We start from the raw sequence: 57671 nt of genomic DNA, 5'->3' as shown, positions 1-57671 counted from the left end.
TTATACCAGAAGGGCGAGTTCATTGACCGTACAAATGATGCACAGTTGCTAAAAGGCTATAAGCCAATCATGATATGGCCATATAAAGGGCAAGTTGGAAACCTCATCCTTGGCAAAGATGAATATGCGATTGATGCAGTATTTCTATTCTCCAGCCTGACCGATTTGGATCTTGCGAACTACTGATGTTAACGTTGTTGGGAAAATAACCAGGGTAGCAGTTCAGGTTCTGCAAAGGCAGAGTCCCAGCTATTGTGGTTGTCATTCGGATATAACGTGATCTTAGGTTGTACCCTCAATACCCTTAGCTGGTCGGCGATCTCTGTCGACAGGCCAACGGGTACTACATCATCTTTCTCTCCATGAAAGATCCATAAAGGGGTCTTTTTATATTTCCTCACATTGGCCACGTTGTCTCCGCCACATATGGCAAAGGCAGCAGCAAACATTTTGCGCTTGCGGCGCAGCAGTTCGTAAGTTCCCATACCGCCCATGGAAAGGCCGCCAATGTATACTTTGCTTTTGTCTACGTATGGTTTATCCCTAAGGTTTTCCAGCATCCCCAGCAGGGCATGCATAGACTTGGTTGGTTTTCCTCCTGTAGCGAAGTTAAATACCCTTTTGCCGGAAGTGCCAGACTCAAACTTTACATTGGCCCAGAAGCTGTCGCTACTGCATTGAGGGAATACTACAATTGCGGGAAACTGCTTGCGGAACTTGTCTTTCAGGAATAGCTTGCCGCCATGCGTCAGCTGCTTCTCATTGTCGTTCCCTCTTTCACCTGAACCATGCAGGAACACAATCATGGGGTATGATTTTAAGGGGTCGAAATTCTCAGGAAACAGGATTCTGTAGTAGATGCTGTCCTTTCCTTTGATATAACTGCCTTTGTCATACTTTTTTAAGTCCTGCGCTTTGGCAACAGCAAAGCACAGAACCAATGCAATAGTGGCGGATAATTTAGCTTGGTTCATTTTACTAAAATAGTAAATTCTATCTGTATAATTTACCGTGCCAATGAAAATCCTGCTTCCTTGGTATCCCTTGAATTCCCACCGATAAAAACTTTAAATTCTCCGGGTTCGGCCAGGTATTTCAGCGTTGCATTGTAGAATTTCAAGTCTTCTTCAGTGATTTTGAAGGTGACAATTTTGCTTTCACCGGGATTGAGGCTGATCTTTTGAAAGCCTTTTAGCTCTTTAAGCGGGCGGGTGATACTGCCAACAAGGTCTTGAGTGTACAACTGTACGACTTCTTTGCCTTCACGCATTCCGGTGTTTTTAACAGTTACGCTCGCTGTAATTGATTCGCCAGCTTTAAAACTGCTTTTGCTGAGCTTAATGTCGCTGTATTCAAAAGTGGTATAGCTCAGTCCGTATCCAAAGGGATAAAGCGGTTCGTTTGTTACATCCAGATAATTGGACCGGAATTTAGAAAACCATTTGCCTTCCGGTAGCGGGCGGCCTGTATTTTTATGACTGTAGTACAAAGGGATCTGCCCTACATTTTGCGGGAAAGTAGCGGTCAGTTTACCTGAGGGATTTACATCCCCAAACAGGACGTCGGTTATTGCTTTAGCAGCTTCTGTTCCGCCAAACCATACATTCAGAATAGCGGGTACATTTTCCTGTTCCCAGGTTAAGGTGAGCGGACGTCCTGTAAACAGCACCAATACCACAGGTTTACCTGTTTTAAGTAATTCTTTAAGCAACCGTTTTTGTGTGTCAGGAATATTCAGATCTGTGCGGCTGGAGGCCTCGCCAGTCATTTCAGAAGCTTCGCCCAGTGCGGCTACGATGACATCAGCTTTTTTAGCCAGGTCTATAGCTTCCTTAATGATTTCGGCTTCCGGCCTGTTGTCCCTTGGGATGTCACGACCAAACATGGTCGCCCTGGTCTGGTATTCCGCATCGGCAAGCAGGTTCGCGCCCAGGCTATGCAGTATTTTTACATCTGAGCCCAGTGTGGCTTTCATGCCGTCAAGCAGTGATGCCGTATTTGCCAGGTCGCTGTTTACACTCCAGGTGCCTGGCATATTCGCTCCTGTATTTGCCAAAGGGCCTATGAGGGCTACGCTTCCACTTTTTTTAAGCGGCAGTGTCTGATTCTCATTTTTAAGCAGTACAAAAGACTGGGTAGCGGCCTCACGTGCGAATTGCAGGTGACTTGGTTTGAGGATCTCTGTTTTAGCACGCTCTTCATCGCAGTAGCGAAAAGGATCTTCAAATAAGCCCAGTTTATATTTAGCTTCCAACACCAGACGGCATGCCTGATCTATCTGAGCTTGTTTTACCTTACCTTCCTGCAAAGATTTTTTTAGCGTGGTGAGGAATCCTTCACCTACCATGTCCATTTCCACACCAGCATTTAGAGATAAAGCAGATACTGTCTGCAAATCACCTAAGCCGTGGTCTATCAGTTCATTTACTGCTGTGTAATCGGTCACGACAAATCCTTTGAATCCCCATTGCTTGCGCAATACATCGGTCATCAGCCATTTGTTGGCCGTAGCGGGTACACCATTGATGTCGTTAAAAGAAGTCATTACACTTCCGGCGCCAGCATCTATCGCGGCCTTGTACGGAGGCAGGTATTCATTGTACATGCGGTGCAGGCTCATGTCGGTCGTATTGTAATCTCTTCCGGCTTCTGCTGCTCCATACAGCGCAAAATGTTTTACGCAGGCCATCATGGTATTGTATTTACTCAGGTCATCACCCTGGTACCCTTTTACCATTGCTTTGGCTATCTGCGATCCGAGGTAGGTATCTTCACCCGATCCTTCAGAGATTCTTCCCCAGCGGGGATCCCTTGAAATATCGACCATAGGGGAGAAGGTCCAGTTTAGCCCGTCGGCCGTAGCCTCTACAGCCGCTATCCTTGCTGTTTTTTCTATCAGCGACAAATCCCAGGTACTTGACAGTGCGAGGGGAATGGGGAAGGTGGTCTTATATCCATGGATTACATCCTGCCCAAAGATGATCGGTATTTTCAGCCTGCTTTGATTGACTGCTATCTCCTGGGCCTTGCGGATCTTTTGGGGTGTGGTAAAGCTAAACATACCGCCCACCTGGCCTTTTTTAATCTTGCTTTCTACATCATTGCTCACCACAGATCCAGTAGTGGCCTCACCACCTGTGAGCAGGTTTAACTGCCCTATTTTTTCATCTACCGTCATTCTCAGCATGAGCTTTGTAATAAAAGCATTCATTTTTTGATCGGCAGCAGACACTGCCTTTTTTTGCTGGCCGAACAAAGCGCCGGTACTAAATATCAAAGTCAGGAAAAATAGGTGGGTCAGTTTCATATTATGAGTTTATTTCTTTTTTAAATGGGGGGTGATTTCTTTGATCCAGATGTCGTAGCCCGCTTGCTTCATGTGTAGCATGTCGTTCAGAAACAGCTCTGGTCGCGGTGCGCCGTTGCTGTCCAGCATTTTAGCATTCACGTCGATAAAGCCAGCTCTTTTCTGCTTTTCGGTGTATGCTTTGATCATGCCGTTTGCCTTTACTACCTCCGGCGAAAACTTCGCACGGGAAGGGCTTTGTTTCATGGATACATAGGTGATTTCTGTTTTTGGCAGTCCTTTTCTGATGTGGTTAAAGAATGTAGTAAAGCGGCTGAAGGTTTCTTCTGCAGTTGCACCACTGGCAATGTCGTTTTCTCCGCTATAGATCACCACTTGTCTCGGTTTGTAGTGGAGTACGATGTCGTTCACATATTCGTTTGCATCTTTCAAAGTAGAACCGCCAAAGCCGCGGTTGATTGCCTGGTAATCTTTGTATACTGTTTCGAGGTCTTTCCACATGGTGAAAGAGGAACTGCCAACGAATACAATCCCTTTTTGAGGGGGCATGGAAATGCTGTCCTGACGTTTGAATTTTTGGATATCGTTCCAGAAAGGTTTGTTCTGTGCTAAGGCAGTGGTAGACAGACCCACTAGTAATACAAAAAGTAGACGGAAATAGAAGTAATGTTTCATAATGTGTTTTTCTAATTTGCTTTAACAACCTCTGTTTTCAGAGCGACACCGCTCTCATTGATTGCTTCGATGCTAAAATAGTAACTTTTATCTTTGTCCATCCCTTTGTACCAATATTCGTTCGTTCCGTACACCATAATGCAGTTGTACAGCTTGTCTGGCTCTGTGCCTATGTAGATATTATAAGCATAAGCATCATCCACAGGAGCCCACTTCAACCAAGCACTTCGCTTATCTTTTTCAGTTCTCAGCACCACAAAATCTTTGACGCTTTTTGGAGCCGACAGGTTACCATTGCCGAAAACCCTTATACCGCTAATGGCAAATTTCCCAGTAGGCATATGTATATTTTCCAGTTTGATGTATCTGGCGCTTACTGGTTGCTCCAGTTCAATATAATCGTGTGGTACGTCTGTTTTGTTGGTGCTTTTATCTGTTAATATTTTCCATTTCACACCGTCAGTTGAATACCAAAGTTTGTATTGATGATAAATATCCTGACGTTTGCCAAGAAACTCAGCATCCTGATCAGCATAATTTATTTGTACAGCATTTATTGTTGATATGGTGCCTAAGTCTGTTTGAATCCATTCACCTTTATTTCCGCTTTTGGCACTCCAATATGTTTTAATGCTTTCATCAACTGCGTTATTGGCATAGAATGATCCAAGAGTGGATGAAACAGTGACAGGTTTATTATAGTTTAATAGCATCCATCCGGTAAACCCACTTTTTAAATGATCCTTCTCTCCGGTAGGTAAGTATTGTGGGTAATCGCCAAAGGCAGCATCCATATACATCACGTCATCTTTGTCAAAGCCAGTTGGCCAGATACCCAAGCGACGTTCAAAGTTGTTTTTCACGGAGATCGCTATGGTAGAAACATGCCAGTAGTTGTTCCATTTGTCCTGATAGGTAGCACCATGACCTGCACCACGGGCAAAACCACCGGGCTTCCAGGAGAAAGGTAACGATTGATGTTCAAATGGCCCTAATGGCGTTGGACCAACTGCCACACCATCTGCATAGCCGCTAAATTCTGTACCTGGCGCGCCGTATTGGAGGTAGTATTTGCTGTTATGCTTCGTCACCCATGCTCCCTCCATAAAAGGATCTAAAAAGGTGTTGTCCAGATGTTCTCCAAATCGTTGCCATCCGTATCGTTCTGGATTTAGCAGCAATAGTTCCTTGCGGGTGCCAATCGGGTTAAATGTCTTTCTGTTAAGTTCGATGCCATACAATGGATAGCTGTTGCTGCTACCATTGTACATATATAACTTGCCGTCTTCGTCAACAAAATGTGCGGGGTCCCATCCGCCAATTTCAAACTCATGAACAACTTCTTTCCATTCATTTTTTTTAGGATCTGTACTCATCCAGATTGGGAAATTCTTCGCATAAGTAGAACCAAATACAAGCATGGTATCACCCTGTATCCAAACTGAGGGGGCGCAAAGGTCATCATACACCTTATGTTCGGGTCTTAAGAAGTTTTTAGAAACGAATTTCCAGTTATACATATCACTGCTCCACCAATAACCCCATTGGTTAGTAGAAAATAAGTAGTAGTCACCTTTGTAAGTTACAATAACCGGATCTGCTGTAGCCCGATGTTTTCCTTGTTCAGAGAAATTAGGGATAGGGGTATAGCCATAATCTAAGTTAATAGGATTACAATAAGTCAACTGTTTTTTTTGAGCAAACGCCCCGATACTTAGAAAAAGTACCAGGAACATTGTTATGTGTTTTACCCGCTTCATTATTTACAAATTAGGGCTTGTGAATCCCAGGGTTTTGAGGCCGCGTTTTACATCCGGGCTGCTCATAAATAATTTCCATAGTAAGCCACTGCGGTGGTTCTCTATCATCACAATGATCGGCCCCTGATCTATAGCCAGATTGGATTTCGCATACCAGTCTTTTTCTTCACTAAAGGCATCAATAAAGCCATATTCACCCCAAAGTTTGTCGCCTTTTTCATAATAAAAATGCTTTAATGCTTCCATTGAATGTTCTGGTGTATATGGGAAAGCTGATAACGCTGCGGTTGGTGATATTACGCCCAGGTCTTCTGTTGGAGAGTGAGCAGCATATCCAATCCAGCTGTCGCTGGCAGTTAAGCCCCAGCTGTTAGCACCGTAACCTTTAAATTTTTTAGGATTTTCAATGCAGTAGGCCCTGTTGATAAGCGTATGGTTTTTGTTTTGTTCCCAGTAATCTGTTTTATTGTCTTTTAAACCCCGGGGGTCCAGGCCAAGGAATGAATAATGCGAAAAGAAAAGCGGGCCTCCATAGTCAAAACCCAGGGGTAAGGTAATGTCATTAAATTTACGCCCATTAAAATAGGTGTTGTTATTGGCGTATCCATCATCATACACGCGTTTGTTGATTGGGAATTTTGGAGATGAGGCCGCCAGCACATAGGTGATCATACATTCGTTCCATCCCTTTATCTGATGGTTCATACTCCAGCCATTGTTCGGGCTCCAATGCCAATAAAGTACATTTTGGTTTTGAGTGAACCAACTCCATTCTATACCCTCCCACAACCATAATATTTTATTTCTAATATCGTTTTCGATAGGATTATCTGCTGTGTAATATTGACGGGCAGTCAATAAACCCTGAAATAACAAGGAAGTTTCTACGATGTCTGCCCCATCGTCCTTTTGGCTGAAACGGATCACTTTTCCTGTTTCGCCATTAAGCCAGTGTGGGAAAGCACCATGAAACATATCGGCCTTCCACAAAAAGTCGACTATTTTTTTCGTGCGATCTGCAGCCTGTTCACGTGTAATGAACTTGCGCTCGGCTGCTACAATCATCGCCATAACACCGAAACCTGTGCCTCCTGTAGTGACCACCTCTTCTCCATAATCAAAAGAACGGTTACTGCGTTCTCGCGCCATGCCGCTAACTGGGTGCCCAAAGTCCCAAAAGTATCTGAAAGTTTGCTTTTGCACCAAGTCCAATAGTTGGTCATCCGTAAGGCCCTTTTTAATGCCTAGTTCAGGTTTGATCTGATCTTTGCCTTTTTTGTTTTGCTGAGCCGAAGTCTCAAAAGTGGAAGACACTATGCAAAAAGGGAGAAGAATGGCAATTAGGTGCGTAGTTTTCATAATAAAAAGATTCATCTGGATACTATAAGGCTTTTTTGTCAAATATTAAGTCAGAGATGTGGACTGCTAAATCCAAGTTTCTTCATTCCTGTTTTCACTTCGGGGCAACTCATAAATAAGTTCCATAGAAGTTGGCTTCTGTAATTTTCTATCATTACTATTATTGGGCCCTGATCTATTGCTAAAGTAGAGTCGGCAAACCATTGATGTTGCAGAGAAAAGGCATCCACAAAACCATATTCCTTGAAAAGCTTATCACCTAATTTATAATAAAAAAACTTAAGTGCCTTCATGGATTCTTCTGGGGTATACGGGAAAGATGAAAGAGCTGCGGTTGGGGAAATTACACTATTATCATTGGCGGGCTCATGTGCTAAATACCCGTTGATGTCGTCACTTGCAGTCAGGCCCCAACAGTTTTCGCCATACCCGTAGTAGTTTTTGGGGTTAGCTTTTGCATAGTTATATTGGATTAAAGCATGCGCTTTATTCTGTGTCTCATAATTGGCATAGTTGTCAGTGAGTCCAATAGGATTAATGCCAAGAAAAGAGTAATGAGAGAAAAACAGGGGACCGCCACTTGCTGGTCCGAGTGGAAGTTGTACGCCATAATAAGTATTTCCGTTTTTCATCGCACCATTGTTCGCCCAACCATTATCATACACTGTTTTAGAGATGGTATGTGTGGTTGAAGAAGCGGCTAAAACATAGGTAATCAATGCTTCATTCCATCCGCGTATCGGCATGTTCATGTCCCAATTGTAATTAGGGCTCCAATGCCAATACAAGGTATTGCTGTTATCCTTTCTATACCAATCCCATTCTACTGCTATGTACAGCGCATTTATGTCTGATCTTAAAGTAGACTCAACTTCATTTTCCTCACTAAAATATTGGCGAGCAGTAAGTAAACCTTGCATAAGGAGTGAGGTCTCTACCAAATCCCCGCCATTGTCTTTTTGGCTAAATGGGATAACTTTTCCTGTGTTTCCATCTATCCAATGCGGAAATGCTCCATGAAACCTATCTGCTGTCTTTAGAAAACTAATAATTTTCTGAATTCTGGAAAGCCCTTCCGCTTTTGTTATAAATCCCCGATCTATTCCGGTAATAATTGCCATTATTCCAAATCCGGAACCTCCGGAGGTGACGGTGTTGCCCGACGTGTTCCTTTCTCTTGCCATTCCGCTTGCAGGATGTCCAAAATCCCAAAAGTATTTAAACGTTTGTCTTTGAACTTTTGTTAGTAATTCCTGATCTGAAATTATAGGAAACTTATCGGAAGGGTCAATAGCAGTAACAAGGTTTATGGTAATGGGGCTTAGTAATTTACTTCCATCGGTTGATTTTAAACTGGTTTGTGCATCCAGAAAATACATGGTAATTGGCTGCAAGGCAGATATAGGAGAAAGGATTATTGTTTTGTCATTGTTCTCATATGTGATATCCAGTGCAACGGTAACGTTTCCCTTATTTTTCATTACAATACCTGCGGCAACTGTATTTTTATCAATTGCGGCAGAGAATGAAAGTTTTATGATAGGCTTTTGGTTTACAGAGTAGTAGCTAAAACCGCTAAACACATCATTTACTTTTAGTTCATTAAAAGTAAATGACCCTGCTGGCGGACCAACTGGAGGATCAATCGAACCAGGCTGATTAATTTTTTTACATGAGGATCCAATCAGTATCAAGAGTAATAAAGAAAAGTAGTATCTAACGACCATAACCAGAATGACAATATGAAAAGATGTTTGCCGGTACCTTACCGGCAAACATTAGGGTTCAGGATTAAAGAGATATTTATCTTCCCTTAGTCTCCAACTTATAAATAGCTCCTACTTCTTTAGCAGAAAGTGCTTTATTGTAGATACGTAACTCGTCAAGTATACCGGTGTAAGGCAACATCCAGCCATCCGCTGTGCCCCATGGCGCTCCTAATTGCTGTTGAAACGCCCCGATTACAAATTTTGAAGCATCAGGGAGTGTTAAGTCACCTAATGGGTTACTCCCATTTTTTCTGTCAGTTATACCAGCAGGAAGTGTTAAAGCAGATCCATTTACGTACATGGCAAATTTTGATGTTCCTGCATTGTATGAAAACGCAAGGTGTGCCCACTTTCCATATATACCAGTCACTCTAAGGTCACCGGTTAATTCAGCCCATTGTCCGCCATAGCCAATTTTAATCAGCATTTTGTCTTCAGTGGTATTGTTGCCCTCTATCATGACAAACATATTGCCCCAGAAATCACTGGTCCTTGGCAGCATAAATACAGCTTGTGCACCCCCATCATGTTTATCCGTTTTTATCCAAAGAGTGGTGGTAAAGCTTTTCAGATCTTTTAAGTTGTTACCTGGGGTTGTTTCATAAGCCACAAATCCTGTCGAACTGCCTTTGTAGGCCTGACCTTTAATTCCAACAGCAAATGAGGTATTGGTTGCGGTTCCTTCGGCTCCGCTTTTTTCTTCTTTGACATTGTTTTCAAAACCCCAGTGGGCCACCAGGCTTTCAGGTGCTACTTCGTTAGAAAACACATAACCATCTATCGCTGGTTGCTGAGGGGCATAGTCATTTGCTTCCTCCTGGCACGATGACATCGCAATAGTCAGCGCCAATCCTGTCAGCATTATTTTTATATTATTTTTAAATACTTTCATGATGTTTTGGTTTAATTGTATCCAGGATTTTGTGTTAACACACCTACACTCAGGTCAATTTCATCAGAAGGTACTGGCATCAGTTCACTTCTGTTTGCTTTAAACCCTTTCGGTCCAAATACCTCTACGCCACGACCCTGACGAATCACGTCAAAGAAACGGTCATACTCCATGGCGAGCTCAACCCTTCGCTCATGCCAGATGGCAAGTCGGAGGGCAGTTTTGTCAGTAGTAGTCACTGCAGGTAAAATGGTAGAGCTTCCTTGTCTCGCACGTTTCCTCACCTGCTCCAAAGAGGCCAGTGCCAGAGGGGTGTTCCCCAGTTCATTTGCAGCTTCTGCATTCATTAGCAATACATCAGCATAGCGCAAAACCCTGATATTCTGATCAGCTCCCTCATTAAACCCAGATTGCCAGTAGCTCGATGGCACATATGCTTTCTGGTTATACATTCTTGGATTACCAACTATGTCAGGAACCACATCTCCCTGAGGAGTAGTTTCTCCGGCAAAAAGGATGGTAGCGTCTCTTCTCGGATCTCCGGGTTCAAAGGCAGCGGCCAACACCTGCGTAGGTGTATTAAAGCCCCAGCCACCCCATGAAACTCCCTTTACTCCCTGAATTTGAGCGTACTGGCTAGTTGTTGCGCCAGTGATAGAAGGTATTTTCTGACTTTGAATTTCAAATACCGACTCAGAACTGTTTTCGTTAGGCACTCTGAATAAGGCTTCATAATTTGGCAATAGGGAATAACCCATTGTCATAAGTTCATTGGTCAATGACAAAACAAGGTCCCATTTCTTCTGATACAATGCTGCTTTAGCATGGATCCCTTTGGCTGCGCCTTTGGTAGCACGGCCTATATCAGTCGGACCATAAGTTTGCGGCAATACAGCAGCAGCTTCTTCGAGGTCTTTCTCAATAGCTGCCCAAATCTGTGTGGCGGGTGCGCGCGGAAGATTGTACTCGCTAGCGTCTTTAGGGACAGTTAGCCTCAAAGGGACATCACCGAATGCTCTTACTAAACGAAAATAGGAGTAGGCCCTAACGAACTTTGCTTCAGCTAAATATCTGTTTTTTAGCGTTGCGTCCATATTGATGTTGGGAATATTGTCCAACACCTGATTGGCCAGGTTAATGTTCTGGTATTGACCTTTCCAAAGATCTTTAACCTGTCCTTCTGTAGAAGAAAGCGAGAAATCGTCAAATGCATTAAAAAATGTTGCATCACCTGCTGTACTACCTTTTTCAGCTTCATCAGAACCAAGACTCTCGACTCCCATGGGAGCAAATGCAGTGTTCTCCCATGTCCGCAGATTTGCATACATAGAATTTACACCCTTCGTTGCATCTTCGGGAGATACCCAGAATTGTGTGGCTTCCTGCTGACCTTGAGGAGGTACATCTAAAAAGCTCTTCTTACAACCTTGAGTAGTTACCAATGCTGCGATTAGTAATACACCAAGAGGTTTGTATATGTTGATTTTATTGATAGATATCATCGTTATAATTATTAAAATGAAACATTCAAACCAATTCTATAAGTCGCCGAAAGTGGATAAATGCCATTGTCGATTCCAGATTCAATAGGACTGGTATTGGTAATCTCTGGGGTAAACCCTTTGTATTTGAAAAAATTAAAGGCATTTTGCGCATCAGCAAAAACTCTAAGTCGCTGCGCTCCCCATTTGGTAAGCAATGCATTGTTTAGGGTATATCCTAATTGAATATTTCTGATTCGCAAATAGCTTCCATCTTCCACATACCATGAATTTGGCTTGTAGTTGTCACCACCCCCAATGTTCGCCGACGGGTAAGAATCAGAAGTGCCAGCACCATGCCATCTGTTGTCATAGAAGTCCTTACTGAAGTTTTCAGAACCAAATCTCAAGCCTTTATTGGCATTATAAACCTGTACACCAGCAACTCCCTGAACATCTACAGCCAAATCAAAATTCTTATAACTAAAGCCAGTATTTAGGCCAAAAGTATATTTAGGATTCGGATTACCTAGTACCACCCTGTCTTTAGCGTCAATCGCTCCATCGTTGTTGGTGTCAACATACCTGAAATCTCCAGGCTTTGCTGCCTTCTGCAACGACGCTGCTATTTCCTCAGGCGTCTGGAATATACCAGCAACCTGAAGCCCGAAGAACTGCCCGATAGGCTGTCCAACAATTGTACGTGTACTCAACTGACCACCTGTCGAGGATGCTCCTCCTGAGTAAATAGGGTTACCTCCAGTTACAGTCTCAGTCACCTTATTGTTGTTCAAACTAAAATTTCCACTGATGTTATAACCAAAGCCGCTTTCGCTTTTATCTCCGTATCCAACAGAAACTTCAATGCCTCTGTTGCGGTAAGTAGCCTGGTTCCCGATGATAACAGCGTCATCAAGACCGATCGATGTCAGCACCGGAATCCTGAAAATTCCTTGTTCTGTCCTTTTCTCGTAAACGTCCAGCTCAAAATTCAGTTTATTGTCCAAAGCTGTACCTTCAAGTCCTATGTCCGTTCCAACACCTCGTTCCCAATAGGTCAATGGGGGAACGATAGACGTGATATTCGCTCCTGGTTGAGGCTGTCCGCCAATAATAGCAGTGAACTTGGGTCCCTGATTGATAAGCAGCGTAGATAGGTTGGCAGGAACACCCGCATTACCTACTTTACCCCAACTTGCTTTCAACTTTAAAGAGTTCAGCGTAGTCTGATCTTTCATGAATCCTTCTTCGCTAATCACCCAACCTGCTCCAATTGCAGGAAAGTAACCCCAGCGTTGATCACCAGAGAATTTTGATGATCCATCCGCACGGATAGAAGCATTAAGCAGGTACTTACCTTTAAAAGCATAGTTTACCCTACTGAAATAGGAAGTGTAGGTAGCTAAAGCTCCTTTATCAGTTATCGTCCTTGGATTATCTTCATCAATAGGACCTAATGACAAGTATAAATCTCCGTCAGTATTGTACGGAACATTTCTAGCGCTGGCAGTAAGTTCATAGAACTTTTGACGCTGTGCAGTCTGTCCGGCTAATAGTGTTAGTTTATGATCGCCAAACAACTTGTCAAAGGTTAGGGTATTCTCCAATATCCAGTTTCTTGTATCACCTTTGGTGATATTCAACTGGCTGATGTCATTTCTTTGTGCGACAGTTGCGATGTATACCTGATTGTAACCTAGTACTTCTGCCTGACCGAACTCTCCACCGAAACTTGTCTTAAAGGTCAACTCAGGTAATATTTTTGCCTCTGCAAATACGTTCCCGGTTACCCTATAGTTTTTAGAGTTTTGTTTGAAGAAGTCAAGCTGTGCTCTTGGATTATTTGTTGCATTTCCAATAGGAAAATCGTTTGGATCACCATACGTTCCATCCTGGTAAAATTGCGGTACTACTGGAGCCGCGGTGAATGCTTTATAAATGATACCGCCAGGCATATCAGCTGTGCCGTTTTGCTGGACGGCTGCGTTATAACCTAATTTCAGGAAATTTGTTGCCTGATAGCTTCCGTTAAATCTGGCTGAAATTCTTTCGAAGTCATTCCGTTTTACAATTCCTTCTTGCTTAAGGTAGCCTAGTGAGAAGTTATACGTCGCTTTTTCAGTCGCACCTCCAACAGTAACATTGTGGGCTGTTTGCAGGGCATCTCTGAATATTACATTGAACCAGTTTGTTCCTTCTCCAAACATGGAAGGATCTGGAAACTGCGTTGCACCCGCCTGCTCATTCACCAAGGTTGCATACTCGCTTGCGTTAGCCATCTCTACCTGGTTAGTGACATTCTGATAACCTACATAACCATCATAGTTGATGCTGATATTGCCTTTTCCTGTTTTTGTAGTAATGAGTACTACCCCATTCGCTGCTCTCACCCCATAGATGGACTGACTTGAGGCATCTTTCAGGATCGACATATTCTCAATGTCATTTGGATTTAGAAAACTGATGTCGTCATACCAAACACCGTCAACTACATAAAGCGGGTTCACACTTCCGTATACCGATCCTACACCCCTTATTCTAATGGTGGGGGAGGAGCCTGGAGATCCGGAATTGGTGATCTGTACACCAGCAACCTTTCCTTGTAAGGCGCTGAGGGCATTTGTTGAAGCCTGTTTAGAAATCTCTTCGCCCTTCACGGTTGCAACCGATCCAGTTACGTCAATTTTTCTTTGGGTTCCATAACCAACCACCACGACTGCTTCCAGATCCTGAGCGGATTCCGCCAGTTCGATGCTGATAGTTGTTTGATTGTTTACCAATACTTCCTGGGTGGTATACCCAATGTAGGTGAAAATCAGTGTTGCGTTTGCCGGGGCACTCAATGCGAATTTACCCGATGCATCTGTTGTCGTTCCTGTCTGGGTTCCCTTTACCTGAACACCTACACCTGGTAGCGGAGTCTTGTCGCCTCCATCGGTAACTGTACCAGATACCGTGATGTTCTGTGCCAATGCGGCGTTCATACAAAGGAAACATAGAAAAGTTAAAACAGATAATTTTGTAAAGAATCTTTTCATGCTGTTTAAGTTATTTTAGTTGTATAAATCTCCGTGTGTATTCTTGCTATTACAAATAAACTGCCTCTACATTAATACATCATAGCCGAAACTTACACTATCTCACACACCCTGAATATGCCCTTTATTTCTATAAATAGCTGATAGAGATGCATTCGGGGATATAAATACCCCTACACCAGCGCATAAAAAAAAGAATGGATTTTGATCTTGAAAAAAAGGATTATGAGAGGTATTGATGTAGTGTTATAGCTCCATTAGGAACTCTACAAGGTTCTTATCATGGGGTACATCGAGCTTTTTTCTCAATCTGTAACGTCTGATCTCGACACCTCTCAAAGAAATATTCAGTAAAGATGCCATTTCTTTACTACTCATATTCATATGAAGATAGGCGCATAACTTGAGGTCGTTGGGCACAAGATCAGGGTGATTGGCTTTAAGTTTTTTGAAGAAGCTTTCATGAGCTTCATTGAAGCTGCTCTCAAATAAGTTCCAATCACGTTCGTCATTCATCCCCTCATCTATCACCTTTTGTATTTTCCTCAACTGATCTTCGCCCAATAGCTTACCGTTGGAATCTTTGAGTTTCAGCATCTCCTGACTAAGCTTCTGAAGTAATTCATTTTTGTAGACAAGGCTCATCGCAGAATTTGCCAGTTCTCTGTTTTTCCCAGCCAGTTCCGCTTGCAAACGTTCAGTTTGCAATTTCACAATTTGCTTTTCTGTGGCCTCAGCTTCTTTCTTTATAAACTCTTCTTTCTCGTCCTGCATACGACTGGTGATGGCTTGCTTGTCCTTTCGCAGTTTCCGCTCGTAGAGTAGTTTTCCCGTTATTAATAAGATTGCAGCAAGAATAATGTAAAGTAATATGGCCCATGCAGAGGCATAGAAAGGCGGTAGTACCCTAAAGCTGAATTCAGTTTCCTTGCCTACCGCTTCTTCATTGATCTTCGCCCGTACTTTAAATACATAGTTTCCCTGACTCAAATTGGTAAAGTCCTTCTGTGATGCGGGGCTCCAGTCTGACCATTGCTTGGAATATCCCTCCAGAAAATACTGAAACTGTATTTTTGTCTGTCTGTACCAGGGCAGCGTATAAGAGATACGGATGTTATTGCGGGCGTAAGGGATTTCAATTTTAGAACCGCTATTGCCAATCTCACTAATCAGTCTGTAAGTATCAGTTACGTCTTCTATCTGGCGGATCAATACTGATGGAAGTTTTAGCGAGTGTTTATCTGGTGCATTTGTTGCATCGTAGATGACGAATCCATCATCTACACTGACCAAGTAAATATCTTTGCTAATACGGCTGATATTTTCATAGTACTGTACCATTCGTCCATCCAGGACGCTGAAGCGATTTGAGTCTATTGAAATCTTACCTGCATCTCCTAGGGTCACCAAACCCATTTTACCATTATTTATAAACCAATATTTCCTTGGCCCTGCTGGAATGATTTTATTGGAAGTCGCGAAGCCTGCCAACGCTGCGTTTAGCGTAGTGTACGGAGTGAATCGGTCGCTGATGTCATCATATAGCATGAATCCTTTTGCGGTTGAGAAAATAAGCCTGTTCTCTACAGTGGATATGTTAATGTTGTAGTCGCTCGGCAGCCCATTCTTTTCAGTATAATTCTTGACTGAAGTCACTTTCTTCAAGTCTTCACTTAGTGAGAGTTTATACAGCCCTTTGTATGCATGACTTACCCAGATGTCCCCCTTTACATCCTGCTCGACGTATCTCGAGGGTTCTCCAAATCCCGAAATCCTATGCAGAAACCTCCAGGCGCCTGCAGCATCTTTCTTAAAAACCACTAGCCCTGTGTAGCTTCCCTGAATAAGATACTCAGGTTTTGAATGGAGTTTTTTTGTAGTCCAGGCTCCCTGTATTGCAGAAATAGGAATCAACCTATTGCCTTCTATGCTGAAAGTTCCTTCGTTATGTCCGCAAATAAGTTGTCCATCTATTTCCGAAAGCTCCCAGACCTGTCCCTGCGAGTTGGGGATGAGCTTGAAGTCGAAAGAGCTGCTGTTGCCAGGTGTCCATGCGCTATAAAACAAGCCCTGATTAGTGCCCAGGTAAATATTTCCCTGGTATATGAGGCTTGAGTATACGGTGCCAAACTGGCCAGTCTTGTCGAAATAGAAATACAATGGTGCATTAAGCTCTATCCTGTCAATTCCGTTATCAAGTCCGATCCATAAATTCTGCGCATCATCTGCATACATACTCAAAACAGTATTGTTTTGCAACCCGCTTGATTTATTTATTCGCTGTATAATAGCACCATTTTCGTCTATGATGATGAGGCCATTTAGTATAGTACCATAGGCATAGTACTTATCCAAAATGCGTACACCGTTGTTGAGCTGATAAGTAGACAAAAAGTTATTGGCTGCCGTACTGAAGGGCGTGTAGTTTTCTCCATTGTATACATATAACCCATTTTTGCTGGTTCCGATAAGCAAGCTCCCATTCTTATATGGCAACACTGATAAGATGCCGGAAGGTTGTACTGTTCCGGTATTTTTCAACGGGACTAATTTTCCTGATACCAATTCAAAGAGTCCCTTTCCAAGGACTTCAATATAGAACCGCTTACCAATCTGGTGCATAAACAAGTAGGCTGATGGGCCGGTTACTACCCTGATTTTATTATTCTCATGAATATAGATGCTGGAGAAGGACTGGAAAATCACCTTTCCGCCATCCACGTAAATTTTCCAGATCTCGTCTTTGGGGATATATTTTTTAGGAACAAGTATGGTTAATGAGGTATATGTCAGGCGCCGGTTTTTGTATGCCCAATAGCCAAACTCGCCAAAACCACCAGTGTAGATTCTTCCTTGATCATCTGCCGCTACGGCACGTACAATCTGCTTGTTAGGCATTTGGTACTGCTCCCAGTATTTACCATCGTAGGTGAGCAGGCCCTGCGCATTTCCGAAATACATCACCGCATCTTTGCCTTTCGCTACCGACCAGTTCTGGTTTCCCGCCATGTATACCGACTTAGCATAATTCTGCACGTAAGGTACACCGATGCTCTTAATTTCCTGAGCCTTGCAAAGCTGCACCCAAAAGGTGACAATGATAAAAAGGCTGAGTATTTTCAACGGTTTCAAGATCATGCGGCTTTATTGCTTCTTGGTGAACCCCAAAAGTACGAAAGAAAATCTATGTAATTTCAAGATAGAAGTTATGTAATTTCAAAATAAATCTTATGTAATTTCAAAATAAAATCTATGTAATTTCAAAATAGATTATATTTGTAGCATGAAAGAGTACATAAAAAGGCATATTGCTAATGAAATTTCTGAGCAAAGAGATAAGTTTCCGATACTAGCCTTGACCGGGCCAAGACAGTCTGGAAAGACAACATTGCTGAAACAATTGTTCAGTGATTATACCTACATATCACTAGAAGACCCGGATTTACGGAGCTTTGCTACTGAAGACCCTCTTGGTTTTCTTAACACTTATAATGATAAAATCATATTTGACGAAGTGCAACGGGTTCCGGCATTATTCTCCTATCTGCAACGCATTGTAGATGAAAGTGGAAGAATGGGACAATTTATATTATCAGGATCTCAAAATTTCCATCTGATAAATAGCATTACTCAAACGCTGGCAGGAAGGGTAGCGTTGTTTAAACTTTTACCCTTCGATTTCTCCGAGCTAAGGGATGCTCAGTTGATTAGTGGTACTTATCAGGAAATGGCCGTTAAAGGTTTCTATCCGCCAATCTATAGCCGTAACATCGACCCAACGATCTTCTATGCAAATTATTTGGAGACCTATATCCAGAAAGATGTTACGGAATTACTTAATATCCGCGATTTAAGCTTATTTAAAACTTTTGTAGGTTTATGTGCAGCCCGGGCTGGTCAGTTACTTAATGTAAATTCTTTAGCAAACGAGTGCGATATTTCCCAGCCAACAGCCAAAGCATGGTTGTCAATTTTGGAAAGCAGCTACATTATCTTCTTATTACAACCGCAACATCAAAACTTCAATAAACGTTTGGTAAAGAGTCCTAAGCTTTATTTCTATGATACCGGGCTGCTTAATTATCTATTGCAGATTAAAGACGCTGATAGTTTGAACCAAAATAGACTCAAAGGTAATATTTTTGAGAATATGATCATTTCCGAATTTGAAAAGCAAAATCATCATTTATACCTGCATAATGACTACAGTTTTTGGCAGGATAGTAATGGTAGGGAGGTTGATCTGCTCATTAAAATACATAACGGTTTTGATATTTATGAGGTCAAGTCAACCCAGACTATATCTTCTGCACTATTTAAAGAGCTTGATTATTTTGACTCCCTAAAACCCGAAATGCATGTAAATAAATATCTGATATACGGGGGCTCAGAAAATCAGCAGCGGACAAAATATACCATCCAGAGCTGGGACAATGCTACCGCTGGTCTTTCTTAAGCTTTTACAGGTTTGTTGACCGGCTGCGGTACTTTTACATAATAGCCTGTGCCGTCATATTTACGGTTTCTTGGATTGGTAGTACAGGCCACAGAACAGCATCCCTGCAATGCTTCGCCACATTCGTCACACTGTGTGAAATGCTCATTGCATTCAGGATTGGCACAATTGATCATCTTTGGCGTAGTTTTTCCGCAGTTGCGGCAGGTAGAAACTATTTTAGGGTTTACCGTGTTTACATCTACCGCAATCCTGTTGTCAAATACATAGCATTTCCCTTCAAAATCTTCACCATTGGCTTCCTTGCCGTATTTAATGATCCCGCCGTGCAGCTGGTATACATCATTAAAGCCGTGATGCAACAGTAGGGCCGAAGCTTTTTCGCATTTGATGCCGCCTGTACAGTAGGTGAGTACTTTTTTGTCTTTATACTTAGCCAGTTCATTGATTTTTTCGGGGAAATCCCTGAAGTTTTCAATGTCTAATGTTACCGCGTTTTTAAACTTGCCCAGGTTGTGCTCATAGTTTGAGCGTACATCAAGGATGATTACATCTTCCTGATCGATCATCTGCTGAAATTCTTTAGGCTCCAAGTGTTTACCTGTTTGCCTGTTGGGGTCAATGATTTTGGGATCTCTCAGACCTGAATGCACAATCTCCGATTTGTAACGGCAGTGCATTTTAATAAAAGAAGGTTCGGCTACTTCGTCGATCTTGAATTCTGTTTTGCTAAAGCGCTCATCTGCATGGATGGCCTCTATATAGGTTTTGCAGGATTCTTTAGCTCCTGAAACAGTTCCGTTTAAGCCTTCGTCGGCTACAATGATGCGGCCTACAAGGTTAAGCGATTTACAAAATGCCAGGTGGTCTGCAGCAAATTGTTCTGCGTTGGCTATGGGACTATAGCAATAGTAAAGTAATGTCTGATATGTTGTCATAATTCATTGATACCGATGCAAACGGCGTTTAATGCTTCTGCAAAGATATAAAAAATTAGTGATCTCTTCGAAGACTGCATGATTCGCTGAAGAGCGAAGAACGCTATGTCTTCTCTGAGACACTAATTTTTTTGTGGCAGGTGTATATAGCGAGATGTATAGTTATAGCGCTTAAACGTCTTGCATTCCGTATTGCTTTAACACATCGGCGGGTACGCCATCCCATACATTAGGGACATTCCCTACAAAACCAAGGTCTTTGATGCCGATTTCAGTAGTATAGAAGCCTGAGGCGGTAAGGTCGCGCAGCAGACTAAAGAATGCTACGCCCTGCTGCATGCCCGGTTTTACCTTTTTGGGGTAAGCGATGTCATCTACCATTTCTATTTGCTGAGCCGGTGAGGTGTCTTTAAAGGCTTTGTCATAACGGCCCAGGCATTGGAGGTCGAGCCATTTCAGTCCGCCGCGCATGGGTGTCTGATTGGACGGCATGTCCTTTACGATGAACTCAATAAAGTCAGGTACTTTGGCTTCTGAGGCACTACCTGATTTATCATCTTTAGGAATGATAATGTCGACAAGGACTGTTATGGTAGCCATTTCATGGTCATTAAAGAATTTTGCAGCATTGAGGTCCTTATCCCTGGCTACTTCAAATTCCTGCCTGCCGGGAGGAAGCTCACCGTCTGCAGTGATGGCAGCGGCTTTTTCTTCACCCGGTTTACAGGCTTGTATCAATACTCCTGTGCTCAATGCGGTAAGGCCTAGGGCCTTCAGCGAATCACGTCTGTTCATATCGTTTGATTTAGGATCAGCTAATATTTAATTTATCTTTTTGCTGCAAGATGTATTCAGCGGTACGCATGGAAAGCGCCAGAATGGTCCATGTTGCATTTTTATCTCCCTGCTGTACAAAAGGTGCGGCATCTACCACAAACAGGTTGTTGCAGTCGTGTGCCTGGCACCACTTATTGAGCGCAGATTTCTTAGGGTCAGCGCCCATCCTTACGGTACCTACTTCATGGATGATCTTGCCCGGTGCCTCTAATCCGTAACTTGATTCTGGACCGGGAATGCCACTGGTAATTACCGCACCCATGGAATGCATGATCTCCTGAAACGTATCCTGCATGTGTTTGGCCTGCTTCACCTCTTCAGGTGCCCATTTGTAGTGAAACCTTAATACTGGAATACCAAATTTATCAACCACGGTAGGATCTATTTCGCAGTAATTTGTTTCCCTTGCAATTGCTGTTCCCCTACCGGCCATACCAATAGCCGTTCCGTAGAAACGTCTGTAATCATCCTTCAGCGTAGCACCATAACCTCCGGCTTCTTTAGGTTTGCCGTCACGGCCAGGTACCGTGCCGTTCAAATTGTCTATGCCCCAGCCAAAACCGTAGCCCGGCATATGCATGCCGCCGCCGTATTCTATATGGTATCCGCGTGGGAAATCTAATTTGCTGTTGTCAAGCCACCAGGGCGAATAGATGTGCACACTTCCTGCGCCATCTTCATTGTATCTTTTTCTGTCCATGAGCTGTGGCAGGTAACCGCCCAGACTGGCACCGGTAGAATCATGCAGGTATTTACCCACCACACCGCTGTTGTTGGCCAGGCCATTGGGATGTGCAGGGGATTTGGAATTGAGTAGTAACCGTGCCGATTCGCAGGCGCTGGCACCAAGAATTACCGTCTTGCCTAGTACCTGGTATTCCTGCATGTCTTTGGTATTTACATACGACACACCAGTGGCTTTTCCGCTTTTATCGGTCAGCACCTCGCGTACCATTGCGTTGGTAATTACAGTAAGGTTTCCCGTCTTGACGGCCGGGATCACCAGGCATGACGACGACGAGAAGTCGGCGTATACCTTACACGAACGGCCACATTGTCCGCAATAGAAGCATTGTCCGCGGTCTTTGTTGTCTTTTAGTTCTTCTGTCAGCACCGATCCGCGCCCGGCAATAACCGGGACACCCACCGATTTTGCCCCCTTTTTAATGAACAGTTCATTCAGTCGTGGTTTTGGCGGCTTCATAAAGATTCCGTCAGGTTCGCTCTCTATACCTTCCACGCTACCATAAATCCCTATCATGCGGTCTATCTTATCATAAAAAGGTTTTAGCTCCTGATAGGTTAAAGGCCAGTCATCGGTAAGGCCATCTTTAGGCTTGAAGTCGTCCGGTCCCATTCTCAGGGAAATACGGCCCCAGTGATTGGTGCGCCCGCCCAGCATCCTGGAGCGGAACCATGCAAATTCGGAGTTGTCTTTTTGGGTATAAGGCTCGCCGTCCAGTTGCCATCCCCCGTAGGAGGCATCAAAGTCGCCAAATGGCCGTGTAGTGCGGGCGCCTCTTCTGGGAGATTCCCAGGGCCATTTTAACTGCGCTGAATCTATGCGGGGGTCAAAGTAGGCCCCTGCCTCCAGCATCAACACTTTTAGTCCGGCATTGGCCAATACATATCCTGCCATACCGCCTCCGGCACCTGATCCCACTATTACGGCATCATACTGGGTGCCTGATTTTTTAATTTCAAATCCACTCATTAATATCTGGTTAGGTTATATCTGTGTAATATTTAGTAAGGTACAGAATTTTATATGGTTTTAAAACCCATAGTATGCCATTTTTTGCTTTTTACAGCAGGTTTGTTACGACATGAGCTCTTGGACAAGGGCAGGTACTCCTTCAGTAGCGGATTGTTCTATCCTGATCACCTCATTTCCTATGGCAGGTACTTTGAGGTCTATTACATATTTAATAGCGTTAGGTGCTGCATAGCTGATCAAGCCTGCAGCAGGGTAGACCTGCAGACTGGTGCCGATGACTATAAGTATATCTGCCTGTCGGCAGATGTTTGCCGCCACACTGATCATTGGTACATCTTCACCAAACCATACTACATGTGGCCGCAACTGTTTTCCATGTTCGCAAACATCGGTATCACGCAGCTCCCAGCCTTCGATTGGGTAGGTGAGCTGCGGGTCGAGGTCGGATTGGGATCTGGTGATCACTCCATGCAGGTGGAGTACATTTTCTGAACCCGCACGTTCATGCAGGTCATCCACGTTTTGCGTGATGATATGTACTTTGTATTTTTCCTGTAGTTTTACCAGTGCATAGTGCGCATCATTAGGCCGTGCTTCGAGTACCGACTTGCGGCGTTCATTATAAAACTGCTGCACTAAGGCCGGATTCCGTTTCCATGCCTCCGGAGTAGCCACGTCTTCTATACTATGTCCTTCCCATAGTCCGTCAGCATCCCTGAATGTTTTGAGTCCGCTTTCTGCACTGATACCTGCTCCGGTTAAAATGACAATGGTTTTCATATCGCTTTTAGGTTGATGTTTTGTCCCTGTTTCTGCGGCTTGTTTCCGCATCGGAAATATAGATAATTTGATCAGATCTTTTTATGGACAGAGATTATTTTAAAATCTCTGTAACCTTTTGTTTGATTTGTTCATCTTATCAATACAAAGAAACCCGAATACCTAAATTAATCATATTCAATGTAGTATGCTGGAAAGCGTATGTGAAAAACTATGCCCTATGAAAAAAAATACTACCCTCATATTTGCAATACTTTGTTTAGCATTTAGCTATGTAAAGGCGCAGACGGCCACAGGCGACGGAGAGATTTCGGCCAGGGTACTAGATGAAACGAAAAAGGCATTTCCTTATGCTACAGTAAGTTTGCTAAACAGCGGGGATTCCAGCATAGTAAAAGGAACGCTGACTGCCGAAGACGGGGGATTTCAGTTTAAGGGGCTTAAAGCGGGCAGCTATACGGTATCGATCTATGTAGTTGGGTATAAGAAAGTCCTTAAGGGGCCATATCTGATCTCGGCTGACAAAAAAGTATATGGGCTCGGCGATGTGCAGTTGGCCATTGATTCCAGGGAGCTGAAAGGTGTAGAAATTGTGAAGCAGCGGCCGCTTATTGAACGGCAGATTGACAAGACGGTGATCAATGTGGAGAATAGCGCTATTGCTGCCGGAAATTCGGCACTGGAGATCCTGGAAAGAGCACCGGGGGTGACGGTAGACCGGGAAGGAAACGTAAGCCTGAAAGGTAAGCAGGGCGTGATGATCATGCTGGATGGCAAGCCTACTTATTTATCGTCCGAACAACTTGCCAACCTGCTCCGTTCTACTGAAGGAAATGCCATACAGTCCATAGAGCTGATCACCAATCCATCTGCAAAATATGATGCAGCCGGTAATTCGGGGATCATCAATATCAAGCTGAAAAAGAACCAGAATTATGGTACTAACGGGTCGCTTTCGGCAGGAGCGGGTTATGGCAGGTATCATAAAGCAAATGGCGGACTCACCATGAATCATCGTGAGAAGAAGCTGAATGTGTTTGGCAACTTTAACTATGGTAAGAATAAAAGGTATAGCGGTACGGACATCGTAAGGGTCAATAATACGATAGCTGATAAAACCTATTTTGACCAGGTGAATACGACAGTAAGAGATCGTAACAACAGCAATTATAAAGCGGGGGCTGATTACTTTATAGATGAAAGGAATACTGTGGGCTTTGTGTTTAACGGCTATAATAGCAATGGGCGTAATGAGTCGGATGTGCTGACACTGATCGGCGACAGGCCTGGTAAAACGGATTCGTCGGTAGTAGCGCAGAATCCGGGCGATTATAAATATACAGGGATGACGTACAACCTGAACTATAAAGTCACGATTGATACATCGGGACAGGAATTCAGTGTAGATGTGGATTATTCAAGATATACGGGCAGTGAAGACAACCATTTTAACAACCGTTATTTTAATGCCGCAGGACAACCACTAAAGTCTGCTTATTTATTCAGAAACGCTTCCCCTTCAGAAACCAATATCCGGGCAGCAAAGGCAGACTATACCTATCCCATTGGCAAAGCGATGAAGTTTGAGGCTGGATTGAAATCGAGCCTGGTAAAGACGGACAACAATTTTATATTTGAGAATTTTGAGGGTAATGCATGGATGGACGATCCTAAGCGTAGCAACCAGTTTCTGTATGATGAAAATATCAATGCGGCCTATGCAAATCTGAACAGGAAGTTTAAAGCTACTACGGTGCAATTGGGGCTGAGGGCAGAGCAGACCAATTCAAAAGGAAATTCGATCACCGATAATAAAATTGTAAAAAGGCACTACCTGAATTTGTTTCCGAGTGTGTTTGTCAATCATGAGCTGGCTAAAAATCATGAAATGGGCTTTTCTTACAGCAGGAGGATAGACAGGCCCGACTATGAGTCGCTGAACCCATTTATCTCTTATCTGGATCTGTATTCTTTTAATTTTGGTAATCCCTTTCTGAAGCCTCAGTATACCAATTCATTTGAGCTCTCTTACGGGTATAAAAAGACATTGAACGTAACGCTTGGATATAGTCATACTACAGATGTGATCACTGATGTATTGCTTACTGATACAGCTACTAAGACCATTTTTATCTCAGATCAGAACCTGGCAACCCAGGATTCGTACAACCTGAATATCAGTTGCCCGGTACAGGTCACCAAATGGTGGAGCAGTAGCAATAACCTGACGACTTATTACAATAATTTTAAAACTCCTGATCTCCTCGGTGCGCCTTATGAAAGCGGAAGGATCGCTTTTAACCTGAATACCACGCAGACCATCACACTGGCCCCAACGGCAAGTGTAGAATGGTCGGGCTATTATCAATCCAGAAATGTATATGGTACACTGCTGATTGCTCCCCAGTATGGTGTGGACCTGGGGCTTAGCAAGTCGTTTATGGACAAGAAGCTGAGCCTGAAACTGAGCGCAAATGATGTATTTAAATTGCAGAGGAGCAGCATCACCAGTACATTGCCGTCACAGGATTATGTGGTAAGTGAGCGCTGGGAAAGCCGGGTGTTCCGTTTTACCTGTACCTACCGGTTTGGAAGCAATGCGATCAAGGCAGCCCGCCAGCGTACTGGCGGATCTGAAGCGGAGCGCAACAGGGTTAAGTCTGGCCGCTAAAACATAATATTTTTGTTATGAAAGGATCGGGCTTGTGCCGGAGGCTAGAATATTAGTAAGTTTGCAGTGTTATGCAGATAACAAAAAAACTAACTAACATTAAACATACAAATGACTAAACCATCAATGAAATCATTGTGGCTGGCTGCTGGCCTGCTGCTCGGATCGACCATTACCTTTGCACAGGACAATCTTGTTAACTCCCTTAAAGATAATCAAAGCGAAAACAGTGCTACAACCTTTACTTTTACGCCGTTAATAAATGCGGAAGCTACTTCGGTGAAAAATCAAAAATCATCAGGTACCTGCTGGAGCTATAGTACGAACTCTTTCCTTGAGTCTGAAATGATCCGTATGGGTAAGAAGCCGGTAGATCTTGCTGATCTTTTTACTGCACGTAACGCCTACATAGAGAAAGGAATCAATTATGTGCGCATGCACGGCGCCCTGACACTTGGTGATGGAGGTGCTTGTCATGATGTAACCAATATGTTTGCAAAATATGGCGCATTGCCACAGGAGGTTTATACTGGCAATGATTATGGAAGCGGCAGTTCATCTGACAGGATGAACAAGCTGACAGAAGCGATCCTTAAAAAAGCTGTGTCGGGTAATTTTGATCCGAACTGGAAAGCCAGATATATAGCAACTATAGATTCTTGCATGGGTGCAGTTCCGGAGAAATTCACTTATGAAGGGAAGGAATATACACCTAAAACTTTTGCTAAAGAGGTAGTGGGGATTGAGCCTGCTGATTATGTAGAGCTTTCTTCTTTCAATACCTCGCCGTATTATCAGAAGGCAGTATTGATGGTGCCTGATAACTGGTCTTTTGATCAGGTATATAATGTGCAGATGGATGACATCACCAGGATTATTGACAACGCTTTGAAAGGTGGGTTTACAGTAGCATGGGCTACAGATGTGAGCGAAAAAGGCTTTAGCTGGAAAAACGGGATCGCCTATGTGCCTGCGAAAGAGCTAGAAGACATGACGGGAGAGGAAAAAAGAGCGATGTTTAACGGGCCTAAGAATGAAAAGGAGATAACGGTAGAGATGCGCCAGGCTGCGTTTGATGAGTATGAAACTACAGATGATCACGGGATGCAGATTACAGGCATTGCCAAGGACCAGAACGGTAAAGAATATTACATCGTTAAAAATTCATGGGGTGCTGTAAACGACTATAAAGGCTATCTGTATGTGACCAAGAACTTTGTGAAATATAAAACCACTGCGTTTTTATTACATAAAAAAGGCATTCCTGGAGATATCAGAAAGAAACTGGATATTTAAAATCCGTAAGATAACTTAAAGCCGTGCACTGCCTGATCCTTTCCATCATAGGCAAATCCATAGACTGCTCTGAAGATGAGACGCTGCACACCAAAATAAAACTCGGTGTAGTTTTCTTTTAAAGGCTGGGTGAGGTAGCTTATACCGATTACCTCCTCAAGCTTTAATTTGCGTACAAGTGGGATTTTATTGCTGAACAGTCCGGAGAAATTATGCTCCAAATGCGCTTCTGCATATTGTTCTTTTGTGCTGAATTCATAGAAATCTAAGAAAAGGAACCTCCTTAGGTCGGGTTTGATAAATCGGGCATTGTTACCGCGGAAGTGTTTGAATTCGGGATAATATACTTTATTGTTGTTTAGGAATTTTCCTGCGCTTAACACAAACGACGCGTAGCCCCACATTCCTGCGCTGATGCGGTTCTGCTGTAGGCCAATGGTTGCCAGGTCATAATCTACCTCACTGTTTAGCAGATTGTTGATCCCCTTGCGGTAGCTGACCGTGATGGTCGGGTATTTAGCATCCTGATAGAATTTGCCATCAGGCCTTGTGATATATTTCTGACCGATCGTATATGTCAGGGAAGCACTGAGGGATAGAGACTTGTAATTGTCAAAAAGCGGTGTCTCTGTGTCAGGTGAGAAAGGGTTATTTGAAGTAAATTCTTTGTCTTTCAGGTCCCTTATTTTGAATGAAGTAGTATTTTGCAGGTTGGTGTTTCTTGAGTAGTCGGCTACAAGTGATGCCTGAAGCCCATTGGCCAGTTCCCTTGTAGCACCTATATTAACGAACTCCTTTTTATAAAATTTACTGAAATTCGTTTCGAAAAGTAGGCTGTTGATCGAGTTTCCTAACAAGGCCATCGTTCCGAGATTATTCAGGTCGTAAATACCTGAACCACCGCTGATGCTGATATTAGCACGCTTGACGGGGTCGTAATAGTAGTTGGCCGACAGGTTGGCCGTAAATGTTTTGTTGGAGAACCCATACCTGGCTTCCGGACGAAAGGAAAAGTATTTTCTGTCTTCCATGTTTTTGGTATACGTAACTCCATATTTGACAGCAAAACCTTCAACAGTATTGTATATAATGGCCTTGAGTACCGGATCAAAACTAAGTGATTTTTTATCGTAACGGTTGTTGACCGTATATCCTGATAACAGCAGTTTCCCTATGCCAAATTTGTTGTTCACGCGCTCCAGCGAGTCGAGGTACTTTTTGGAAGTTTTCAGGGCAGCAATACTGTCTTTTCTGACATAGTCGCGGCTTTCTTCGCCGGTGAGGGGGATGGGGCGGTTATTTAACCAAAATAATGAGTCTTTTTTATTAACTGCCTTGGTGATTTTAAGGATTTCTCCGTTGAAATAACCTTTAGGGAATTCAGGATGGATATTGTAATTGCTGTAAACGCCAACATAGTAACCCTCGAACTTAAAGCCAAGCACATTTCCGTTGAACTGGAAATTGATATTGGAAGGCATATAAGTGTCTTCCACTTTTAAGAACTGCTGGGAGATGTTTAGCGTATCGAGGAGGTTGATACCGGAGTTTTTAGTGAGGTATACATCTGCATTCACCATGTGCCAACTGTCGTCTTTGATATAGATGATCCCGCGAAACACAGGGTCATGTTCCCTGCGGGGGATGATTTGTATTTTATTAATGGTAGCGCCGTTTTCAACTGCTACACCCAGAAATTTATAGCGGTAATAAAGTAGGGCATTGTCTGAAATGGGCGATACGAACCCGCGTGGGCTGAGCGTATTTTCGAGCAGTATATTCTGGTAGAAGTTGATGATCAGATCGGATGCTTTATTGAAGCTAAATGCATTGTTGCGACCCGCAGTTTTGGATGAAACCATTTCTTCATGTACCAGGTCCGGCTGCTTAAAGGCAAAGGTTGAGGTAGATTCGGACAGATATAGAATTCCCTTGCGGTTGGTGTCCAGATCGAGTGTCTTTTGGATGTCCCTGCCAAAGAATTTTTTTGGAGCGCCTACCAGTTTCTGTACACCTTTGATATATACATTGGCCGTATAGGCGTCGACTTCTGTCAAATGCGCTTTTCTCTGTTTGATGGCCTGTCTGATAATTTCATACGCTGGGTCCTCGGCATTGCCGTCTATGGTAACGGCAGCGAGGCTATAAGTTTCCGGTGCCAGTGTGATATCCTGGGAAGTATGTTCATTGATGGTAATGTCTTTTTCGACTGCTTTATAGCCTATGGCGCGGTAAACTATAGTATGTGTGCCTTTATCTAGTGATAAGCTATATAAGCCGTCAACATTGGCCGAGGTACCAATGGTGGTATTCTTTATATAAACAGAAGCAAATGGAACAGATTCTCCGCTACTTTCTTTTACTGTGCCGGTAAGTTTTACTTGTTGCGCAGACACACTGAGGGTAACAATTAACAAGAATAACGTAAGATAGATTTTGTTCATTGTGCAGATTTATGCCTAAATATCGGATAAGTATTTTAATGTAACAGCGTAATTCTGTTAAAGTTTGTTAAGTGCTTTTAATTTGAATATAGCTACAGGATGATATTTTTATAACTTTGCAGCGTAACTAAATTATTCACAATGTACAAAACACTTCAGCCTGTTCTGCAAAAAGAACTTGAACAAATAGAAAACGATGGTTTATTTAAACGCGAGCGTATAATTGTAACCCCTCAGGGTGCCGATATAAAGATCAATACAGGTCAGGAAGTAATCAATTTTTGTGCGAATAATTATTTAGGACTGTCTTCACATGCTCACGTGATCGGGGCGGCTAAAAAGGCGATCGACAAATATGGGTATGGTATGTCTTCTGTACGTTTCATTTGTGGTACACAGGATGTACATAAAGAACTGGAAGCGAAGTTGTCGACGTTTTTAGGAACCGAAGATACAATCTTGTACGCTGCGGCGTTTGATGCCAATGGAGGTGTTTTTGAGCCTTTATTCAATGATCAGGATGCGATCATATCTGATGAACTGAACCATGCGTCTATCATTGATGGTGTGCGTTTGTGTAAAGCAAAGCGGTTCAGGTACAAGAATGCAGATATGGCAGATCTGGAACAGCAATTAATAGCCGCTAAAGATTCAAGACACCGGATCATTGTGACCGATGGTGCATTTTCTATGGATGGAGTAGTGGCCCCCCTGGATAAAATATGTGATTTGGCCGATAAGTATGAAGCGCTGGTAATGATCGATGAGTCACACTGTACCGGGTTTATGGGGAAAACTGGTCGCGGTACCCATGAGCATTTCAATGTGATGGATAGAATAGACATCATTACAGGTACCTTGGGTAAGGCGCTGGGCGGTGCTTCAGGTGGATTTACCTCAGGTAAAAAAGAAATTATTGATATGCTCCGTCAGCGGTCAAGACCATATTTGTTTTCAAACACACTGGCCCCTGCTATTACAGGTGCATCAGTTGCGGTACTGGATCTTTTGAGTGAAACGACAGACCTGAGAGATAAGCTGGAGCACAATACTGCTTATTTCCGCAGGAAAATGACGGAAGCGGGATTTGATATTAAAGAAGGGGTACACCCGATAGTTCCGGTGATGCTTTATGATGCCAAGCTGGCGCAGGAATTTGCAGCCAAAATGCTGGAAGAAGGGATTTATGTGATCGGGTTTTATTATCCGGTAGTTGGTCAGGGTAAAGCAAGGATCAGGGTACAGTTGTCGGCCGCGCACGAGCAGCACCACCTGGATAAGGCGATTGCCGCTTTTACTAAAGTTGGTAAAGAACTAAAGGTGATATAAATGCAAGGCTGAGTCTATTTTCATTATCTTCATGTACTTAAAGATGATTTATGGACTCAGTCATTATAAATTTATTGTATAATTAGCTGTATATTTGAGCCATGTTACAAGATAAGATAACACAATATACTGAAGAGATAAATGCATTTTCTACAGAGAAAGCGGATGAGTTAGAGCAATTTCGGATAAAGTTTTTGGGTACAAAAGGCATCATCAAAGATATTTTTGATGAATTTAAAGCTGTTTCACCTGAAGAGAAAAGAACCCTTGGTAAGGTTTTAAATGAGTTTAAACAACTTGCCGAAGCGAAATATCAGTTTTTGAAGGAAAATAATGTAGCAGAGGAATCGGTAAAGGTAGCTGATGCAGATTTAACTTTGCCCGGAGAGGGATTTGAAATAGGGGCGCGGCATCCACTGGCCCTGGTAAGAAGAGAGATCATTGAGATCTTTAATAAACTTGGGTTTGTAGTGGCTGAAGGTCCGGAAATAGAAGACGACTGGCATAATTTCTCCGCATTAAACTTCCCTGAAGAGCATCCTGCCCGTGATATGCAGGATACCTTTTTTATAAAAAAGGGTGGAGAAAAAGGGGATATAGCATTGCGGACACATACTTCATCTGTACAGGTGAGGATGATGGAAGCAGGGCAACCACCTTTCAGGGCAATCATGCCAGGCAGGGTATATAGAAATGAAGCGATCTCTGCCAGGGCACATTGCTTTTTTCACCAGGTAGAAGGTTTATATCTGGATGAAAATGTTTCATTTGCTGATTTGAAACAAACCCTGTTTTATTTTGTTCAGGAACTTTATGGAGAAGGAACTAAGGTCCGTTTCAGGCCTTCTTATTTTCCATTTACTGAGCCATCTGCAGAAATGGATATTTCCTGTACTATATGTAAAGGGGATGGCTGTAACATGTGTAAGTATAGTGGCTGGGTGGAGATCCTGGGCTGTGGTATGGTGGACCCGAATGTATTGGAGAATTGCAACATAGACAGTAAAAAATATAGCGGATTTGCATTTGGAATGGGAATAGAACGCATTGCTAATTTAAAATTTGAAATAAAGGACCTGCGTTTGTTTTCTGAAAACGATGTACGCTTTTTGAAGCAGTATAAAACGTCATTGATATAATGATCAGGAGATTATCAGGATTATTTTTATTAACAATAATTATATTAGGCTGCGGAAAGGAAGGTGAGATGATTCCTAACATATTTGTGGAATACAATGTGACCGTTCAGGAGTTTAATATTAAAGCGGTTAACCGGGTTCTCTTAGTACCCAACCATGGTGTAAAAGGATTGATGATTGTAAATACAGGTAATGGATATGTGGCATTTGACAGGTGTAGTTCTGTAAATCCGAAAGAAGGATGTGCAGTGTCGCCCGATGATACAGGCATAACGGCTACCGATCCCTGTACGGGGGCTAAATATTTGCTGACTGATGGGAGTCCACAGAAAGCACCTGCAGTACGCAGTTTAAAATCCTATACCACGTCACTTCGTGGAGGGCAGACTATAAATGTAAGTAATTAATGGAACCGGAGAAAATTAAAGAAAGCATTATCAGGGCTGCAAAAGAACTGTTTAGGAAATACGGGTATCATAAGACGAGTGTGAATGAAATTGCGAGGAAGGCGCGGATGGCTAAAGCCACTATATACAAGTATTTTGAAAGCAAAGAGCAGATCCTGGATGCGATTTTAATGAATTACCTGGATCTGAATTTGCATGAGATCCTTAAAAATAAGGCGCAGTTTGCCAATGAAGAAGAACACCTGAAGGCGCTGGTAATGAAGACCTGCAGGCTCACCTATACTGTTTGCAATGAATTTATAGGATGGGATTTTGTGCGGGAGAATGCGAATTCACAAGAGTTTTTAAAGCACCTGTCGGATCAGCTTGAATCTCTGCTGTTGTCGGCATACCTGGAACTGGATCATTTTAAACACAATCCATCACGAAAGGAAGGATTGGCCTTTTTACTTAAAGCAAGTAAAAGTATTGTGTTTTCATTTGCCTTTACTTCTGTCAGCGACTCGGATGTAAGGAAAAACTTTGTGAGCTTTCAAAAAGAACTGCTTCCTTTTCTCGTGAAGGCAGCACTTTAAATCTTTACAATATCTTAACTATACCGTTTTGGTATTTGGTACAAAAACGTGTATTTTTGGCTAAATAGTTAGATGTTGTCATGAGTAAAGAGATCTTGGAAATTTCTGTAATGGTGGATGAGAAGTTTGATGTAAGCTTTAACTTAGTAAATGGTTTTTTTGGTTTTATCCTTAAAGTCTTTGGTAAGTAGGGTTTGACGTTAATTTCTATTTTTAAAAGGTGTTCCAGGCACTTCAGGTAAATCTTTGTGCCTGTAGAATTTAAAAACAGGCCAATTTTATCTAAGTTTGTACCATAATGAGTAGAAACAGAAAATCCGGGACGGTAACCATCATTCCTAATTTAAGTATTATAGACATTGCCGAGGAAGGCAAAGGAGTTGGTAAAGCAGATGAACTTGTGGTATTTGTAGACAAGGCTGTACCGGGAGATATAGTAGATGTTAAGATCGTTAAAAAGAAAAAGAACTTTGCCGAAGCAGTTATTGAGCAGCTGATTAAGCCTTCAGATTTAAGAACAGATCCTTTTTGTCAGCATTTTGGCACTTGTGGTGGTTGTAAATGGCAACACATGGGCTATGAGTCGCAATTAAAATTTAAGCAAAAAAACGTAGAGGCTGCCTTGCAACGCCTGGCAAAAATAGATACCAGTAGTATGGAGCCCATTTTGGGATCTGCAGAGAATAAATATTACCGTAATAAACTGGAATATACATTTTCTAATAAACGCTGGCTGAATAAGCAGGACATGGCGGACAGGCCTGATGATATAGTCGGGCCCAATGAAGATCTGGAGATGAATGCCCTTGGATTTCATGTGCCGCTTAGGTTTGATAAAATATTGGATATTCAGCATTGCTACCTGCAGGCTGAGCCTTCCAATTCGATCAGAAACAGCGTAAGGACATATGCATTAAATAACGGAATGAGTTTCTATGACCTTAGAAACCATGAGGGAAATTTGAGGAACCTGATCATCCGTACTTCATCGACGGGAGAAGTGATGGTAGTGGTGGTCTTCGCTTATGTGGGACAGGAATCTGTAAATGGATTGATGGAATTTCTGAAGGTAAATTTCCCTGAGATCACTTCCTTGCAGTATATCATCAATCAGAAAAAGAATGATACGATATTTGATCAGGAGGTGATTACTTATGGCGGCCGTGATCATATTTTTGAAGAAATGGAAGGCCTTAAATTTAAAATAGGGGCCAAGTCCTTTTACCAGACAAATTCCGGTCAGGCATATGAACTTTATAAAATCACGAAAGAATTTGCGGGATTTACAGGTGATGAACTGGTTTATGATTTATATACAGGGGCAGGAACTATAGCTAATTTTGTAGCCCGGGGGGTAAAGCATGTGGTGGGAATAGAGTATGTACCAACTGCTATTGAAGATGCAAAATTTAATGCTGAGCTAAATCAAATAGCCAACACAACCTTCTTTGCCGGTGATATGAAGGACATTCTAACCAGGGACTTCATCGTGCAGCATGGTAAGCCTGATGTGGTAATTACCGATCCACCAAGGGCGGGTATGCATGCTGACGTAGTGGATAGACTGTTAGAAATGGAAGCAGATAAGATAGTATATGTAAGTTGCAATGCTGCTACACAGGCAAGAGATCTGGCATTGCTAAAAGAGAAGTACACTATAGTGCGGATTAAGCCTGTGGATATGTTTCCGCATACGCAACATGTTGAAAATGTCGTATTGCTGAAGTTCAGAGGAAAGACTTTGGAAATTATTGAAGATTAACAGAATTAAAGAATGGATTTAGAAGAATTAATGCCACAACAGCCTGAGGGTAATAAAGAGGAGAAAGCTAAAAGTCCCCTGATAAGCCTGGAGAAAGATCTTGATCTGTATGCCGATTCTATAAGAGAAATTGCGGTAGAGATTATGGTGGAGGGTTTGTCTGTCAATCCTATATTTATAGCGCATCAACATACAGTTAATATTGGCGAAAAGATACTCGATAGAAACGAATTGAATACAGAATGGACCATTCAGGCTTCTACATTTGAAGAATTTGTTGAAAAGGGTATTATCACGCCTGATAAAAGGGCATTGTTTCTTAAAAATTATAAGAAGCCGGAAGACTTTATGTGTGTATTTGTGATAGTACCCGAGGGAGCCAATTTTATTTTTTATCCTTATAAAAACAGAGGCTAATAGCTGATTTAAAAATCCCTGCAGGTATCCGCCTGGCAGGGATTACTAAAAAACTAATTGTCTAAATTTTAATTTATCCTTTTTACATCACCGCTTCTGCTGGAAGAGGTTTTCTTTACAGATGCATTTCCTTTATAATTGACATCACTGCCGCCGCTTGCACTTGCTTCCAAAGCTTTGGTAACGTTCACATTTGCATCTGACCCCCCGCTTGCCGTTACCCTGGCATATTCGACAACAAAGCCTAAAGCATCAATATCGCTTCCTCCGCTCACGCTGGCCTGCATGTTTACCGCGCTGCCTTTTAATTCAATATCTGACCCTCCTGAGCTCTGGACCTGCAGGTCTTTAGTCACTAAATTTAATTCCAGATCAGAGCCCCCACTTACACTGACAACCAGTTTATCTGTTTTCAAAGTGTTTTGCGTAAAAACATCACTTCCGCCGCTAGCCGAAATAGCCTGCAGTGTTTTGTAATTAACATAGACCTTAATACTCTGGCCTTTAAACATCCTGCCCCAGCTTATGTTGTTTCTGTACCTGATCTTTAGCAAGTTATTCTCTTTTTCGATGATTACATCTTTTAAGAGATCAGGATGGGCTATAACCTTAATATTTTCTGCAGTGCTCTGAGTAAGATACAGGTCTATGCCGCTTGAAACGGAAACTTCATTGAAATTTCTGAGTGTTACATCTTTGCTATCCTGAGCGCTAAGCGAGAAGGCAATTGCGGAGAAGGCCAATGTAAGTGCGGATAATTTTATTGGGTTAAACTTCTTCATCTTTTTGTTTTTTTATAGGTTTATAGTAATTAGACGTAAAGATGGGGCAAACGTTGCAGCGATGGTGAAATTTATTTAATCTCAAAAATACTTTCAGCTAAGTTTGATTATGAGTCTTAAAATCGTTCTTTTTGTAAACGAAAAACAACATAATATCAGATGGCAGAATCTCAGTTACTTATTCTTGATAAGAATCAGATACAGCAAAGGATTAATAGAATAGCATACCAGATATTGGAAGATAATCTTGACGAGCAGGAAATCGTATTGGCAGGAATATGGGACCGTGGATATAAACTGGCTTTGCGCCTGCAGGAAGTGCTTTTAAAGATCTCTAATTTTAAAATTGTGATGCTCAAAATAGATCTGGACAGGTTGAACAGCAAACTGGTAGCCAATACAGACCTGGACGAATCTCATTGGAAGAATAAAGTAGTGATATTGGTTGATGATGTTTTGAATAGCGGTAAAACGCTTGCTTATGGACTTGGTGTTTTTTTAAATACCCCGCATAAAAAGATCCGAACTGTTGTATTGGTAGACAGGCGACATAAAATATTTCCTATAGCTACAGATTATGTTGGTTTGCAGTTGGCCACAGTATTGAAAGAGCATGTGGACGTGGTTATGGATGTAGAAGGTGAAGAAGACCGGGTCTATTTAAGCTAAGCATTTGCAATTGAGCGCAAATTTTCTCATTTTAGAGGGATGTACCAGCCCCAAAAAAGCCCATTATTATTTAAGATCTTTTCCTGGTATATTGCTTATATCATAAAGAAGGATTTTTATTCTTACACTTTCAACCGGATACCGGTTAAAAGCGATGAGGCAATACTGTTATTGGCCAATCACTTTAGCTGGTGGGACGGCTTTCTAATGTTTCAACTTAACCGGCTTTCTTTTAAAAAGAATTTTCATGTATTGGTGACTAATGAAGATTATGAACAAAACTGGTACCTGAAATATGCGGGGGCATTTGCGGCAGTAAATAAAGGCAAAGACGTTGTAGAAACATTACTTTATGCAGGGCAGCTTTTGAATGATGCCGGGAACCTGGTACTGGTATTTCCGCAAGGTAAGCGCTATACCAGTTATGCAGATAGTATCGTATTTGAAAAAGGGGTGATGCAGATTGTAAACGCATCTAAAAAGAAATTTCAGATTGTTTTTTCAGCTACTCTGGTAGATTATTTTGGAAAGCGAAAGCCGCAGGTGAGAACCTATCTCCGTAATTGGGAAGCTGAAGAATACATCAGCCTACAATTGCTCAAGAGTGAATATAATAAGCATTATGAGCAAGCCCTAGCGGATCAGGTTGAATACATATGATCATCTTTATTTATGCCATACTGGTATTTTTAGTGCTGCGTTTTTCAGTAACCTTGTTTAATTTCCTGTCTAATCCAAAGCTTAATAAATACGGAAGACGGTTTACCGATATGGTTTCTGTGATACTGGCACCATTACCTGGCGAGGATATATCAGTTCTTTTAGATTCACTGAAGCAGCAGGATTATCAAAATCTGGAGGTCATTATTAAAGCGGATGATGAGGATGAACAGCTATTGACAGACAAAGCAAAGGGTAAGTATTTGTTGTTTTTAGAACCAAATATGGTAGTTGGCAATGGTCTGATTAACAACCTGGTGTATCGTACCAAGGTGTTTAATCTTAGTTTGCTGCATTTAATTCCGACTCAGCAGTTAAATACAGCGTATGAATGGTGTGTGGTTCCGATAAAGGAATTTATTGTGCTAAATATGTTTCCGTTAAGGTTAATGCGGTTGACAAGCAGTCCGGCCTTTGCTATGGTAAATACGGGATGTATGTTCTTTAATGCAGAGGATTACCGGTCAAACAGGTCGCGGGAGCGTATGGAAACACTTCTGGCAAATGGATTATTGATAAATAATACTGAGGGAGCTAATGTGCAAGGTAGACAATTGCTGCAGGTATTTGGTAATAATAGCTTAGCAGCGCTAATTTATCTTTTATTATTAATAGCAGGGCCTATTGTGATGTTTATTTATTTTGAGCCTTCTTTTGTGGCTTTGCCAATAGGGCTGATCTTCTTGACCCGGGTAATGATCTCTTTTCTCACAAATGAAAATCCTGTTGTTAATGTGCTGTTGCATCCGGTACAAATGACATTACTTTCCTGGTTTTTACTAAAGGAGATCTGTAGCAAAGCACTCCAATATAGGAGATGATTTGATTATCCATCTGGATGCATTTTTTTTTATCAGCTGACAAATGCAAACATTGTTTTGCCTAAGTTTGTAGTTGATTAGCTATTAACTTGTGATGAAGTACAATTTAACTGTAAATATAGATAAGGCATCGGGATTTTGCTTCGGAGTGGTGTACGCGATCGACATGGCTGAAGACATTCTGGCCCATGAGGATTATCTGTACTGCCTGGGAGATATTGTGCATAATGATGAAGAAGTGAAGCGGCTGACTGATAAAGGCTTAAGGATCATTGATCATGAACAACTGAACAATCTGCACAATGAGAAGGTGCTGATCAGAGCGCATGGTGAGGCACCGTCTACGTATCAACTGGCATTAGAAAATAATCTTACGCTCATAGATGCATCCTGTCCCGTGGTTTTAAAACTGCAGAACCGGATAAAAAATTCACATGATGAGGACGAGCAAATCTTGATATTTGGTAAACACGGCCATGCTGAAGTGGTGGGTTTGCAGGGACAAACAGACGGTAAAGCCATTGTATTTCAGGATTTGGCTGAATTGGATGACGTTAAGTTACCTGCCAGTTTTACGTTATATAGTCAAACTACTAAAAGCACAGATAAATTCTATCATATCAAAGAACAATTAATCAACAGAGGTTATGAAGTTAAAGCAAATGATACAATTTGCCGGCAGGTATCGAATAGATATGGTGATCTTGAGAAATTTGTAGTGAACTACGATAAGATCTTATTTGTATCAGGAAAAAAATCATCAAACGGAAAGGTGCTGTATGATGTCTGCAAAAAATATAATGACAATTCTTATTTTATATCGAATATAGAAGAGATTGATATGAATTGGTTTTCTGCAGACGACAAGGTGGGCATATGCGGAGCAACCTCAACCCCTATGTGGTTGATGGAAGAGGTAAAGTCCTTTCTGCTTCATCATTAAAAAGTAATTATTGTTTTTTATTAAGCTGATTCCAGATCAGAATAATTTAATTTCGCGCCGTATTATGGGAAAAAAGGGCATACTATTAGTGAATTTGGGTACTCCGGATAGTCCGGAGGTAAGTGATGTGCGCAAATATCTTGATCAGTTTCTGATGGATGAGCGTGTAATTGATATCAATGCCTTTAAAAGAACTTTACTTGTAAAAGGTATCATCGTGCCATTTCGAAGCCCTAAAACGTCAAAATTGTATAAGGAGATATGGGATGAAAACGGGTCTCCGTTGTTGTACTATAGCAGAATACAGGCGGCGCTTGTTCAGGAGCAATTAGGAGCGGACTACCATGTAGAGCTGGCTATGAGGTATCAGAGTCCTTCTATCTTGTCAGCCCTTGAAAAACTGAAAGCAGGTTTGGTGGAAAGCATTAAGGTAATCCCTATGTTTCCACAATATGCCTCTGCAAGCAGCGGTTCTGTAATACAGCATGTGATGGAGATAGTGAGTAAATGGCAGACGATACCGCCTGTCAGTTTTGTGAATTCTTTTCACGACAATGAGTTGATAATTGAGACTTTTGCTGAGAACGGACGAAAATATCAGCCGGAAACATATGATCATGTTTTATTTAGTTTTCATGGACTTCCTGAGCGACAATTGCTGAAGTGCGACCATGCGGGGCATTATTGTCTAAAAAAGGACAATTGCTGTGATACTTTAAATGATACTAATAAATTCTGCTATTCTGCACAAGGGCATGATACCGCAAAGTTAATAGCTGCTAAGCTCAATATTTCCAGAGAGAATTATACGGTTTGCTTCCAGTCGCGTTTGGGAAAAGAACCCTGGGTACAGCCTTATACTACTGATGTATTAAAAAGACTGGCTGCTGAAGGGAAGAAACGCCTGCTTGTTTTCAGTCCCGCATTTGTGGCCGACTGTCTGGAGACCTTATATGAAATTACGGTGGAATATCATGAGGAATTCAGAGCCCTGGGTGGTGAACATGTGCAGCTGGTAGAAAGTTTAAATGATCATCCAAAGTTTATACAAGCACTGGTTAATATGGTAGTCTCTTAGAGATATCTGGAAAGATATTGAACAATCTGGTCTGTTGACCCTTTCTTGGCTGATACGTAGTCTTTTGAAATGATCCCCACGGTCTGGTCTTTGCTAAATCTGTGGAAGGCCTCCATTAATTCGTGCTGGTCTTTAATACTTATAGCTGCCCGTAGATCTATTAAATCTTTAGCTTCCTGAAACTTATCATACCTGGGGCCAAATATTACCGGAAGTCCAAAAGCCGCAGCTTCAAGTGTGTTGTGTATGCCGGCACCAAACCCTCCGCCAATGTAGGCAATGCTGCCGTATTGATAGATGGAGGATAAAAGCCCAATATTGTCTATAATCAGCACTTGAGAATTTTGGTCTTGATTCCCTAATGTGGAATATTTTGTTGCCAGAGGAATCATCTGTTGTACTTCAGCGATGTGCTTGTCATCGATTTCATGAGGGGCGATGATAAACTTCCAACCTGGATTTGGAAGTATCAGGTGTTTTAATAGTTGCTCATCCTCCATCCAGGTACTACCAGCGATCATAACAGGACTGGACTTGCAAAACTTTTCTATCAAATCAATTTTGTTTGGAGCCAACGCATTTTCTGCAACTCTGTCGAATCGCGTGTCGCCACTAACACTAGCATTCTGTAAGCCTAAGGATGACAGCAAGTTTTTGCTTTCTTCATTTTGGACAAAGAAAAAATCTACAAAACTGAGGATTGTCCGGTGTAATCCTCCATACCACTTAAAAAATACCTGGTCCCGACGGAAGATCGCGGATATTATAAACAAAGGGATTTCAAGAGAATTTAGTCTTTTGAAGTAATGATACCAGAATTCATATTTTGTAAAAATTACCAGTTCAGGATTGATGGCGCTGATTAATTTTTTAGCATTTTTTGCTGTGTCAAGAGGTAAATAGAAAACTGCATCTGCGAGTGGATAGTTTTTTCTGACCTCATACCCTGAGGGAGAGAAGAAAGTGATCACGATACTTTTTGTTGGATACTGCTGCTTTATCTTTTCCAGTACAGGCCTTCCTTGCTCAAATTCTCCTAGAGAGGCAAAGTGAAACCAGATATACTTTTTTTTGGAATCTAAGCTGGTTTGTATTTTTTCAAAAATATTGGTTCGGCCTTTGATAAATAGCAAGGCTTTTTTGTTGAATAAGGAAAATATCCTAACAATTAATCCAAAAAGTTGAATACCTATGTTGTAAAGCCAAAGCATTTTGTATGTTTATTTCTTATCTTAGCCGAAGATACTTCAATAATACTAAAACGGAATTAATATATGAAAATAGCCGTAATTGGAACTGGATATGTAGGCTTAGTAACGGGCACCTGCCTTGCTGAAACCGGGAACAGCGTGATATGTGTAGATGTGAATGAGGCTAAGGTGAAGAAAATGCAGGCAGGTGAAATACCTATTTATGAACCTGGGCTTGACGTCCTGTTTAACCGGAATATCGCTCAGGGAAGGTTGACCTTTACTACTGACCTTTCACTGGGCATTAAGGATGCACAAATTATCTTTATGGCCCTTCCTACCCCTCCGGGAGGAGACGGTGCTGCTGATCTTTCGTATATTCTTGGGGCAGCAAAGGATATTTCTAAACTTGTGACAGAGTATAAGGTTATTGTAAATAAGTCAACGGTCCCTGTTGGCACTGCAGATAAAGTAAAAGCCGTATTTACAGAAAATACGGATGTGGAGATAGATGTGGTTTCCAATCCAGAATTTTTACGTGAAGGCGTGGCTGTAGATGATTTTATGAAGCCGGACCGGGTGGTAGTCGGAACGACAAGCGAAAAAGCGAAAAAGCTTATGGCGGAATTATATGGTCCGTATGTAAGACAGGGAAATCCAATTCTATTTATGGACGAACGCTCATCGGAATTGACGAAGTATGCTGCTAACTCATTTTTGGCTACTAAAATTACTTTCATGAATGAGGTGGCAAATCTTTGTGAAATAGTAGGGGCTGATGTAGATGCTGTACGTAAAGGAATAGGATCTGATGACCGTATTGGTAAAAGATTTCTTTTTCCGGGTATAGGATATGGAGGAAGCTGTTTTCCTAAGGATGTACAAGCCCTGGCAAAATCTGCAGATGAGCACAGTTATGATTTTCAGATCTTGAAAGCAGTAATGCAGGTAAATGAAAAGCAAAAGACTGTGTTGGTTGAAAAGCTATTGAAATATTATAAAGGAGATCTCAAAGGCAAGCATTTTGCATTATGGGGTCTGTCGTTTAAACCTGAAACAGATGATATCCGTGAGGCACCGGCTTTGTATATTATTGATGAACTGATAAATAAGGGGGCTACCGTCACTACGTTTGATCCTGAAGGAATGGCAAATGTAAAGGCAATAATGGGTGATAAAATAGCCTATGCAGAAAACCAGTATGAGGCTTTGAAGGGAGCAGATGCATTATTGATTGCTACAGAATGGTCCGTATTCAGAAATCCTGATTTTGAAAGGATGGAAGAGACATTGAGTAACAAAGTGATTTTTGACGGACGTAATTTATATGACCTTCAAAAAATGATCGATCTGGGATATTATTATAATAGTGTTGGCCGTAAGCTTATAATTTAATGGAACGTAAAAGAGTGTTAATTACAGGTGCTGCGGGATTTCTTGGCTCACACCTTTGTGATAGGTTTATAAAGGAGAACTATCATGTTATTGGTATGGACAACCTGATTACAGGAGATCTGCAGAATATTTCACATTTATTTGGACTGGAGAACTTTGAGTTTGCCCATCATGATGTTTCAAAATTCGTGTATGTATCAGGTAAACTGGACTATATATTGCATTTTGCTTCTCCCGCAAGCCCAATAGATTATTTAAAAATACCCATACAAACTTTAAAAGTGGGCTCTCTGGGTACACACAACTTGCTGGGTCTTGCTAAGAACAAGAATGCCAGAATGCTGATTGCTTCTACTTCTGAAGTATATGGCGATCCGAATGTCAATCCACAACCTGAAGAATATTGGGGCAATGTAAATCCGGTTGGCCCGAGAGGTGTTTATGATGAAGCAAAGCGTTTTCAGGAAGCGATGACAATGGCTTATCATACATTTCATGGACTGGAAACAAGGATCGTAAGGATATTTAATACATATGGGCCGAGAATGAGACTGAATGACGGAAGGGTTCTACCAGCTTTTATTGGTCAGGCACTACGCGGAGAGGACCTCACTGTTTTTGGAGATGGGTCTCAGACAAGGTCTTTTTGTTATGTAGATGACCTTGTGGAAGGAATATACAGACTGCTTCTTAGTGATTATGCTGCTCCTGTTAATATTGGCAATCCTGATGAGATTACCATTAAACAATTTGGAGAAGAGATCATTAAGCTGACAGGGACCACTCAAAAATTAGTGTTGCGGGACCTTCCGGTGGATGATCCGAAACAGCGCCGTCCGGATATTACCAAGGCCAGAGAGATTTTAGGCTGGGAACCGAAGATTAGCAGGGCTGAAGGGCTGAAGATTACCTATGAGTATTTTAAGTCCTTGCCTAAAGAAGCATTGATAAATAATGAGCATAAAGATTTTAAAACATATAATCGATAAAAGAAAAAATGTCTAAAATATTGGTAACAGGCGGAACCGGCTTTATTGGTTCACATACAGTAGTGGAACTGCACAATGCAGGTTATGAGGTAATCATTGTAGATAATCTATCCAACTCCAATCCAAAAATACTTAAACAAATTGAGTCAATTATTGGTATTCAGCCAGAATTTGTAGCGCTTGATTTATGTGATGAAATCAAGGTTAAAGAGTTTGTCGCAGCACAGACTGACATATTGGGAGTAATTCATTTTGCTGCCTTTAAGGCTGTAGGAGAGTCTGTTCAGCAGCCCCTAAAATATTACAGGAACAACTTTTATTCACTGATCAATCTGATCAATGAATTTAACAGTTCAGTTAAGCTGGTTTTCTCTTCTTCATGTACTGTGTATGGACAGCCGGATGTTTTGCCTGTAACTGAAGACGCTCCTACAAAAAAAGCGGAGTCACCATATGGAAATACTAAGCAAATTGCAGAAGAGATCTTACAGGAAACCTGTGCAGTGAGTCCGGACCTAAAGGTAATATCGCTGCGCTATTTCAATCCTGTTGGCGCTCATCATACCGCACTGATCGGTGAATTGCCTATAGGCGTCCCTCAGAATTTAGTCCCTTTTATAACCCAATCAGCAATTGGGAAACGCGGACCAATTACAGTATACGGGAATGACTATAACACACCTGATGGTAGTGCAGTAAGAGATTATATCCATGTGGTAGACCTAGCAAAGGCCCATGTAGCAGCGATAAAGCGTTTGGAAAATGATGAAGCCGAATCAAACTATGAAGTGTTTAATTTGGGTACGGGTACGGGCTCAACAGTGTTACAAGTCATTGATGCATTTGAACAGTCTACAGGCCAGAAGTTAAATTATACTATTGGGCCACGAAGGGATGGGGATATAGAGCAAGTTTGGGGTGATGTAACAAAATCTGCCAGAGATCTGGGATGGAAGGCAGAATTGGGTATCAGTGAAATGATGTCTTCGGCCTGGAACTGGGAGAAATATTTAAAGGATAATCCATTTTAATAATGTTGCTGAGTGAGCATAAAGATCTTAAACTGGAGATAAAATCTCTTCCTGAAAAGGAAAAAGATAAATTATTGCTCAGGCTAATAGCAAAGGACAAGGTGTTGACTGAACATCTGCACTTCAAATTGATGGAGAATGAAGATGATCTTGCAGAGAGATACCATAAGTTACTGTCAGTAATGAACGATACTATAGCGGATTTGGAAATGAATAAAAAGCTTAATTCAAAAGAAGTTCTTTTGAAAATGAGACGGCTGAATGGGAGCATTAGCCACCATTTTAAAGTCACCAAAGATATTTCAACTGAAATGGAATTAAGAATTCATCTCCTTACCCACATTCCAATTGGATTTAACGAGGGTGTTTTTTCGCCTGCTTATAAATTTAATGAAAAGCTTTTTATCTATATTGTTAAGTCAGTAATTTCATTATTAAATAAATATAATAAACTACATGATGACCTTCAATTTGATTTGAAGGATGCGCTAAATGTAGTGTTGCGTAAAATACACAGTCATAAAACAACAGATATAGCCAGGGAACTTGGCTTACCAAAAGAATTATAAGACTATGCGAAAGATATTAATAACCGGTGGGGCAGGATTTATCGGCTCTCATGTTGTAAGAAAATTTGTAAACAAATATCCCGATTACGCTATTGTAAACCTGGATAAGTTGACCTATGCGGGTAATCTGGCCAACCTAACTGATATAGAAGATAAGCCAAATTATACTTTTATTAAAGCCGATATTACCGATGCCATCGAGATCAATGAATTATTTAAAAGAGAGAATTTTGATGCGGTAATTCATCTGGCTGCGGAATCACATGTTGACCGCTCTATCACTGACCCAAGTGCATTTGTGATGACCAATGTAATTGGTACAGTTAATTTGCTAAATGCAGCAAGGGAATATTGGAAAGGGAAATATGATGAAAAGCGTTTTTACCATGTTTCTACAGACGAAGTGTATGGCGCTTTGGGAGAATCAGGGATGTTTACAGAGACAACCGCTTATGATCCTCATAGTCCTTATTCTGCTTCCAAAGCCTCATCTGATCATTTTGTAAGGGCCTATCATGATACGTACGGTTTGGATATCGTAATTTCTAACTGTAGTAATAATTACGGGTCTCATCATTTTCCGGAAAAACTAATACCGCTTGCTATTAACAATATTAAAAATAATAAGCCGGTTCCGGTATATGGTAAGGGTGAAAATGTGCGTGACTGGCTATGGGTGGAAGATCATGCCCGGGCAATTGATGTAATTTTCCACCAGGCCAAAAGCGGACAAACCTATAATATAGGAGGTCATAATGAATGGAAGAATATTGACCTTATTCATTTGTTATGCAGCATAATGGACAAGAAATTAGGAAGAGATCCAGGTGAGTCTGCCAAACTGATCACTTTTGTGGTAGATAGAGCCGGACATGATCTTCGGTATGCAATTGATTCTGCCAAGCTCCAGAATGAGCTGGACTGGGTGCCAAGTTTACAATTTGAAGAAGGTCTGGAAAAAACAGTAGCGTGGTACCTGGATAATGAAGAATGGCTTACTAATGTAACCACCGGAAATTACCAGGCTTATTACGATAAACAGTATAAAGGGAGGTAGTTTCTCCCTTTATTCATATCTTAAAGCTTCTACAGGATCTAACTTAGAAGCTTTTTTTGCAGGGTAATATCCGGATGCTATGCCTACCAGCACACATAAAGCAAATCCTCCTCCTATCCATTGCCATGGAATGATAAAGGAGCCGCTCATCATGAGTGAAATAGCATTGCCGATGGCTATTCCAAGAAGAATTCCGAAGGCCCCACCAATCAGACAAATAATAACGGCTTCTATTAAAAACTGTTTTCTGATGACTGAAGGCGTTGCCCCAATAGCCTTTCTGATGCCAATTTCCCGGGTTCTTTCCGTTACAGATACCAGCATAATATTCATTAAACCAATTGAAGCCCCTATCAAAGTGATTGCGCCAATTGCTATACCCCCTAAAACGATGTATTTTAAGTTTTCAAATAAGCTCTGCGCTACGGCATCGCTTTTAGTGATTTCAAAGTTATTCTGCTCTGCAACTTTTACTTTTCTAATGTTTCTGAACTCGGAAGTAGCTTCACCGATAATGTTGTCCATTTGATCGTTATTTGGAACAACTACCGTGATCGTGTAAGACGGATTGGAATTTTGATTAATAAGCTTTGCTTTTAGCAATGTCACATATACAGACCTGTCGCCGCTCATTCCCATACTCTGGCCCTTTGACTCAAGCACGCCAATAATTTTAAATCGGTTATTTCCTACATTGATGATTTTGTCAAGCGGTGAATCTTCTTTGAATAATTTATCTTTTATCTCGCTGCCTATTATGCAAACATTATTTCCTGATTGAACTTCAGTAGCGCTGAAATTACGACCAAGTCCAATATTTAATCCCTGTGCACCCAAGCCATTTTCATCTATTCCCTGGATATTGATGTTGGGATTTGTTTTTTCTGTTTTATATTTCGCTGTTGCACCCCCGCTCGCATACACGCTAACCGCTACCGTTGCCGGTGTGTTTAGCCTTTCTTTAAAACTAATTGCATCCTCGTATTTAATAGACCTGAAGGGCTTTGGCCTATTTCCTTGTCCGCCAATCCGAATTCCAGTGCCCCGGTTTCTGATGGTAAATGAATTTGCCCCCATACTGGAGAATGCTTCTGTCATGCTTTTTTTGACCGCATCCAGCGTAGTTAATATTCCCACCAGGGCAGAAAGACCAATAGCAATGATTAGGGCTGTAAGCATAGTGCGGAGCCTGTTACTCTTTATAGATTGAAGCGCAAGTCTTACGTTTTCAGTATAGGTCATTGTAGCGGAATAAATACTTAAAGGGATAAAATTAAAAAGTCCCGTTGTTAAGACAACGAGACCTTGTATAATGTTACAAAGATATCAGATCTAAACAGAGAAACTTGTGCCACAGCCGCATGTGCTGTTCGCATTAGGATTGCTGAATGTAAAGCCCCTTGAGTTCAATCCGTCCTGCCAGTCTACCTGCATTCCAAGTAAATACATTTGATGGGCTTTATGCATGTATACCTTTATGCCATCAATAAAAAATTCCTGATCACCTTCTTTCTTTTGGTCAAAACCAAGTACATAGCTCATTCCTGAACAGCCGCCTCCATCTACACCAACCCTTAATCCAAAATCGTCAGAGATCTCCTGCTGATCTTTTAATTTAAATAGTTCCTTAACAGCGCCTTCTGTAAATGTTACCGGTGCAAATGCCGTCTCAACTGTATTACTCATGTTATTTAAAATTAGCAAGTACAAATTTAATTATAATATAAATAAATTGTACACTTTTGCTCGGCTTATGACTAATTATTACTGTATTCAAACAAAGCTGAATGAACATATCACACCTTCTAACTGAAATTGCCATCCTTGCCTGCGGAGGTATTATTACGATTGCTGTTGCTTATACTCTGGTCAAAAATGACTTCAAACAATACTTTAAGTTGGCTAAACCCGACGAGAGGAGTCAGATTAAGCTGCAGCTATTACCACTAAGGTTACAGGCCCATGAAAGACTGGTGGTTTTTATTGAAAGGATAAATCCTGCAAATCTTCTTTTGAGGTTACATGAGCCCGGAATATCATTGGCGGGTCTTCAGTCTGCTATATTAAATGAGATTAGGTCGGAATATCAGCATAATATTGCCCAGCAATTGTATATAAGTTCAGCTACCTGGGATGTAGTAAGTAAATTAAAGGATGATACGCTGGCTATGATTAATAACGCAGTCAAAACTTTGCCAGAAGATGCCCAGGGTGTAGACCTTAGCAGAAAAGTACTCCAGTACATGACGAATATGGAAAAGAACCCTTATGACCTGACATTAAGTATAATTAAAAAGGACATCCATCAATTATTTTAATTATGAGCGAGCAGAAATTCACTACCACCTCTGGCATAGAGATAAAAGAAGTATACAGCGAAGCTAACCGACTTACTGAGTCTGAGGCACCAGGGGTTTATCCTTTTACAAGAGGGATACAGCAGGATATGTACAGGGGCAGGTTATGGACGATGCGGCAATATGCCGGATTTTCTACTGCAGAGGAGTCTAATAAGCGGTATCATTACCTGTTAAATCAGGGGACAACGGGTTTGTCGGTCGCTTTTGATCTTCCTACCCAGATCGGGTATGATTCTGACCATGATATGGCCGAGGGGGAGGTGGGTAAAGTTGGGGTTGCGATAGATTCATTGAAAGATATGGAAATCTTGTTTGACGGTATAGAGCTGCAAAAGATAACCACCTCCATGACCATTAATGCAACTGCCTCTATCTTGCTGGCGATGTATATAGCACTTGCGCGAAAGCAAGGGGCAGATATCAGGCAGATTTCCGGTACCATTCAAAATGATATATTAAAAGAATATGCAGCAAGGGGAACCTATATATATCCTCCAAAGACTTCTATGAGGATCATTACAGATATATTTGAATATTGCAGCAATGAAGTTCCCAAATGGAATACCATTTCAATATCCGGATATCATATACGTGAGGCCGGTTCTACTGCAGTACAGGAATTGGCCTTTACGCTGGCAAATGGTAAAGCGTATCTAAACGCAGCGTTAGAAAAGGGACTTGATATTAATATTTTTGCAAAGCGTTTGTCTTTCTTCTTTAACTGTCACAATAATTTCTTTGAAGAGATTGCCAAATTCCGGGCTGCCAGGAGAATGTGGGCAAAAATAACAAAGCAGATGGGTGCGACAGATCCCAAAGCTCAGATGTTACGCTTCCATACGCAAACAGGAGGATCTACTTTAACTGCCCAGCAGCCGCTGAACAATGTAATCCGGGTAACCAATCAAGCAATGGCGGCAGTATTGGGTGGTACTCAATCTTTACATACCAACGGATATGACGAAGCACTTTCCTTGCCAACAGAAACGGCTGCAAAGATTGCGTTGCGTACCCAGCAGATTATTGCTTTTGAAAGTGGAGTGACGGAGACCGTTGATCCGCTGGCAGGCTCCTATTTTATCGAAACGCTAACGGATGAGATTGAAGCAGCAGCGCAACTATATATTGATAAGATCGATGCGATGGGAGGCTCAGTAAATGCGATCGAAAATGGATATATTCAAAATGAGATTGCTGATGCTTCATACCGCTACCAGGTTGAAGTCGAAAACGGAAGCAGAACTATCGTGGGCGTAAACAAGTTTACACAGGAGCAGGAAGGGGTCATCGAAGCATTTGCCATTGATGAGTCCATACGGAGCATACAAACAGAAAAGTTGAACCAGTTAAAAGCTGTAAGAGATGGTGCCGCAGTTGAAAAGGCGTTAACTAATTTAGTGGCTGCAGCAAAAGGAAAAGAGAATTTAATGCCATTGATTATCATTGCGGTGGAGGCTTATGCAACACTGGGTGAAGTGGCTGATGCATTGCGTAGTGTTTTTGGAGAATATTAAAAAGTATGTTAATAAATAGTTATCAACACAAAAAATTCAGGTTAAGCAGGATATATTATTGCTGCCTAAGTACTTACCAAATAAATGAAAATTAAGTTTTTTTTGTTGATAATTTTTTGAATATTCGATCTCTCGAAACAGCAGTTTTTTTATGCTCGTATCGTTACTGTAAACCAACAAATTATATAATTAATATGGAAAAAACTTGTACCGAAGTATGGAAAAACTGTCTCCAAATCATAAAGGATAACATTCCGACCCAAAGTTTCAAAACCTGGTTCGAACCGATATCAGCCCTTAAATTGGAAGGCAAAGTTTTGACTATACAAGTGCCAAGTTTATTCTTTTATGAATGGCTGGAAGAGCATTATGTAGGGCTGTTGCGCAAGACGGTTAAGAAGCAACTGGGAGATGAAGGAAGACTGGAGTATAATATTGTTGTGGATAAATCGTCCAACACCGGATCACCCTATACGACCAATATGCCAAGTAATGGCAATGGGGCTGAAGCAAAGAACCAGTCAATGCCTATTCCGGTTTCCATAAATAAAGATATTAAGAATCCCTTTATTATACCCGGCTTAAAAAAGCTGAATGTAGACCCGCAGTTAAATTCCAACTATACATTTGAAAACTATATTGAAGGAGATTGCAACAGACTTGCCCGTTCGGCAGGCTATGCGGTAGCGGCTAAACCGGGGGGTACTTCCTTTAATCCTTTAATGATCTATGGTGGAGTAGGATTAGGAAAAACACACCTTGCCCAGGCGATAGGGAATGAGATAAAACGCAATATGCCTGATAAGCTGGTTATTTATGTATCCTGCGAGAAATTCTGTCAGCAGTTTGTAGATTCCCTAAAGAATAATACGATCAATGATTTTGTTAACTTTTATCAGGCGATGGACGTGATCATCATGGATGATGTACACAATTTTGCAGGTAAAGAAAAAACACAAGATATATTCTTCCATATATTCAATCATTTGCACCAGTCAGGTAAGCAAGTAATCTTGTCTTCAGATAAGGCACCTAAAGATTTGGCCGGATTAGAAGAGCGGTTATTGAGCAGGTTTAAATGGGGGCTTTCTGCAGATTTACAGATCCCGGATTTTGAAACAAGAATCGCGATCCTTAAGAAAAAGATGTATGCAGATGGTATTGAGCTGCCTGCGGAAGTAGTAGAATATGTGGCGCATAATATTGATAATAATGTGAGGGAATTGGAAGGAGCTATGGTTTCTTTGCTAGCCCAATCCACTTTAAACAAGAAGGACATTGACCTTGCTCTGGCCAAGCAGATGCTGAAAAACTTCATTAAAAACACCTCTAAAGAGATCTCCATGGAGTATATCCAAAAGCTGGTATGTGAATATTTTGAAGTCCCTGTAGATATGGTAAAGTCCCAGACCCGTAAGCGCGAAATTGTACAGGCCCGCCAGATCTCTATGTATCTTTCAAAAAGCCATACCAAATCCTCACTGAAAACTATTGGTGCTTTCTTTGGTGGCAGGGATCACTCTACGGTGATCTACGCATGTCAAACTGTGGAAGATCTAATTGATACGGACAAGAAATTTAAAGGGTATGTGCACGATATACAGAAGAAATTAAAAATGAGCTAGCATTATCACAAACACTCATCATCTTATAAAAAATCCCTGTAAGCTAAAACTTACAGGGATTTTTTATATAACCAGCATTTTCGTAAACTTACTTTATAGCACCAAGTTTCATTAATCCATAGAATAAGGCCGTACAATGAAGGGCCTGAGCAATTTTGTTGTCATTCAGAAGCTTTTTAACATCCTCAATGCTATATTCTTCCACCTCAAGTATCTCATGTTCATCCAGGTGTTGCGCATGGGTTTTGGTCCCGCCAAGCATCAAATAAGTAAAAGTTACATTATTGGCCGTTGCTGGATTAGGATAAGAACTAACGATTAGCTCTGCACTATCAAAGGAATAACCAGTCTCTTCCAAAAGTTCTCTTTTGATAGCCGCCTCTGGTGATTCATCGCCGTCTATTACACCTCCCGGAACTTCTAGAGAAATGATATCAGCACCATGCCGGTACTGCCTTACCATGATTATTTTATGCTCTTTTGTAACAGCAATGGCATTCACCCAGTTAGGATACTCCAAAACGTAATAGTCATCTTTAATGACACCATTTTGAAGGTCGCAGACGTCTACGCGCAGTGTTGCCCATTTCTCTCTCACTAGATACTTTGATGAGCGTGTTTTCCATTTTAATATCTCCATATATATGTCTCTCTTACCAGCTTCCGCTACTGCCACCACCACCAAAACTGCCGCCACCAAAGCCACCAAATCCGCCATCGCTACTACTTCCGCCTCCCCAGCCACTGCCGCCGCCTGAACTTCTTCCGCTGCTTAGCAGCATGCTCCAGAATAATGCGTTGGCTACGCCACGGCCACCGATCACCTGCCCGCCATTGCCTCCACCTCCACCGCGTTTTAAAATGGCAATGACTATTATCACGATAAATATCAGTATAGCTACAGCGCCACCACCTGCACCTCCACCGCTTTTGCCTTTAGGTTTGTCATTCTTATACTCGCCCTTTGTATATTTTATAATTGCAGTAGTGCCTGCATCAAGTCCGCTGTAGTAATCTCCGGCCTTAAAATATGGTTTTATCTCGTTTTCAATGATGCGTTTTGCATAGACGTCCGGTAGCGCACCTTCCAGTCCATATCCTGTCTGGATAGATATTTTTCTATCTCCCAGTGCTACTACTATAATGATTCCGTTGTTTTTTTTTGCTTCTCCAACACCCCATTTCCTTCCTAGTTCAACGGCATACTCATTAATGTCGTAATTGCCGACAGATTTTAGTATGGCTATTGCAATTTGCGTTGAACTGGAATCGGCAAATGAAACCAGTTTACTTTCCAGTTGCTGGATTTGAGTTGAAGAAAGCGTACCAGTGTAATCATTGACCAGTTTATTTGGCTTGGCCGGAAATTCCTGGGCCAAGCCTAGTGCTGAGATCGAGAAAAGAATGATTGCTATGATATATTTTCTCATAGCCTATTCAGTTTTGATTTCATTCATATAAATAATATCATTTGGAAGCTCATTGATATCGTCATTTTCTGAAGGAAAAAATTGTGCTAGCTTTTCTCCAGCCAAAACAACACCGGCGATAATTCCATGTGCAAGGTTGCCGGAAGAAAAATGGGCTTTCATTGCTACTTTAGTCATCTCCCAAAAATCTTCAGGTACAACACTGTTAATTCCTCTATCTCCTATTATGGCAAACTTATGATCAGCATGCGCTAGAAATATCAGTACTCCGTTATGCCTTGAGGTTTTATCCATGCCTAGTTTTGTAAAATAAGAGGTTGCTTTTTCAAATGCATCTCCTTCGCAATGTTCGTCTATCGCTATCCTGATCTCTCCTGAAGTAGCTTTCTCAGCTTCTGCTATGGCATTGGAAATTTGTTCTTGTTCCTGTTCTGTAAATAATGCCATAATTACTAAAATTCTACTTTAGGTGCATTTTGAGCGCCAGCTTCAGCTTTAAAAGCGGCTTTTTTGCTAAATCCGAATAATCCTGCTGTAAGGTTATTTGGGAAAGACCTCACCTTTGTATTATAAGTTTGTACAGATTCATTAAAATCCTTACGTGCTACCCCAATGCGGTTTTCGGTGCTCTCTAACTGAGCAGACAGTTCACTAAACTGCTGCGTGGCTTTTAATTCAGGATAATTTTCTGTTAGCACCATTAATTTGCCTAAAGCCTGGCTAACTTGTCCCTGTGCAGCCTGATATTTTTGTATATTTTCTTCGGTCAGCTTATCAGGGTCTATGGTAATCTGCGTTGCTTTAGACCGGGCTTCTATAACCTGGGTTAATGTGCCCTGTTCAAATTTAGCAGCTCCTTTTACTGTGCTAACCAGGTTGGGAATCAAATCAGAACGACGCTGATATTGGGTTTCTACCTGAGCCCATTTAGTCTGAACATCCTCATCAAGTTTTACAAGATTATTGTAACCACATCCGCTTACTACTACCAGTAAGACCAAAACGCCTACTATTGCCAATACTACTTTTTTCATATTTTTATTTTCATTTAATTTACCTGAAGCATTCTTCTACTTTTTATATTGAAAGAACAATATGCTTCAATTTGTTTTCAATTGTTAATTTATGCATTAGAATGCAACTTTCGTACCTTTGTTACATTCGGGATAAAAACCTGACATAAGTTATGCAAAAAGAAATAGAAATCACGCTATTGCCGGAAGAATCAGCTGAGGAGCATGCCATAAAAAAGCAACTTTCTATAGCGCTGAAAATAGAAATCCAGCGTATTAAAGGCTATCAAATACTCAAAAGGTCGATTGATGCACGGTCGCGGAAAGTGGTATACAGGATGCAGGTAAGGGTTTATATTGATGAACCTATATTGGCAGACAATTATATTGTCAACTATCAAAATGTCAGTAATTCAAAGCAAGTAATTATAGTTGGTGCTGGTCCCGCAGGATTGTTTGCGGCTCTTCAATGCATAGAAAATGGCTTTAAGCCAATAGTTCTGGAACGTGGCAAGGACGTAAAGCAACGCAGAAGAGATCTTGCAGCAATAAATAAAGAGGGTATTGTTAATATTGAATCCAATTATTGCTACGGAGAAGGTGGAGCAGGAACTTATTCAGATGGTAAATTGTACACCAGATCTAATAAACGGGGAGATATCAATAAAGTACTGCAAGTATTTGTGCAGCACGGTGCTACTGAAGATATTTTGGTAGATGCCCGTCCGCATATAGGAACAAATAAACTGCCCCTTATTATCACCTCCATACGGGAATGTATTTTAAATGCAGGTGGAGAAGTGAGGTTTGATCAAAAAGTTACCGATCTGCTCATTGATTTTGGGAAGATTAAAGGTGTGGTGGTTAACGGTGAAGAAAAATTACTGGCCGATGCGGTCATTTTAGCTACCGGGCATTCTGCGCGTGATATCTATGAATTGCTTCACCAAAAAAAGATTCTGATAGAGGCCAAGCCTTTTGCGCTTGGGGTAAGGATAGAACATCCTCAGGCCATCATTGATGCGGCTCAGTACCATTGTGATATCAGGAGTGAATTTTTGCCTCCGGCATATTACAGTCTGGTAGAGCAGGTGGGCAGCAGGGGAGTGTTTTCTTTCTGCATGTGTCCGGGCGGAATTATAGCGCCTTGTGCCACACATCCTGACGAGATAGTTGTGAATGGCTGGTCACCCTCCAAAAGAAATAACCCTTTTGCAAATTCGGGAACAGTAGTACAGGTAACGCTGGAAGATGTGAAGGGAGATGATCCTTTAAGGATGATGCATTTTCAGGCCAGGATAGAGCAGCATGCTTTTCAACTTGGAGGCGGTGATCTGGTGGCTCCTGCACAGCGAATGATTGATTTTGTAGAGAACAAGGTCTCAGCAGATCTGCCCAGAAATTCTTATTTGCCGGGTACAAAAAGCGTAATGCTCAAAGAAACCCTGCCAGCTTTTGTAGCTGAAAGCCTGAGGAATGCATTGCCTGTTTTTGGTAGGAAAATGAAAGGCTACTATACCAACGAGGCTATTTTAGTAGGTGTAGAAAGCAGAAGTTCCTCTCCGGTACGTATTCCCAGAGACAAAGAAACGTTTCAGCATCCTCAGGTTGCCGGACTTTTCCCCTGTGCTGAAGGTGCTGGATATGCAGGCGGAATTGTATCTGCAGCAATAGATGGTGTCAACTGCGCTAATGCAATAACAAAATTTTATTAAACAGATTTATCAATAGTTTGTTGTTTTAGTATGATTGATTTTTCAAATGAACTGAGGAAAGCCTATATAGGAGATGCATGGCATGGAAATAATGTTTCTTGTATCATTTCATCTGTAAAAGACAATCAGGCTTTTAGTCGCCCGATCGTTGATGCACATAGCATTGCAGAAATAGTGCTGCATCTTACCTCCTGGACCGAAGAGGTTAGTTCAAGATTGATGGGTAAAATATCTGCTGAGCCTGCTAAGGGTGACTGGCCTAGCCCAATTGAAGAAACAACGGTCACCTGGAATGCAATAGTAAGTGATTTTCATATTGAAAATGAAAAACTGATCAACCTGTCGATGAGTTTTATGGCAGATGACTGGGCTAAACATGTACAGACACCGTCGGGAAGAGGTATAAGTTACTTTGAATTATTTAATGGCCTGATACAGCACCATGCCTATCATGCGGGTCAGATATCTTTACTTTTAAAATTTAGATCGTGAAAAAAACACTAATTATAGGAGCAAGTACAAATCCATCCCGTTATGCTTTTAAAGCCGCGCAGATGCTTAAGGCTAAAGGGCATAGTATTGTTAATGTAGGGATAAAAAAAGGCGAAGTGGCAGGTGTGGAGATTGAGCAGCCTGATGTCATTCATGATGATATTCATACTATAACATTATATATAGGACCTCAGCTGCATGATTTGTATGTTGACTATATACTTCAAACGAATCCAAAAAGGGTAATTTTCAATCCTGGAACCGAAAATCCAGCTCTAGAAAGCAAGCTTAGAGAAAATGCTATAGAACCAGTTGAGGCCTGTACGCTGGTTTTACTGGCTACTGGTCAGTATTAGTCCTTTCTTAATTGCGTTGAATAGTATTCTCGCCAAATCTTTCACTGTTAGGCCTAGGCTTTATGAGCTGGGTATTTGTATAGGTATACCTTATATTAACTAATGTTATAAACTTAATGGCGGTTCGATAAAGCTACTGGTGAGTTCTTCACAAGAAGTAGGCTAATTCACACCTTGTTCACACCTCCTTCACATCAAATACACAAACAGGTACCTTTTTGTGAAGGAAGTGTGTAGAAAGTGTGAACTATGTGAGCAGAAGCGTGCGGGGAATGTGTAGCTTTTAGTCAGGATATGTGCCGGAGAAGATGTTTCGGAATTAAGTAAAGAAGCTCATTGTAATTACTTTTGATTTTTTCTAGTTGTTTATCATAGTGTTATGGATTATTTGGGGATAAATGTTTGGATTAGTTTGTTTGGGTTGGAATTTTTTCTACTTTTGCATCCCGCTTCGGAGGAAGATTAAGGGATGAGGTTGAAGGGGATGAAGGTTGATTGGTTAATTGAAAGCAGGGGTTATTGTCACTTTAATACCGGGTAAAAAAAGGCCTGGGGATAAAAGAAAAAAAGTTTTAAAAAAGCTTGACAATGTTAAAAAGATTCTTACCTTTGCAGTCCCAACAAAACGGGGATTTACTAGACGGAGTTTGGTAAAGATAAACAAGATTGAAACGTTGAGGATTCGAAACAGATACGGGGAAGAATAAGACCTGGTAGCAACAGAGAATGGTAAGCGAAGATATATAGAAGAAGATCCGTGAGGTGATTCGATAAGTTCATTAAAGAGATGTCATTTATAGCGTAGCGGGGTATTGAGTACAGATTCAAAGTACATGAATACCTGGACTACATTTTAAGTTAAGTTCTATCAGA

50 protein-coding genes (1 of these 50 running past the window's edge) are annotated in these 57671 nt (G+C 41.5%); 27 read left to right on the top strand and 23 right to left on the bottom strand.

Annotated features, from left to right (window positions below):
- Positions 1–186 carry the final stretch of an erythromycin esterase family protein gene (locus tag EZ437_RS00250; RefSeq protein ID WP_131592011.1) on the top strand. 1032 nt of this gene lie to the left of the window's left edge, so the window shows 186 of its 1218 coding nt (coding positions 1033–1218); its start codon lies beyond the left edge, outside the window; the stop codon is at positions 184–186.
- Positions 187–188: 2 nt separating this feature from the next.
- Here the strand turns inward: EZ437_RS00250 and EZ437_RS00245 are convergent, their stop codons facing one another.
- The 10 genes from EZ437_RS00245 to EZ437_RS00200 form a co-directional block, all read right to left on the bottom strand.
- The gene (locus tag EZ437_RS00245; RefSeq protein WP_131592009.1) at positions 189–974 is read right to left on the bottom strand and encodes a carboxylesterase family protein; all 786 of its coding nucleotides are present in this window, start codon (positions 972–974) and stop codon (positions 189–191) included.
- Positions 975–1006: 32 nt separating this feature from the next.
- Positions 1007–3307 (bottom strand): beta-glucosidase BglX, encoded by a 2301-nt coding sequence (bglX, locus tag EZ437_RS00240; RefSeq protein ID WP_131592007.1) that lies wholly within the window; start codon positions 3305–3307, stop codon positions 1007–1009.
- A gap of 9 nt (positions 3308–3316) precedes the next feature.
- The gene (locus EZ437_RS00235; RefSeq protein ID WP_131592005.1) at positions 3317–3982 is read right to left on the bottom strand and encodes a GDSL-type esterase/lipase family protein; all 666 of its coding nucleotides are present in this window, start codon (positions 3980–3982) and stop codon (positions 3317–3319) included.
- An 11-nt stretch (positions 3983–3993) separates the two neighbouring features.
- Positions 3994–5742 (bottom strand): family 43 glycosylhydrolase, encoded by a 1749-nt coding sequence (locus EZ437_RS00230; RefSeq protein WP_131592003.1) that lies wholly within the window; start codon positions 5740–5742, stop codon positions 3994–3996.
- Between the two features lie 3 nt (positions 5743–5745).
- A complete protein-coding gene (locus tag EZ437_RS00225; RefSeq protein ID WP_131592001.1) occupies positions 5746–7101 on the bottom strand; it encodes a glucoamylase family protein in 1356 nt (451 codons plus the stop codon).
- 50 nt (positions 7102–7151) lie between these two features.
- Positions 7152–8795 carry a glucoamylase family protein gene (locus tag EZ437_RS00220; protein ID WP_225869454.1) on the bottom strand — a complete coding sequence of 548 codons (1644 nt, stop codon included), beginning with the start codon at positions 8793–8795 and terminating at the stop codon, positions 7152–7154.
- A 109-nt stretch (positions 8796–8904) separates the two neighbouring features.
- Positions 8905–9762 carry a LamG domain-containing protein gene (locus tag EZ437_RS00215; protein WP_131591996.1) on the bottom strand — a complete coding sequence of 286 codons (858 nt, stop codon included), beginning with the start codon at positions 9760–9762 and terminating at the stop codon, positions 8905–8907.
- An 11-nt stretch (positions 9763–9773) separates the two neighbouring features.
- Positions 9774–11264 carry a RagB/SusD family nutrient uptake outer membrane protein gene (locus EZ437_RS00210; RefSeq protein ID WP_131591994.1) on the bottom strand — a complete coding sequence of 497 codons (1491 nt, stop codon included), beginning with the start codon at positions 11262–11264 and terminating at the stop codon, positions 9774–9776.
- Positions 11265–11275: 11 nt separating this feature from the next.
- Positions 11276–14227 (bottom strand): SusC/RagA family TonB-linked outer membrane protein, encoded by a 2952-nt coding sequence (locus tag EZ437_RS00205; RefSeq protein ID WP_225869453.1) that lies wholly within the window; start codon positions 14225–14227, stop codon positions 11276–11278.
- Between the two features lie 300 nt (positions 14228–14527).
- A complete protein-coding gene (locus EZ437_RS00200) occupies positions 14528–17419 on the bottom strand; it encodes a triple tyrosine motif-containing protein (protein ID WP_131591990.1) in 2892 nt (963 codons plus the stop codon).
- A 145-nt stretch (positions 17420–17564) separates the two neighbouring features.
- On the opposite strand from EZ437_RS00200, the gene EZ437_RS00195 reads away from it, so the two are divergent.
- Positions 17565–18737 carry an ATP-binding protein gene (locus tag EZ437_RS00195; protein ID WP_131591988.1) on the top strand — a complete coding sequence of 391 codons (1173 nt, stop codon included), beginning with the start codon at positions 17565–17567 and terminating at the stop codon, positions 18735–18737.
- Here the strand turns inward: EZ437_RS00195 and trhO are convergent.
- From trhO to EZ437_RS00175, 4 genes are all read right to left on the bottom strand, one after another.
- Positions 18734–19675 carry an oxygen-dependent tRNA uridine(34) hydroxylase TrhO gene (trhO, locus tag EZ437_RS00190; protein ID WP_131591986.1) on the bottom strand — a complete coding sequence of 314 codons (942 nt, stop codon included), beginning with the start codon at positions 19673–19675 and terminating at the stop codon, positions 18734–18736. The genes EZ437_RS00195 and trhO overlap by 4 nt on opposite strands.
- Before the next feature lie 171 nt (positions 19676–19846).
- A complete protein-coding gene (locus EZ437_RS00185) occupies positions 19847–20470 on the bottom strand; it encodes a gluconate 2-dehydrogenase subunit 3 family protein (protein ID WP_131591984.1) in 624 nt (207 codons plus the stop codon).
- 16 nt (positions 20471–20486) lie between these two features.
- On the bottom strand, positions 20487–22226 hold the full coding sequence (locus EZ437_RS00180; RefSeq protein WP_131591982.1) for a GMC family oxidoreductase: 1740 nt from the start codon (positions 22224–22226) through the stop codon (positions 20487–20489).
- A gap of 105 nt (positions 22227–22331) precedes the next feature.
- A complete protein-coding gene (locus EZ437_RS00175; RefSeq protein ID WP_131591980.1) occupies positions 22332–23009 on the bottom strand; it encodes an SIR2 family NAD-dependent protein deacylase in 678 nt (225 codons plus the stop codon).
- Positions 23010–23229: 220 nt separating this feature from the next.
- Between EZ437_RS00175 and EZ437_RS00170 the strand changes: the two genes are divergently transcribed.
- Positions 23230–25680, top strand: coding sequence for an outer membrane beta-barrel protein (locus EZ437_RS00170; RefSeq protein ID WP_165500310.1), 2451 nt, complete (start codon positions 23230–23232; stop codon positions 25678–25680).
- Positions 25681–25791: 111 nt separating this feature from the next.
- Positions 25792–26976, top strand: a complete 1185-nt coding sequence (locus EZ437_RS00165) for a C1 family peptidase (protein ID WP_131591978.1) — start codon at positions 25792–25794, stop codon at positions 26974–26976.
- Here the strand turns inward: EZ437_RS00165 and EZ437_RS00160 are convergent.
- Positions 26973–29420, bottom strand: a complete 2448-nt coding sequence (locus EZ437_RS00160; RefSeq protein WP_131591977.1) for a DUF5686 and carboxypeptidase regulatory-like domain-containing protein — start codon at positions 29418–29420, stop codon at positions 26973–26975. The two genes, EZ437_RS00165 and EZ437_RS00160, sit on opposite strands and share 4 nt — an antisense overlap.
- 141 nt (positions 29421–29561) lie before the next feature.
- Between EZ437_RS00160 and kbl the strand changes: the two genes are divergently transcribed.
- The 7 genes from kbl to EZ437_RS00125 all read left to right on the top strand — a co-directional run bounded on the left by kbl (position 29562) and on the right by EZ437_RS00125 (position 35049).
- Entirely contained in the window at positions 29562–30749 is a 1188-nt protein-coding gene (gene kbl, locus EZ437_RS00155) for a glycine C-acetyltransferase (protein ID WP_131591976.1), read from the top strand.
- Positions 30750–30850: 101 nt separating this feature from the next.
- Positions 30851–31888 (top strand): phenylalanine--tRNA ligase subunit alpha, encoded by a 1038-nt coding sequence (pheS, locus tag EZ437_RS00150; RefSeq protein WP_131591975.1) that lies wholly within the window; start codon positions 30851–30853, stop codon positions 31886–31888.
- A complete protein-coding gene (locus EZ437_RS00145) occupies positions 31888–32295 on the top strand; it encodes a Rieske (2Fe-2S) protein (RefSeq protein ID WP_131591974.1) in 408 nt (135 codons plus the stop codon). Before pheS ends, EZ437_RS00145 begins: the two co-directional genes overlap by 1 nt.
- Entirely contained in the window at positions 32295–32870 is a 576-nt protein-coding gene (locus EZ437_RS00140; RefSeq protein WP_131591973.1) for a TetR/AcrR family transcriptional regulator, read from the top strand. The genes EZ437_RS00145 and EZ437_RS00140 overlap by 1 nt, the downstream gene beginning before the upstream one ends.
- A gap of 80 nt (positions 32871–32950) precedes the next feature.
- Positions 32951–33061: a phenylalanyl-tRNA synthetase subunit alpha gene (locus EZ437_RS00135; protein ID WP_131591972.1), complete on the top strand. Its 111-nt coding sequence runs from the start codon at positions 32951–32953 to the stop codon at positions 33059–33061.
- 107 nt (positions 33062–33168) lie between these two features.
- Positions 33169–34632, top strand: coding sequence for a 23S rRNA (uracil(1939)-C(5))-methyltransferase RlmD (gene rlmD / locus EZ437_RS00130; RefSeq protein WP_131591971.1), 1464 nt, complete (start codon positions 33169–33171; stop codon positions 34630–34632).
- Positions 34633–34644: 12 nt separating this feature from the next.
- Positions 34645–35049, top strand: a complete 405-nt coding sequence (locus tag EZ437_RS00125; protein WP_131591970.1) for a hypothetical protein — start codon at positions 34645–34647, stop codon at positions 35047–35049.
- 68 nt (positions 35050–35117) lie between these two features.
- On the opposite strand, the gene EZ437_RS00120 is transcribed toward EZ437_RS00125, so the two are convergent.
- Positions 35118–35831, bottom strand: a complete 714-nt coding sequence (locus EZ437_RS00120; RefSeq protein WP_131591969.1) for a head GIN domain-containing protein — start codon at positions 35829–35831, stop codon at positions 35118–35120.
- 159 nt (positions 35832–35990) lie between these two features.
- Between EZ437_RS00120 and EZ437_RS00115 the strand changes: the two genes are divergently transcribed.
- From EZ437_RS00115 to hemH, 5 genes are all read left to right on the top strand, one after another.
- A complete protein-coding gene (locus EZ437_RS00115; protein ID WP_131591968.1) occupies positions 35991–36500 on the top strand; it encodes a phosphoribosyltransferase family protein in 510 nt (169 codons plus the stop codon).
- Between the two features lie 39 nt (positions 36501–36539).
- The gene (locus tag EZ437_RS00110; RefSeq protein ID WP_131591967.1) at positions 36540–37160 is read left to right on the top strand and encodes a 1-acyl-sn-glycerol-3-phosphate acyltransferase; all 621 of its coding nucleotides are present in this window, start codon (positions 36540–36542) and stop codon (positions 37158–37160) included.
- Entirely contained in the window at positions 37157–38041 is an 885-nt protein-coding gene (locus EZ437_RS00105; RefSeq protein ID WP_131591966.1) for a hypothetical protein, read from the top strand. Before EZ437_RS00110 ends, EZ437_RS00105 begins: the two co-directional genes overlap by 4 nt.
- Positions 38042–38135: 94 nt before the next feature.
- Positions 38136–38984 (top strand): 4-hydroxy-3-methylbut-2-enyl diphosphate reductase, encoded by an 849-nt coding sequence (locus tag EZ437_RS00100; protein WP_131591965.1) that lies wholly within the window; start codon positions 38136–38138, stop codon positions 38982–38984.
- A 64-nt stretch (positions 38985–39048) separates the two neighbouring features.
- Entirely contained in the window at positions 39049–40062 is a 1014-nt protein-coding gene (hemH, locus tag EZ437_RS00095; protein ID WP_131591964.1) for a ferrochelatase, read from the top strand.
- Here the strand turns inward: hemH and EZ437_RS00090 are convergent.
- Positions 40059–41195: a 3-deoxy-D-manno-octulosonic acid transferase gene (locus tag EZ437_RS00090; RefSeq protein ID WP_317126406.1), complete on the bottom strand. Its 1137-nt coding sequence runs from the start codon at positions 41193–41195 to the stop codon at positions 40059–40061. The genes hemH and EZ437_RS00090 overlap by 4 nt on opposite strands.
- Before the next feature lie 141 nt (positions 41196–41336).
- Between EZ437_RS00090 and EZ437_RS00085 the strand changes: the two genes are divergently transcribed.
- Genes EZ437_RS00085 through rfbB form a run of 5 tightly spaced genes read left to right on the top strand, consistent with a single transcriptional unit; the run spans position 41337 to position 46293 of the window.
- Positions 41337–42647, top strand: a complete 1311-nt coding sequence (locus tag EZ437_RS00085; RefSeq protein ID WP_131591962.1) for a UDP-glucose dehydrogenase family protein — start codon at positions 41337–41339, stop codon at positions 42645–42647.
- On the top strand, positions 42647–43636 hold the full coding sequence (locus EZ437_RS00080) for a UDP-glucuronic acid decarboxylase family protein (protein WP_131591961.1): 990 nt from the start codon (positions 42647–42649) through the stop codon (positions 43634–43636). The genes EZ437_RS00085 and EZ437_RS00080 overlap by 1 nt, the downstream gene beginning before the upstream one ends.
- Before the next feature lie 8 nt (positions 43637–43644).
- Entirely contained in the window at positions 43645–44667 is a 1023-nt protein-coding gene (gene galE / locus EZ437_RS00075; RefSeq protein WP_131591960.1) for a UDP-glucose 4-epimerase GalE, read from the top strand.
- A gap of 2 nt (positions 44668–44669) precedes the next feature.
- Positions 44670–45236, top strand: a complete 567-nt coding sequence (locus tag EZ437_RS00070; RefSeq protein ID WP_131591959.1) for a hypothetical protein — start codon at positions 44670–44672, stop codon at positions 45234–45236.
- Between the two features lie 4 nt (positions 45237–45240).
- Positions 45241–46293 (top strand): dTDP-glucose 4,6-dehydratase, encoded by a 1053-nt coding sequence (gene rfbB / locus EZ437_RS00065; RefSeq protein WP_131591958.1) that lies wholly within the window; start codon positions 45241–45243, stop codon positions 46291–46293.
- 9 nt (positions 46294–46302) lie between these two features.
- Here rfbB and EZ437_RS00060 read toward each other — a convergent pair whose 3' ends face one another.
- Positions 46303–47535: an ABC transporter permease gene (locus EZ437_RS00060; protein WP_131591957.1), complete on the bottom strand. Its 1233-nt coding sequence runs from the start codon at positions 47533–47535 to the stop codon at positions 46303–46305.
- A gap of 90 nt (positions 47536–47625) precedes the next feature.
- Entirely contained in the window at positions 47626–47979 is a 354-nt protein-coding gene (locus tag EZ437_RS00055) for a HesB/IscA family protein (RefSeq protein WP_131591956.1), read from the bottom strand.
- Between the two features lie 101 nt (positions 47980–48080).
- Here EZ437_RS00055 and EZ437_RS00050 point away from each other — a divergent pair, with 101 nt between their 5' ends.
- The 3 genes from EZ437_RS00050 (at position 48081) to dnaA (ending at position 51792) form a co-directional block, all read left to right on the top strand.
- The gene (locus EZ437_RS00050) at positions 48081–48611 is read left to right on the top strand and encodes a DUF7935 family protein (RefSeq protein ID WP_131591955.1); all 531 of its coding nucleotides are present in this window, start codon (positions 48081–48083) and stop codon (positions 48609–48611) included.
- A 2-nt stretch (positions 48612–48613) separates the two neighbouring features.
- The gene (locus EZ437_RS00045; RefSeq protein ID WP_131591954.1) at positions 48614–50167 is read left to right on the top strand and encodes an acyl-CoA mutase large subunit family protein; all 1554 of its coding nucleotides are present in this window, start codon (positions 48614–48616) and stop codon (positions 50165–50167) included.
- Between the two features lie 194 nt (positions 50168–50361).
- A complete protein-coding gene (gene dnaA, locus EZ437_RS00040) occupies positions 50362–51792 on the top strand; it encodes a chromosomal replication initiator protein DnaA (RefSeq protein WP_131591953.1) in 1431 nt (476 codons plus the stop codon).
- A gap of 88 nt (positions 51793–51880) precedes the next feature.
- Here dnaA and EZ437_RS00035 read toward each other — a convergent pair whose 3' ends face one another.
- Genes EZ437_RS00035 through EZ437_RS00020 form a run of 4 tightly spaced genes read right to left on the bottom strand, consistent with a single transcriptional unit; the run spans position 51881 to position 54256 of the window.
- Positions 51881–52432: an NUDIX hydrolase gene (locus EZ437_RS00035; protein WP_131591952.1), complete on the bottom strand. Its 552-nt coding sequence runs from the start codon at positions 52430–52432 to the stop codon at positions 51881–51883.
- Positions 52433–52445: 13 nt separating this feature from the next.
- A complete protein-coding gene (locus tag EZ437_RS00030; RefSeq protein WP_131591951.1) occupies positions 52446–53222 on the bottom strand; it encodes a TPM domain-containing protein in 777 nt (258 codons plus the stop codon).
- Between the two features lie 3 nt (positions 53223–53225).
- Positions 53226–53669 (bottom strand): TPM domain-containing protein, encoded by a 444-nt coding sequence (locus EZ437_RS00025; RefSeq protein ID WP_131591950.1) that lies wholly within the window; start codon positions 53667–53669, stop codon positions 53226–53228.
- A 5-nt stretch (positions 53670–53674) separates the two neighbouring features.
- Entirely contained in the window at positions 53675–54256 is a 582-nt protein-coding gene (locus EZ437_RS00020; RefSeq protein WP_131591949.1) for a LemA family protein, read from the bottom strand.
- Between the two features lie 152 nt (positions 54257–54408).
- On the opposite strand from EZ437_RS00020, the gene EZ437_RS00015 reads away from it, so the two are divergent.
- From EZ437_RS00015 to EZ437_RS00005, 3 genes are read left to right on the top strand one after another with little or no spacing between them, the layout of a single operon-like run.
- The gene (locus EZ437_RS00015; RefSeq protein ID WP_131591948.1) at positions 54409–55950 is read left to right on the top strand and encodes an NAD(P)/FAD-dependent oxidoreductase; all 1542 of its coding nucleotides are present in this window, start codon (positions 54409–54411) and stop codon (positions 55948–55950) included.
- A 30-nt stretch (positions 55951–55980) separates the two neighbouring features.
- Positions 55981–56442 (top strand): DinB family protein, encoded by a 462-nt coding sequence (locus EZ437_RS00010; RefSeq protein WP_131591947.1) that lies wholly within the window; start codon positions 55981–55983, stop codon positions 56440–56442.
- Positions 56439–56798 carry a CoA-binding protein gene (locus EZ437_RS00005; protein ID WP_131591946.1) on the top strand — a complete coding sequence of 120 codons (360 nt, stop codon included), beginning with the start codon at positions 56439–56441 and terminating at the stop codon, positions 56796–56798. The genes EZ437_RS00010 and EZ437_RS00005 overlap by 4 nt, the downstream gene beginning before the upstream one ends.
- The last annotated feature ends 873 nt before the right edge of the window (positions 56799–57671 follow it).

Origin of the sequence: Pedobacter psychroterrae (genome assembly GCF_004331695.1) — a bacterium.
Taxonomy (GTDB): domain Bacteria; phylum Bacteroidota; class Bacteroidia; order Sphingobacteriales; family Sphingobacteriaceae; genus Pedobacter; species Pedobacter psychroterrae.
Note: the sequence above shows the minus strand (reverse complement) of the source record. Positions and strands in the feature narration are given on the sequence as shown.

Coding starts and splice junctions, on each gene's coding strand:
- EZ437_RS00245 (WP_131592009.1), bottom strand. CDS start 974: ATGAACCAAGCTAAATTATCCGCCACTATTGCATTGGTTCTGTGCTTT.
- bglX (WP_131592007.1), bottom strand. CDS start 3,307: ATGAAACTGACCCACCTATTTTTCCTGACTTTGATATTTAGTACCGGC.
- EZ437_RS00235 (WP_131592005.1), bottom strand. CDS start 3,982: ATGAAACATTACTTCTATTTCCGTCTACTTTTTGTATTACTAGTGGGT.
- EZ437_RS00230 (WP_131592003.1), bottom strand. CDS start 5,742: ATGAAGCGGGTAAAACACATAACAATGTTCCTGGTACTTTTTCTAAGT.
- EZ437_RS00225 (WP_131592001.1), bottom strand. CDS start 7,101: ATGAAAACTACGCACCTAATTGCCATTCTTCTCCCTTTTTGCATAGTG.
- EZ437_RS00215 (WP_131591996.1), bottom strand. CDS start 9,762: ATGAAAGTATTTAAAAATAATATAAAAATAATGCTGACAGGATTGGCG.
- EZ437_RS00210 (WP_131591994.1), bottom strand. CDS start 11,264: ATGATATCTATCAATAAAATCAACATATACAAACCTCTTGGTGTATTA.
- EZ437_RS00205 (WP_225869453.1), bottom strand. CDS start 14,227: ATGAACGCCGCATTGGCACAGAACATCACGGTATCTGGTACAGTTACC.
- EZ437_RS00200 (WP_131591990.1), bottom strand. CDS start 17,419: ATGATCTTGAAACCGTTGAAAATACTCAGCCTTTTTATCATTGTCACC.
- EZ437_RS00195 (WP_131591988.1), top strand. CDS start 17,565: ATGAAAGAGTACATAAAAAGGCATATTGCTAATGAAATTTCTGAGCAA.
- trhO (WP_131591986.1), bottom strand. CDS start 19,675: ATGACAACATATCAGACATTACTTTACTATTGCTATAGTCCCATAGCC.
- EZ437_RS00185 (WP_131591984.1), bottom strand. CDS start 20,470: ATGAACAGACGTGATTCGCTGAAGGCCCTAGGCCTTACCGCATTGAGC.
- EZ437_RS00180 (WP_131591982.1), bottom strand. CDS start 22,226: ATGAGTGGATTTGAAATTAAAAAATCAGGCACCCAGTATGATGCCGTA.
- EZ437_RS00175 (WP_131591980.1), bottom strand. CDS start 23,009: ATGAAAACCATTGTCATTTTAACCGGAGCAGGTATCAGTGCAGAAAGC.
- EZ437_RS00170 (WP_165500310.1), top strand. CDS start 23,230: ATGAAAAAAAATACTACCCTCATATTTGCAATACTTTGTTTAGCATTT.
- EZ437_RS00165 (WP_131591978.1), top strand. CDS start 25,792: ATGACTAAACCATCAATGAAATCATTGTGGCTGGCTGCTGGCCTGCTG.
- EZ437_RS00160 (WP_131591977.1), bottom strand. CDS start 29,420: ATGAACAAAATCTATCTTACGTTATTCTTGTTAATTGTTACCCTCAGT.
- kbl (WP_131591976.1), top strand. CDS start 29,562: ATGTACAAAACACTTCAGCCTGTTCTGCAAAAAGAACTTGAACAAATA.
- pheS (WP_131591975.1), top strand. CDS start 30,851: ATGTTACAAGATAAGATAACACAATATACTGAAGAGATAAATGCATTT.
- EZ437_RS00145 (WP_131591974.1), top strand. CDS start 31,888: ATGATCAGGAGATTATCAGGATTATTTTTATTAACAATAATTATATTA.
- EZ437_RS00140 (WP_131591973.1), top strand. CDS start 32,295: ATGGAACCGGAGAAAATTAAAGAAAGCATTATCAGGGCTGCAAAAGAA.
- EZ437_RS00135 (WP_131591972.1), top strand. CDS start 32,951: ATGAGTAAAGAGATCTTGGAAATTTCTGTAATGGTGGATGAGAAGTTT.
- rlmD (WP_131591971.1), top strand. CDS start 33,169: ATGAGTAGAAACAGAAAATCCGGGACGGTAACCATCATTCCTAATTTA.
- EZ437_RS00125 (WP_131591970.1), top strand. CDS start 34,645: ATGGATTTAGAAGAATTAATGCCACAACAGCCTGAGGGTAATAAAGAG.
- EZ437_RS00120 (WP_131591969.1), bottom strand. CDS start 35,831: ATGAAGAAGTTTAACCCAATAAAATTATCCGCACTTACATTGGCCTTC.
- EZ437_RS00115 (WP_131591968.1), top strand. CDS start 35,991: ATGGCAGAATCTCAGTTACTTATTCTTGATAAGAATCAGATACAGCAA.
- EZ437_RS00110 (WP_131591967.1), top strand. CDS start 36,540: ATGTACCAGCCCCAAAAAAGCCCATTATTATTTAAGATCTTTTCCTGG.
- EZ437_RS00105 (WP_131591966.1), top strand. CDS start 37,157: ATGATCATCTTTATTTATGCCATACTGGTATTTTTAGTGCTGCGTTTT.
- EZ437_RS00100 (WP_131591965.1), top strand. CDS start 38,136: ATGAAGTACAATTTAACTGTAAATATAGATAAGGCATCGGGATTTTGC.
- hemH (WP_131591964.1), top strand. CDS start 39,049: ATGGGAAAAAAGGGCATACTATTAGTGAATTTGGGTACTCCGGATAGT.
- EZ437_RS00085 (WP_131591962.1), top strand. CDS start 41,337: ATGAAAATAGCCGTAATTGGAACTGGATATGTAGGCTTAGTAACGGGC.
- EZ437_RS00080 (WP_131591961.1), top strand. CDS start 42,647: ATGGAACGTAAAAGAGTGTTAATTACAGGTGCTGCGGGATTTCTTGGC.
- galE (WP_131591960.1), top strand. CDS start 43,645: ATGTCTAAAATATTGGTAACAGGCGGAACCGGCTTTATTGGTTCACAT.
- EZ437_RS00070 (WP_131591959.1), top strand. CDS start 44,670: ATGTTGCTGAGTGAGCATAAAGATCTTAAACTGGAGATAAAATCTCTT.
- rfbB (WP_131591958.1), top strand. CDS start 45,241: ATGCGAAAGATATTAATAACCGGTGGGGCAGGATTTATCGGCTCTCAT.
- EZ437_RS00060 (WP_131591957.1), bottom strand. CDS start 47,535: ATGACCTATACTGAAAACGTAAGACTTGCGCTTCAATCTATAAAGAGT.
- EZ437_RS00055 (WP_131591956.1), bottom strand. CDS start 47,979: ATGAGTAATACAGTTGAGACGGCATTTGCACCGGTAACATTTACAGAA.
- EZ437_RS00050 (WP_131591955.1), top strand. CDS start 48,081: ATGAACATATCACACCTTCTAACTGAAATTGCCATCCTTGCCTGCGGA.
- EZ437_RS00045 (WP_131591954.1), top strand. CDS start 48,614: ATGAGCGAGCAGAAATTCACTACCACCTCTGGCATAGAGATAAAAGAA.
- dnaA (WP_131591953.1), top strand. CDS start 50,362: ATGGAAAAAACTTGTACCGAAGTATGGAAAAACTGTCTCCAAATCATA.
- EZ437_RS00035 (WP_131591952.1), bottom strand. CDS start 52,432: ATGGAGATATTAAAATGGAAAACACGCTCATCAAAGTATCTAGTGAGA.
- EZ437_RS00030 (WP_131591951.1), bottom strand. CDS start 53,222: ATGAGAAAATATATCATAGCAATCATTCTTTTCTCGATCTCAGCACTA.
- EZ437_RS00025 (WP_131591950.1), bottom strand. CDS start 53,669: ATGGCATTATTTACAGAACAGGAACAAGAACAAATTTCCAATGCCATA.
- EZ437_RS00020 (WP_131591949.1), bottom strand. CDS start 54,256: ATGAAAAAAGTAGTATTGGCAATAGTAGGCGTTTTGGTCTTACTGGTA.
- EZ437_RS00015 (WP_131591948.1), top strand. CDS start 54,409: ATGCAAAAAGAAATAGAAATCACGCTATTGCCGGAAGAATCAGCTGAG.
- EZ437_RS00010 (WP_131591947.1), top strand. CDS start 55,981: ATGATTGATTTTTCAAATGAACTGAGGAAAGCCTATATAGGAGATGCA.